General features: G+C 51.2%; 55 protein-coding genes and 2 tRNA genes (2 of these 57 running past the window's edge). 30 read left to right on the plus strand and 27 right to left on the minus strand.

The features are described 5' to 3' along the window. The 5 genes from C508_RS19235 to C508_RS0100355 form a co-directional block, all read left to right on the plus strand. Positions 1-376 carry the 3' portion of a TetR/AcrR family transcriptional regulator gene (locus C508_RS19235; RefSeq protein ID WP_018701542.1) on the plus strand. It extends 248 nt beyond the left edge of the window, so only the last 376 of its 624 coding nucleotides appear in the window; the start codon falls outside the window, past its left edge; it ends in the stop codon at positions 374-376. 211 nt (positions 377-587) lie between these two features. Then, a complete protein-coding gene (locus C508_RS0100340; protein ID WP_018701543.1) occupies positions 588-1709 on the plus strand; it encodes an efflux RND transporter periplasmic adaptor subunit in 1122 nt (373 codons plus the stop codon). Continuing rightward, positions 1706-4792 (plus strand): efflux RND transporter permease subunit, encoded by a 3087-nt coding sequence (locus C508_RS0100345; RefSeq protein ID WP_018701544.1) that lies wholly within the window; start codon positions 1706-1708, stop codon positions 4790-4792. Before C508_RS0100340 ends, C508_RS0100345 begins: the two co-directional genes overlap by 4 nt. 16 nt (positions 4793-4808) lie before the next feature. Beyond that, on the plus strand, positions 4809-5252 hold the full coding sequence (locus C508_RS0100350; protein ID WP_018701545.1) for a universal stress protein: 444 nt from the start codon (positions 4809-4811) through the stop codon (positions 5250-5252). 38 nt (positions 5253-5290) lie between these two features. Beyond that, entirely contained in the window at positions 5291-6592 is a 1302-nt protein-coding gene (locus tag C508_RS0100355) for a TolC family protein (RefSeq protein ID WP_018701546.1), read from the plus strand. A gap of 202 nt (positions 6593-6794) precedes the next feature. Here C508_RS0100355 and C508_RS0100360 read toward each other — a convergent pair whose 3' ends face one another. Continuing rightward, a complete protein-coding gene (locus tag C508_RS0100360) occupies positions 6795-7976 on the minus strand; it encodes an iron-containing alcohol dehydrogenase (RefSeq protein WP_018701547.1) in 1182 nt (393 codons plus the stop codon). Positions 7977-8176: 200 nt separating this feature from the next. Here C508_RS0100360 and C508_RS17435 point away from each other — a divergent pair, with 200 nt between their 5' ends. Together C508_RS17435 and C508_RS0100370 are read left to right on the plus strand one after the other, a co-directional pair. Further along, complete coding sequence (locus tag C508_RS17435; RefSeq protein WP_018701548.1) at positions 8177-9445, plus strand: multidrug effflux MFS transporter; 1269 nt, start codon at positions 8177-8179, stop codon at positions 9443-9445. A 60-nt stretch (positions 9446-9505) separates the two neighbouring features. Next, positions 9506-9838, plus strand: a complete 333-nt coding sequence (locus C508_RS0100370; protein ID WP_018701549.1) for a hypothetical protein — start codon at positions 9506-9508, stop codon at positions 9836-9838. A 229-nt stretch (positions 9839-10067) separates the two neighbouring features. Here the strand turns inward: C508_RS0100370 and C508_RS0100375 are convergent, their stop codons facing one another. From C508_RS0100375 to C508_RS0100390, 4 genes are all read right to left on the minus strand, one after another. Beyond that, positions 10068-10367, minus strand: coding sequence for a hypothetical protein (locus C508_RS0100375; RefSeq protein ID WP_018701550.1), 300 nt, complete (start codon positions 10365-10367; stop codon positions 10068-10070). Between the two features lie 191 nt (positions 10368-10558). Further along, positions 10559-11551 (minus strand): DUF3089 domain-containing protein, encoded by a 993-nt coding sequence (locus tag C508_RS0100380; protein ID WP_018701551.1) that lies wholly within the window; start codon positions 11549-11551, stop codon positions 10559-10561. 139 nt (positions 11552-11690) lie between these two features. Next, on the minus strand, positions 11691-11927 hold the full coding sequence (locus C508_RS0100385) for a glutaredoxin domain-containing protein (protein WP_018701552.1): 237 nt from the start codon (positions 11925-11927) through the stop codon (positions 11691-11693). A gap of 26 nt (positions 11928-11953) precedes the next feature. Then, complete coding sequence (locus C508_RS0100390) at positions 11954-12892, minus strand: NAD(P)/FAD-dependent oxidoreductase (RefSeq protein WP_018701553.1); 939 nt, start codon at positions 12890-12892, stop codon at positions 11954-11956. Between the two features lie 254 nt (positions 12893-13146). On the opposite strand from C508_RS0100390, the gene C508_RS0100395 reads away from it, so the two are divergent. Genes C508_RS0100395 through C508_RS0100405 form a run of 3 tightly spaced genes read left to right on the plus strand, consistent with a single transcriptional unit; the run spans position 13147 to position 16770 of the window. After that, on the plus strand, positions 13147-14967 hold the full coding sequence (locus tag C508_RS0100395) for an FAD-binding protein (RefSeq protein ID WP_039796527.1): 1821 nt from the start codon (positions 13147-13149) through the stop codon (positions 14965-14967). A gap of 1 nt (position 14968) precedes the next feature. Further along, a complete protein-coding gene (locus C508_RS0100400) occupies positions 14969-15916 on the plus strand; it encodes a succinate dehydrogenase/fumarate reductase iron-sulfur subunit (protein WP_018701555.1) in 948 nt (315 codons plus the stop codon). After that, positions 15913-16770, plus strand: coding sequence for a CoB--CoM heterodisulfide reductase iron-sulfur subunit B family protein (locus C508_RS0100405; protein ID WP_018701556.1), 858 nt, complete (start codon positions 15913-15915; stop codon positions 16768-16770). Before C508_RS0100400 ends, C508_RS0100405 begins: the two co-directional genes overlap by 4 nt. A gap of 401 nt (positions 16771-17171) precedes the next feature. Here C508_RS0100405 and C508_RS0100415 read toward each other — a convergent pair whose 3' ends face one another. After that, entirely contained in the window at positions 17172-18146 is a 975-nt protein-coding gene (locus C508_RS0100415; protein ID WP_018701558.1) for a LysR family transcriptional regulator, read from the minus strand. Between the two features lie 107 nt (positions 18147-18253). Here C508_RS0100415 and C508_RS0100420 point away from each other — a divergent pair, with 107 nt between their 5' ends. From C508_RS0100420 to rbr, 3 genes are all read left to right on the plus strand, one after another. Then, positions 18254-19231 carry a YeiH family protein gene (locus tag C508_RS0100420; protein ID WP_018701559.1) on the plus strand — a complete coding sequence of 326 codons (978 nt, stop codon included), beginning with the start codon at positions 18254-18256 and terminating at the stop codon, positions 19229-19231. Positions 19232-19403: 172 nt separating this feature from the next. Continuing rightward, complete coding sequence (locus C508_RS0100425; protein WP_018701560.1) at positions 19404-19850, plus strand: desulfoferrodoxin family protein; 447 nt, start codon at positions 19404-19406, stop codon at positions 19848-19850. 64 nt (positions 19851-19914) lie between these two features. Next, a complete protein-coding gene (gene rbr / locus C508_RS0100430) occupies positions 19915-20454 on the plus strand; it encodes a rubrerythrin (RefSeq protein WP_018701561.1) in 540 nt (179 codons plus the stop codon). Positions 20455-20830: 376 nt separating this feature from the next. Here the strand turns inward: rbr and C508_RS0100435 are convergent, their stop codons facing one another. The 9 genes from C508_RS0100435 to C508_RS0100480 all read right to left on the minus strand — a co-directional run bounded on the left by C508_RS0100435 (position 20831) and on the right by C508_RS0100480 (position 34671). After that, the gene (locus C508_RS0100435; protein ID WP_018701562.1) at positions 20831-22843 is read right to left on the minus strand and encodes a methyl-accepting chemotaxis protein; all 2013 of its coding nucleotides are present in this window, start codon (positions 22841-22843) and stop codon (positions 20831-20833) included. Between the two features lie 118 nt (positions 22844-22961). After that, positions 22962-24494: an AbgT family transporter gene (locus tag C508_RS0100440; RefSeq protein ID WP_018701563.1), complete on the minus strand. Its 1533-nt coding sequence runs from the start codon at positions 24492-24494 to the stop codon at positions 22962-22964. Positions 24495-24608: 114 nt separating this feature from the next. Then, positions 24609-25814, minus strand: a complete 1206-nt coding sequence (locus C508_RS0100445) for a M20 metallopeptidase family protein (RefSeq protein ID WP_018701564.1) — start codon at positions 25812-25814, stop codon at positions 24609-24611. Between the two features lie 265 nt (positions 25815-26079). After that, complete coding sequence (locus C508_RS0100455; RefSeq protein WP_018701566.1) at positions 26080-27426, minus strand: helix-turn-helix domain-containing protein; 1347 nt, start codon at positions 27424-27426, stop codon at positions 26080-26082. Between the two features lie 261 nt (positions 27427-27687). Then, complete coding sequence (locus tag C508_RS17440) at positions 27688-29955, minus strand: sensor domain-containing protein (protein WP_018701567.1); 2268 nt, start codon at positions 29953-29955, stop codon at positions 27688-27690. Then, positions 29939-31114: an alcohol dehydrogenase-like regulatory protein ErcA gene (gene ercA, locus C508_RS0100465; protein WP_018701568.1), complete on the minus strand. Its 1176-nt coding sequence runs from the start codon at positions 31112-31114 to the stop codon at positions 29939-29941. The genes C508_RS17440 and ercA overlap by 17 nt, the downstream gene beginning before the upstream one ends. Positions 31115-31280: 166 nt before the next feature. After that, positions 31281-32198: an N-acetylmuramic acid 6-phosphate etherase gene (gene murQ / locus C508_RS0100470; RefSeq protein ID WP_018701569.1), complete on the minus strand. Its 918-nt coding sequence runs from the start codon at positions 32196-32198 to the stop codon at positions 31281-31283. Further along, positions 32195-33292, minus strand: a complete 1098-nt coding sequence (locus tag C508_RS0100475) for a DUF871 domain-containing protein (protein ID WP_018701570.1) — start codon at positions 33290-33292, stop codon at positions 32195-32197. The genes murQ and C508_RS0100475 overlap by 4 nt, the downstream gene beginning before the upstream one ends. After that, a complete protein-coding gene (locus tag C508_RS0100480) occupies positions 33289-34671 on the minus strand; it encodes a PTS transporter subunit EIIC (protein ID WP_018701571.1) in 1383 nt (460 codons plus the stop codon). Before C508_RS0100480 ends, C508_RS0100475 begins: the two co-directional genes overlap by 4 nt. A gap of 171 nt (positions 34672-34842) precedes the next feature. Between C508_RS0100480 and C508_RS0100485 the strand changes: the two genes are divergently transcribed. Next, positions 34843-35286: a protease inhibitor I42 family protein gene (locus tag C508_RS0100485; RefSeq protein WP_018701572.1), complete on the plus strand. Its 444-nt coding sequence runs from the start codon at positions 34843-34845 to the stop codon at positions 35284-35286. 144 nt (positions 35287-35430) lie between these two features. On the opposite strand, the gene C508_RS0100490 is transcribed toward C508_RS0100485, so the two are convergent. Next, positions 35431-36402, minus strand: coding sequence for a bile acid:sodium symporter family protein (locus C508_RS0100490; protein ID WP_018701573.1), 972 nt, complete (start codon positions 36400-36402; stop codon positions 35431-35433). Positions 36403-36582: 180 nt separating this feature from the next. On the opposite strand from C508_RS0100490, the gene kapD reads away from it, so the two are divergent. From kapD to C508_RS0100515, 5 genes are read left to right on the plus strand one after another with little or no spacing between them, the layout of a single operon-like run. Beyond that, positions 36583-37170 carry a 3'-5' exonuclease KapD gene (gene kapD / locus C508_RS0100495; protein ID WP_018701574.1) on the plus strand — a complete coding sequence of 196 codons (588 nt, stop codon included), beginning with the start codon at positions 36583-36585 and terminating at the stop codon, positions 37168-37170. Positions 37171-37197: 27 nt separating this feature from the next. After that, the gene (locus tag C508_RS0100500; protein ID WP_018701575.1) at positions 37198-38547 is read left to right on the plus strand and encodes a lipase family protein; all 1350 of its coding nucleotides are present in this window, start codon (positions 37198-37200) and stop codon (positions 38545-38547) included. Positions 38548-38552: 5 nt separating this feature from the next. Further along, complete coding sequence (locus C508_RS0100505; protein ID WP_018701576.1) at positions 38553-38894, plus strand: arsenate reductase family protein; 342 nt, start codon at positions 38553-38555, stop codon at positions 38892-38894. Beyond that, positions 38885-39208, plus strand: coding sequence for a GIY-YIG nuclease family protein (locus tag C508_RS17445; protein WP_018701577.1), 324 nt, complete (start codon positions 38885-38887; stop codon positions 39206-39208). Before C508_RS0100505 ends, C508_RS17445 begins: the two co-directional genes overlap by 10 nt. Continuing rightward, positions 39169-39363, plus strand: a complete 195-nt coding sequence (locus C508_RS0100515; protein ID WP_026319271.1) for a YwbE family protein — start codon at positions 39169-39171, stop codon at positions 39361-39363. Before C508_RS17445 ends, C508_RS0100515 begins: the two co-directional genes overlap by 40 nt. Before the next feature lie 161 nt (positions 39364-39524). Here C508_RS0100515 and C508_RS0100520 read toward each other — a convergent pair whose 3' ends face one another. Continuing rightward, positions 39525-40781 carry an NAD(P)/FAD-dependent oxidoreductase gene (locus tag C508_RS0100520; protein ID WP_018701579.1) on the minus strand — a complete coding sequence of 419 codons (1257 nt, stop codon included), beginning with the start codon at positions 40779-40781 and terminating at the stop codon, positions 39525-39527. Positions 40782-40939: 158 nt separating this feature from the next. Between C508_RS0100520 and C508_RS0100525 the strand changes: the two genes are divergently transcribed. The 7 genes from C508_RS0100525 to hydE all read left to right on the plus strand — a co-directional run bounded on the left by C508_RS0100525 (position 40940) and on the right by hydE (position 46481). Beyond that, on the plus strand, positions 40940-42355 hold the full coding sequence (locus C508_RS0100525) for a GntP family permease (RefSeq protein ID WP_018701580.1): 1416 nt from the start codon (positions 40940-40942) through the stop codon (positions 42353-42355). A 134-nt stretch (positions 42356-42489) separates the two neighbouring features. Then, positions 42490-42765, plus strand: coding sequence for a LysM peptidoglycan-binding domain-containing protein (locus tag C508_RS17450; protein WP_018701581.1), 276 nt, complete (start codon positions 42490-42492; stop codon positions 42763-42765). Positions 42766-42940: 175 nt separating this feature from the next. After that, on the plus strand, positions 42941-43789 hold the full coding sequence (locus C508_RS0100535; protein WP_018701582.1) for a response regulator: 849 nt from the start codon (positions 42941-42943) through the stop codon (positions 43787-43789). Position 43790: 1 nt separating this feature from the next. Then, a complete protein-coding gene (locus tag C508_RS0100540) occupies positions 43791-44258 on the plus strand; it encodes a chemotaxis protein CheX (protein WP_018701583.1) in 468 nt (155 codons plus the stop codon). 140 nt (positions 44259-44398) lie between these two features. Continuing rightward, on the plus strand, positions 44399-44764 hold the full coding sequence (locus C508_RS0100545) for a CidA/LrgA family protein (protein ID WP_018701584.1): 366 nt from the start codon (positions 44399-44401) through the stop codon (positions 44762-44764). Then, positions 44761-45444, plus strand: a complete 684-nt coding sequence (locus tag C508_RS0100550) for an LrgB family protein (protein ID WP_018701585.1) — start codon at positions 44761-44763, stop codon at positions 45442-45444. The genes C508_RS0100545 and C508_RS0100550 overlap by 4 nt, the downstream gene beginning before the upstream one ends. Positions 45445-45458: 14 nt before the next feature. Then, complete coding sequence (gene hydE, locus C508_RS0100555; RefSeq protein ID WP_018701586.1) at positions 45459-46481, plus strand: [FeFe] hydrogenase H-cluster radical SAM maturase HydE; 1023 nt, start codon at positions 45459-45461, stop codon at positions 46479-46481. Positions 46482-46520: 39 nt separating this feature from the next. Here hydE and C508_RS0100560 read toward each other — a convergent pair whose 3' ends face one another. After that, complete coding sequence (locus C508_RS0100560; RefSeq protein WP_018701587.1) at positions 46521-47030, minus strand: hypothetical protein; 510 nt, start codon at positions 47028-47030, stop codon at positions 46521-46523. 136 nt (positions 47031-47166) lie between these two features. On the opposite strand from C508_RS0100560, the gene C508_RS0100565 reads away from it, so the two are divergent. After that, positions 47167-47243: transfer RNA gene (locus C508_RS0100565), tRNA-Gln, on the plus strand. 112 nt (positions 47244-47355) lie between these two features. On the opposite strand, the gene bioF is transcribed toward C508_RS0100565, so the two are convergent. Then, positions 47356-48567, minus strand: coding sequence for an 8-amino-7-oxononanoate synthase (bioF, locus tag C508_RS0100570; protein ID WP_018701588.1), 1212 nt, complete (start codon positions 48565-48567; stop codon positions 47356-47358). A 174-nt stretch (positions 48568-48741) separates the two neighbouring features. Here bioF and C508_RS0100575 point away from each other — a divergent pair. Continuing rightward, positions 48742-48817 (plus strand) — tRNA-Lys (locus C508_RS0100575). 64 nt (positions 48818-48881) lie between these two features. Here C508_RS0100575 and C508_RS0100580 read toward each other — a convergent pair. The 3 genes from C508_RS0100580 to C508_RS0100590 form a co-directional block, all read right to left on the minus strand. Then, on the minus strand, positions 48882-49640 hold the full coding sequence (locus C508_RS0100580) for a TerC family protein (RefSeq protein WP_018701589.1): 759 nt from the start codon (positions 49638-49640) through the stop codon (positions 48882-48884). A gap of 103 nt (positions 49641-49743) precedes the next feature. After that, positions 49744-50082 (minus strand): hypothetical protein, encoded by a 339-nt coding sequence (locus C508_RS0100585; protein ID WP_018701590.1) that lies wholly within the window; start codon positions 50080-50082, stop codon positions 49744-49746. Between the two features lie 89 nt (positions 50083-50171). Continuing rightward, positions 50172-51278: an HD-GYP domain-containing protein gene (locus C508_RS0100590; RefSeq protein WP_018701591.1), complete on the minus strand. Its 1107-nt coding sequence runs from the start codon at positions 51276-51278 to the stop codon at positions 50172-50174. Positions 51279-51753: 475 nt separating this feature from the next. Here C508_RS0100590 and C508_RS0100600 point away from each other — a divergent pair, with 475 nt between their 5' ends. Next, positions 51754-52860, plus strand: a complete 1107-nt coding sequence (locus C508_RS0100600) for a Coenzyme F420 hydrogenase/dehydrogenase, beta subunit C-terminal domain (protein WP_018701593.1) — start codon at positions 51754-51756, stop codon at positions 52858-52860. Between the two features lie 50 nt (positions 52861-52910). Here C508_RS0100600 and rpsR read toward each other — a convergent pair whose 3' ends face one another. From rpsR to C508_RS0100620, 4 genes are all read right to left on the minus strand, one after another. Beyond that, a complete protein-coding gene (gene rpsR / locus C508_RS0100605) occupies positions 52911-53141 on the minus strand; it encodes a 30S ribosomal protein S18 (RefSeq protein ID WP_018701594.1) in 231 nt (76 codons plus the stop codon). Between the two features lie 14 nt (positions 53142-53155). Then, positions 53156-53587, minus strand: coding sequence for a single-stranded DNA-binding protein (locus C508_RS0100610; RefSeq protein WP_018701595.1), 432 nt, complete (start codon positions 53585-53587; stop codon positions 53156-53158). 15 nt (positions 53588-53602) lie between these two features. After that, positions 53603-53887: a 30S ribosomal protein S6 gene (gene rpsF, locus C508_RS0100615; RefSeq protein ID WP_018701596.1), complete on the minus strand. Its 285-nt coding sequence runs from the start codon at positions 53885-53887 to the stop codon at positions 53603-53605. Positions 53888-54024: 137 nt separating this feature from the next. Further along, on the minus strand, positions 54025-55077 hold the full coding sequence (locus tag C508_RS0100620; RefSeq protein ID WP_018701597.1) for a mechanosensitive ion channel family protein: 1053 nt from the start codon (positions 55075-55077) through the stop codon (positions 54025-54027). Between the two features lie 95 nt (positions 55078-55172). Here C508_RS0100620 and C508_RS19745 point away from each other — a divergent pair, with 95 nt between their 5' ends. After that, positions 55173-55346, plus strand: a complete 174-nt coding sequence (locus C508_RS19745; protein ID WP_018701598.1) for a YjfB family protein — start codon at positions 55173-55175, stop codon at positions 55344-55346. Positions 55347-55705: 359 nt separating this feature from the next. Here C508_RS19745 and C508_RS0100630 read toward each other — a convergent pair whose 3' ends face one another. After that, a protein-coding gene (locus C508_RS0100630) for an ankyrin repeat domain-containing protein (RefSeq protein WP_018701599.1) crosses the window boundary here: on the minus strand, positions 55706-55994 show its 3' portion. It continues 2063 nt past the right edge of the window; 289 of the gene's 2352 nt are visible here — the last part of the coding sequence; its start codon lies off the right edge, out of view; its stop codon occupies positions 55706-55708.

Raw genomic sequence — 55994 nt, forward strand, 5'->3', positions numbered from 1 at the left:
GCCGCAGCAGAAAATAGGTCTGATGATGTCGGCGCTTCTATCCAGTGCCTGCGCTCATGATTCGGTCTTATTACGGGCTCTCTTTGACGAGCGCAACGCCCATATTCGGGATCGGGTGAACCGGCAGATTGAGCAGTCTATCAGTGCCAGCCTGCGGGCGATCATTGAAGAAGGCGTTGCAGGCGGCTTTTTTCAGGTAGCCGATACAGACGCGGTATTAGAGTTTCTTTTGCATTTTGGTGAAATTATGATTGAGGCCGTTCATGCGGGCTGGCCGGAGGAGCAGCTGCGGGTGCGCATTAAGTTGGTGGAACAACTGCTGGATGTGCTTTTAGGGCTGGAACCGCAAAGCATGCACCTGTCTGTGCGGTGGTAAGCATACGTTGATTTTTCGCAGGAAGAAAGCTTCCTGCGGTGCTTTTTACTGTTTAATTGAACGCATTCAAAAAAAGAACGAGATATAATAAGGGCTTTGGACAATTTCATGCTTGAGTTTTTAGAGCATGTTGGATATACGTTTTTTTTATTTAGCAATTTATTGAACGGATTCAAAAAAGTAGATCAGAGAAAAGTAAGGAGAGAGACCTATGCAAAAATACTGGTCCCAGATGCCTAGAAAAAGGTTGTATTGCGGGGTTGCCGCCGTGGTGCTCGGCGTGGCGGCAGCAGGAGGAATTCTCTGGAATTTAAAGAGCCAGCCCCAAATTGTGGAGGAAGAGCTGCCTACGGCTCGAACGCTGGTGGTGGGCGCTAAAAAAGAGGCCCAAAGCTACGCGTATGCTGGAGAAGTGCGAGGACGCTACGAAAGCAAGCTGGCTTTTCAAGTGAACGGTAAAATCGTGAAACGCAACGTACAATTGGGAAGCGTCGTTCAAGCGGGAGATGTGCTTCTGCAGATTGATCCCAAGGATGTGCAGCAGACTGTAACCAGTATGAATGCACAAGTGGCGTCCGCCCAATCGCAGCTGCGATTGGCGGAGAAAAACATGGAACGCTATCAGCGCCTGTGCCAAAGCGGTGCGGTGAGCCAAATGGTGTATGATCAGTATGTAACGGCCTATGATGCGGCGTTGGCTGCGGTGCAGCAAGCGGAGGCGCAGCAGACGCAGAGCGGCAATCAAATGGAGTATACGCTGCTGCGGGCGGACCATGCCGGTGTTGTTTCAGAGTTGACGGCGGAAATTGGTCAAGTGGTCAGCGCCGGACAGCCGATTGCTACGGTGATCCAAAACGGAGAACGAGAAATCGAAATCAGCGTGCCTGAAAATCGTCTGGAAGAATTAAATCAAGCAGGGACGCTGCAGGTTACTTTTTGGGCCCTTGCCAATCGGGTGATCGAAGGGACTGTGCGCGAAGTGGCGCCGATGGCGGACCCGGTGACGCGGACCTTTAAAGTGCGCGTCGCCTTGAATCAAACGCCGCCGGAGGTTAAGTTGGGCATGACGGCGTCGGTAACGGTCGGTCAGGGAAGCAGTCAGCAGGTGTTGTCGGTGCCTCTTGCCGCCATTTACCAAAATGGCAGTCAGCCCGGTCTTTGGGTGGTGCAAGCAGATGGAACTTTATCGTTGCGAATGGTAAAACTGGGGCAATACGGCAGTGATTCTGTGCAGGTAGTGGAAGGGCTGCAGCCGGGAGAACGCATTGTGGCGGCGGGCGTGCATAAGTTCCGCGAAGGTCAGCGTATTAGCCTGGGCGGTGGCACGTTATGAACCAGTTCAACCTCACGGAGTGGACCTTAAAGCATAAGCACTTTTTATATTTTTTCATTGTCTTATTCTTTTTGGAGGGAATTGTATCGTATAAGAATTTGGGCCGTATGGAAGACCCGGATTTTACGATCAAGCAGATGGTGGTGACCGTAGCCTGGCCGGGGGCGACAGCCATGCAGGTGGAAGAGCAGGTTACCGATAAAATCGAGCGTAAGCTGCAAGATTTGCCTGGCTTGGATTATTTGAAAAGCTACTCCATGCCCGGCTACAGCGTTATTTATGTAAATGTAAAAGAAACGGTGCCCAAGGCGGAAATCCGTAACCGCTGGGTGGAAGCCAGGCACATGGTGGACGATATTGCAGGCACTCTGCCGGCCGGTGTGATGCCGCCCGGCTTTAATGATCGCTTTGATGAAGTGTACGGGGTAGTTTACGCTCTTACTGGCGACGGCTATACCTATGAAGAGCTTCGGGAAAAGGCGGAAAAAGTGCGCCGCTTGCTTTTGGGAGTTCCTAGCGTCAAGAAAGTAAATCTTTTGGGCGTGCAGACTGAAAAGATTTTTATTGAAATTGAGAATGCGAAAATGGCGCAGCTCGGTATTGATCCCGCGCTTGTTACCGCCGCCATTCAGAGCCAAAATGCCATGGCGCCGGCGGGGATGCTGGAAACCAAGGCGGATAATGTGTATCTGCGTGTCACCGGTATGTTTGAAAAGGTGGAGGAGATTCGCAGTTTGCCTATACAGGCGAATGGCCGGACCTTTCGCTTAGGGGACATTGCCAAGGTAACTCGCGCCTATGCCGACCCCAGCGATCCTAAGTTTTTCTATAACGGGCAGCCGGCGATCGGTATTTCCTTGGCTATGGAATCAGGGGGCAATATACTTACGCTCGGCGAGTCGTTGGAGACGACGACGAAGCAGATCCAAAAAGCGCTGCCAGGCGGCATGGAACTGCACCAGACAGTAAATCAGCCGCAGGTGGTGGCGAATTCGATTAGTGATTTTACCAAATCCCTCATGGAAGCCATCGTGATTGTGCTGATCGTCGGGTTTGTCAGCTTAGGCTCGCGTTCCGGCATTATTGTGGCGGTGTGTATACCGTTGGTTATCGCTATTGTCTTTACCTGCATGAAGCTGTTGGGCATTGATTTGCAGCGCATCTCCTTAGGGGCGCTGATTATTGCCTTGGGACTCTTGGTGGACGACGCCATTATCACCATTGAAACGATGGTGGTCAAGATGGAGGAGGGCTGGAGCCGCTTTAACGCCGCCTGCTTTGCCTATACCTCGACGGCTTACCCGCGACTGACTGGCGAGCTTGTAACCTGCGCCAGCTTTATTCCTGTAGGTTTTGCTACAGGTAACGGCTCGGAGTATTGCGTCACCCTATTTTATGTGGTGGTCATTGCTTTGGTCTCCTCGTGGATCGTAGCCGGAACGGCGACGCCGCTTTTGGGCTACTTGTTTATTCGCGTAAAACCTAAGGAAGGAGAAGCGGAGGGCGAAGCCGCCAGCGTGCATAACACGCCCTTTTACGCTTGGTTTAAGCGGCTCCTCAACTGGTGCTTATGCCACCGGCGGACGGTGTTGGCCGCTACGGCGGGTTGCTTTTTGGGCGCGATTGTCTTGATGGGGTTGGTGAATCACGAGTTTTTCCCTTCTTCGACGCGGCCGGAGCTAATTGTGCAGCTGAAGCTGCAGGAAGGCGCCAGTATTGATAAAACCGAGGAAGTGGCAAAGCAATTTGCGCAGCAATTAGAGGACCATCCTCTTATTTCATACTATACCTACCATGTGGGGGAAGGGGCGCCCCGCTTTGTGCTTAGCTTTGAACCGACCTTTAATAAGACTAATTTTGCGGAGTTCATTATTGTCGCCAAAGACTATAAGGCGCGCAATGAGCTGCGGGAAAAATTGAGCAAGCAGCTTGCGAATGATTTTCCTGAAGTGCAGCAGCATATTAAGGTCATCAGCAACGGTCCTGCGGCGGATTATCCGATCATGCTGCGGGTGACCGGAGAGGATCCGAACAAGGTGCGGGATATCGCTCAGCAGATGGAGCCTATTATGGCGCAGCATCCGAAAGTGAAAAACGTCAACTTGAGCTGGAATGAAAAAAGCAAAGTGATGCATTTAGAAGTGGATCAGGATAAAGCAAGAAGCCTCGGCGTATCCTCCCAGGCTTTGGCGACGGCGTTACAGACGCAGCTTTCCGGCGCGCCCTTGTCGGAATATCGGGAAACGGATCGCACCATCAGCATGCTTTTCCGCTTTGACGCCGCGGACCGTAATGATCTGTCGCGCATGAAAAATTTAAGCATTCATGTAGGCAACGGCCGTTATATTCCGCTGGATCAAATCGCTAAAATCTCTTCTGACGCGGAAGAGGGCTTGCTTTACCGGCGTAACCTGAAGCCGATGATTGCGGTGCAGGCGGAAATTTTGCCTGGCGCTACCGGCGACAGCGTGGCCGAAGAAGTGTTTAATCAGATGGATGATTTGCGTGCGTCGTTGCCGATAGGCTACAAAATCGAGTATGACGGCTCGAAAGAAGACAGCCTTAAGGCGGCGCGTTATATCATGGAAACCGTACCGGCCATGATCATTGTCATCATGATTCTCTTGATGATTCAGCTGCAAAACATTCCCAAAATGCTTCTGACACTCATGACGGCGCCGTTAGGGCTGATCGGCGTCGCTTTGGGCCTGTTTTTGACGGGCAGTCCCATGGGCTTTGTAGTGCAGCTGGGTATTTTGGCGCTGGCGGGCATTATTATGCGCAATACCATTATCCTGATGGACCAGATTGACCAACAGTTGGCGTCCGGAGATTCCCTTTGGGACGCTATCATTAACGCTACCGTAGTCCGGTTCCGCCCGATTCTTCTAACGGCAGCGGCGGCGATTTTGGGCATGATTCCGTTGATTCCCAATATGTTTTGGGGTCCTATGGCGGTGGCCATTGCCGCAGGTCTGGCGGGCGCTACGATATTGACGCTGCTGGTGTTGCCGGTTATGTATGCAACCTTGTATCGTGCGAAACCGCCGGTGGCGGAGCAGTCGTCGGAAAAAACGAACTGAAAGGAAGCGAGAAACGATGGAAATAAAGTATAAAAAAATCCTGGCGCCGCTCGATGGCTCCCAAAATTCTTTTGCCGCCTTGGCTCATGCCATTGCTTTGGCGAAAACGACCGAAGCGGAGCTGCATATCTTATGCGTAATGGCATTGTCGCAGCAATTGCCGCTAGCGCCGCAGATATCGGGGCACAAAATTCCCTTTTACACTATGGATAAGCCGGAAGCTTTTGCTAAAACGATTATAGACGCCGCCGTAGCAAGCGTGCCGGAGGAGATAAACGTTAAAACCCATGTGGAGACCGGCGCTCCGACGCTTGTCATTAAAGAATTTGCGGAGCAGCACGAGGTCGATCTGATTGTCATCGGCAGCCGCGGTTTGGGCGCTATTTCCGGCTTGATTATGGGCAGCGTCAGCGGTTATGTGGTACATCAGGCAAAGTGTCCGGTATTGGTGGTTAAATAAATGCAGCTAAAGAAACTGCAATCATAGGGGGAACCAAGGTGAAAATAGAAAGGCCTGCGTGGGCAAAAAAAGTCGTCCTTTTGGGCGCGGCGCTGGCGTTGTGGAGCGGTACTGCAGCAGCAGAACCAACTGCGTTAACGCTGGAAGAAAGTATTTCTCTGGCTATGGCGCACAATCCGGTTTTGCGAATTGCCGCGGCGAATCAGGACAAAGCGGCAGGGGTTGTGGGGGAGGCGCAGGCTGCCAAAGGGGTCAGCGTTGATTATACTCATACGGAAATGCGCTCCAATGCGCCGCTTTCCTGGATGGCGACGATGGATGCCGTTTCGCCTTATAATTATTTTAGCAATAAAATCAGCGCTAGCGTGCCCCTCTATACCGGCGGCAAGCTGGAGAGCGTCGTAGCGCAGGCTAAATTGGGGAAGCAAGTATCGGACTTGGAGGTGCAGGCAACCCGGCAGCAATTGAAACTGGATACGACCGTAGAGTACTATGAAGTGCTGCGCAGCGGCAAATTGCTAGCGGTGGCGAGACAAACAGAAAGCGACTTTGCCCTGCACTTAAAGCAAGTTCGCCAGATGTACGAAGAAGGCGTTGCTGCCTGGCGGGACGTGCTGCAGACCAAAGTGCGGCTGGCCAATGCAGAAAACAGCCGCGTTCAGGCGGAAAACACCTACCAGCTTTCTCAATACACTCTAAATAAACGCATCGGTCTGCCACTGCATGGGGAGTTAAAGCTGCAAGAGCCTGCCGCAAAAGAACTGCCTCAGGAAACCATGGCAGCTTATGTGGAGCAAGGGGTGGCGAAGCGGCCGGAAATGGCCCAAAGCCAGACTGGAGTTACCTTGGCGAAGGAAAAGATAAAAGAAGCTAAAAGCGGTCAGCAGCCGAGTCTATCCCTGACGGGCAGTACCGCTTGGGATGATAACGACGCCTTTGGCGGCAGGAATCGCGACTGGACGGCTATGCTTGTGGTGCAGCTGAATCTTTTTGATTCCGGAGCTACCCAGGCCAAGCTCAAGCAGGCTAAAGCCAGTGAAGCGGCGGCGAGGGAGGAAGAACGCCAAACCAAAGACGCTATTTCTTTAGAAATTAGCGACGCTCATTTGCGGGTGCAAGAAGCGTTGAAGCGTATCGAAGCTACGCGTACTGCGGTAGAAGAAGCGCAGACCAATTTCAATATCAGCCGAGAGAGCTATGCCGCCGGCGTGGGTACCAATCTGGATGTTATGGATGCGGAAGTAGCGCTGCAACAGGCGCAGACCAACTATATTCAAGCGGCTTACGATTTGCAGATCAGCCGTGCGCGTCTGGAAAAAGCCATAGGGTCGCAAAAGTGAAAAAAGCAAGACGAACCAGCTTGCGTAAGTGACCGGAGGGTACGCGGAAAGGATTAGTGGAGTGCCGCGTCCCTTTCGGGCAGTCCTCCAAAAGAAAAAAGGCGGCTCCTTATCAGGAGTCGCCTTTGTGGAATCGTTCACTCTTTGTCCCGTTGTGTTTCGTTCCGGCTTTCAGTCGAGCTATATTTCTGATCTTTCTCTCTTAACCGCGAGCCAGGAGGAAAATATTTTTCATGTCTTCTTGCGTGAGAACCTGGAAGGCGCCGACCGTCCGCTTGCCTTCAAAGCTGCATTTATAAGCCAGCTCATCAACCTGCGCATCGCTGACTTTAAGACCTAGTTCTTTTAAAGAGGTAGGCATGCCAATGGAGGTATAGAAGTTCTCCATGGCCTTAATGCCGGCGAGAGCCGTGTTGTCCGGCGAAGCGAAGTTGTTGGCAATGCCCAGCACATTGACGGCGAATTGGGCAAAGCGAGCCGAATTATTTTTTTGGACATACCGAGCCCAACTGCCCCAGATGGCCGCCAAACCGGCGCCATGAGCCACGTCAAAAATGCCGCTTAATTCGTGCTCCAACTGATGGCAAGCCCAGTCGCCCAGGCTGCGATGTCCGGTGAGATCGTTGTGAGAAAGGCTGCTAGCCCACATGATCTCTGCTCGGGCATTGTAGTTAGCAGGGTCTTTAACCAGGATGCGAGCATTGCGGATGACGGTGCGCATAAGGGCTTCGCTGATGCTGTCGGTCAGTTCCATGGTGGCATGGGGGCTGAAATAGCGTTCCATCGAATGCATGAGAATATCGGCGCAGCCGCTGGCTGTTTGATACGGAGGCAGCGTGGCCGTTAGCTCGGGATTCATAATCGCAAATTTGCAGCGGCTGTGATCGTTAGTGCAGCCGCGTTTGAGCCAGCCTTCTTCATTGGTGATAACCGAGGAATTGCTCATTTCGCTGCCGGCGGCGGCAATAGTTAAAATGGTTCCTACCGGGAAGCAACCTTGCGGCTGGGCTTTGCCGCAGTAAAAATCCCAAACGTCGCCGTCATAGGCAAGACCATAGCCGATCGCCTTGGCGGAATCGATGACGCTGCCGCCGCCAACGGCCAGCAGAAAGTCTACCTTTTCCTTGCGACACAGCTCGATGCCTTCGCGCACCTTGGAAAGGCGGGGATTCGGCACGACGCCGCCAAGGCTGACGTGCTTTAGGCCGGCTTTTTCTAAGGAGGCGTAAACGCGGTCCAGCAGACCGGAGCGCTGTACGCTGCCGCCGCCAAAATGAACCAATACGGTTTGGCCTTGTTGTTCTTTGATGAGTTGTCCCACTTGATTTTCCGTGTCTTTACCGAAAATCACCCGGGTGGGTGCATAGTATTCAAAGTTTTTCATGCTCTGTTCACTCCTTGTTCTTTGCAATAAAATAAGAATTTCCACATGGAATGATTATTTTCCTTTGCCATACACAAAAAAACAAAACGCAACGTTTGGCAGAGGGAGGAGGTTCAGGGGGAAATACTTGTTGAGATGAAATAGAATTGTAACATCATAGTGCTACAATAGTATAAAAGGCAGTAGGAAGGAAGCGTTTTATGAAAACCAATAGCTGTTTACAGCGAGAAGAAATAACAATAGCTCAGCCTGGGAGGAGGCAGCGACTTTGGCTGGCGTGCTTATTAGGCCTGATTTCCGCTATGGGCCCCCTTTGCACCGATTTGTATTTGCCGGCGCTGCCGTTGCTCCAGCAAAGTCTTGGCGGCGCTACGCCGTCCCAGGTGCAGCTGAGCCTGACGGCGTCACTTTTAGGGTTGGCTCTCGGGCAGCTTTTGATGGGGCCGTATAGTGATGCGATGGGGCGTCATCGGCCTTTATGGCTGTCCTTGGGCGTGTTTTCCTTGGCCTCCTTTTGGTGCGCCTTTGCGACATCCGCCTGGGAGCTGGCGGGCGTGCGCCTTTTGCAGGGGTTGGCTGGCGCTGGGGGCATTGTAATCTCTCGGGCTATGGTTAGGGATTTGTACGAAGGGGCGGAGCTTACTCGCTTTTTTTCTCTCCTCATGCTGGTGCATAGCGTTGCCCCAACTCTGGCACCGACTTTGGGCGGTTTGTTATTGCAAGTGACCAATTGGCAGGGGATTTTTATGGTTTTGGGTATGCTGGGAGTGCTGTTAACGGCCGGGGCTTGGTTAGGCCTAAAAGAAACACTGGCGGAGAAAAACCGTGTTCCCGCCAATGGCCAGGCTATTTGGGCTTCCTTCGTTTCACTGCTAGGCAATCGTTCTTTTCGTTACTATGTTTTTGTGCAGGGCTTTGTGGGAGGCGGGCTCTTTGCGTATATTGCCGGTTCCCCTTTTGTATTGCAAGGCGGTTTTGGTTTGTCAGCCCAGCAATTTGGCCTTTGTTTTGCTGTGAACAGCTTAGGCGCGCTGCTGACGACACAGTTGGTCAGCCGCTTTAACCGCAGCTATTCTGATCGGTTTTTAATGCGTCTGTCCCTGGTCGTTTCCGCAGCAGCGAGCTTTGCCTTATTAGCGCTACTTCTTTTGGGAGGTCCGCTTTGGGCCGTTTTAGGCGCGTTGTGGCTTATGGTGGCTTGTGTAGGCTCTACGATGACAACTAGTTTTTCTCTGGCTATTCAGGACCAGGCCAAGGCGGCAGGCAGCGCATCGGCGCTGCTGGGGTTGGTCATGTTTGTTTTTGGAGCGGCCGTATCGCCTCTAGTCGGTTTGGGAGGAGACGCTCTATGGCCGATGGGGTTGTTGATAACGCTTTCGAATGGGGCGGCTCTTTGCTGCGGGTGGCAGGCGCTCCGGTCACCAAGAAAAATGGCGCAAGCAAAAGAAGAAAGAAAAATCAAAAAATAATTGACATTTATTGGGAGATGTGGTGCCATATAAGTAGATCATCAATAGGGAGGGTTGGTTATGAAAACGGGAAAAAAAGCAAAACCTTTGGGCGAAGCGACCGTACTTGAACTGACCGATCGCAAATGCGGTTTTTGCGGCCTCAACCTGTTGTTTGCAAAAGTAGAGTTAGAGGAAAAAGCGGCTTGGCTTGTATGCCCGACTTATGAAGCGCAGCGCGAGTTTTCCAAGAATGAGCACTCCGCCTATAAAGTGGCCTTGTCGGAGACGGGCTATCAAGCTGGCGATGAGGCTAAAGAAGCGCAGAGCGTCAAAGCAGGCGCTGCAGGCAAGCGGGCACACCATGACCGTCCGAACGTAGTGGCGCCGCCCCAATCATCACCTCGTAGATAAGCGCAGGCCTCTTCCGAGAACCGGAAGAGGCCTGGTTTTTTGTTATACCGGAATTTACAAAACGAACCGCGAAATACACGAAAGACGCGAAAGAGATACGAGTAGGGATTTTCTATGTTCCACCCCGATTCTCCTGCGGGCCCTCCCGCTACTCACTCTACTCCTGTTAAATTTCGTAACCCTCTGTCATACCCTCCCGAGACTCCGGTTCTCTTGTTCAATCCAATTCCTACTGCTTCTCCGCCAACTGGATCGCGGCGATCGCGGCGTTGACCGCTTCGTTGTTGCCGAAAAAAGCCATAGTATTGATATGCTGGGGGCAGTTGCCGACAATTTCCGCTGCTACAACATTCCCGGCTTTTTGAGCAATATCGGCAAAATAGAAGAGACTGGGCACGTCGGTTTGAATCAGGCCGACAGCGTCAAAATGAAGGCCTTCGAGCTGCTTTTTAGCATCCGGCGCCGTACGGCGAAGCAGCATGGCTACCGTATTGGGACGGGGAGCGCGGATAATGCGCGTCGTGAGCATGAAAATCACCTTCCTTATCTCTTATCATACGTTGAGGTTAGGGGGAAAAAGAGGCAGTCTATTGCGGAGTTGTTAAGTATTTTTGCTCTCTCTAAACGAGAACTGCTGCATATAGGATAGGGGATAGTCTTAGTTAGCGACTTCATTGCCTTTGAGACAAGATTTGCCTGTTCCTTTTTAGTCTTGATTGCTTAGGACGCTTGCTTCAGCCCATATTTGGCTTCATAGGCTTTGATGCGGTCCGCGACGTTTTGCTGCAGGTTGCGATAGAAGAAAAGGTAGTCATACACATGGTAGACCCCTGGCTGGAAGAGATCCAGCATAGGCGGGTAGTCGGCGTTGTCGATATCGGTAACCTTCAAAGAGCCTCGCGCCGGATCCAAGTAGGCGCCGGTAAGATGCGGGACTTCCTTGGTAATTTCGCCGTGGTAGTTTACAAAGACGGCCCCGAGATTCAGTGATTTGTCGGCAGGCTCGCTGGTGGTTTTCCAGTTTAGCGGGTTGATGCTCAATGTTTTTTCCGGCACCAGCAAGGAAGAGGTTACTTCCGGCGCTTCGGTATTGAAAGAAATAACAACCCCTGTATCTTCGGCTTGCTGCGCCATCTTCAACTGCGGATACTGTAAGGCTTCCGCTGGGGTGACAGGCCAGCCGATGGCATAGGCGGCAACCAGCTTTTGCTGCAACGCCGGATCGCGGTATACGTCTTTCATTATGCGCAGCACCATGTCCCCGCCTTGGCTAAAGCCGGCGAGGATGATCGGGCGTCCTTGGTTTTGCTCTCGCAGGTAGTAGGTGAAGGCTGCTTTGACATCCTCGTAAGCGAGAGAGAAATAAGGCGCGCTTTGTTGGCGTGGCAGCTTGTACATGGATAAAGAAGCTTGGCGGTAATAGGGGGCGTAAAAATTGCAGCTTTGATCGTAAATGCCTTTTTCCATGAGCGTGGCGCCAAGGAAGAATTGACGGGCCTGCGGGTCGTCTACAGGCATATTATGCTGTTCCGCGCTGCCCATGTAAGCGGTGGGACAGACGAAAAAGACGTCTACTGTGTGGCCGGATTTTGCCGGTTCGCCTTGAAAGGCCCAGTTGCTAGAAGTGGCGTAGTCTAGGGGAGCGCCTTGGGCGCTGCTAAAAACGAGCAGGCAAAAGAAGAAAGGCAATAAAATTCGTGGATATAGTCGCATGCAGGTTCCTTCTTTCTGTGTAAAATATAAAGTTGCTACTCTGTTTCTACATAGAAAAGCCTGTTTCCTTTAGCTGGAAACAGGCTTTTCGTTTTAGGCTCATGTAATAGGACGGAACACAAAGCATAGCCTGCGTTGCTTATTCGGCAGCTATGGCCAAGGCTTCATCCAGAGCTTCGCGTTCAAAGCCCACTATCAGACGGCCGTCGATACTGGTAACAGGGACGCTCAATTGTTTAGTCAGATCCAGCAGCTCCTTGCGGCCCTCCAGATCGCTTTCAATGTTGACCTCTTGAAACTCAACTTGCCGCAGCTCCAGGTATTTTTTGACCTTTTGGCACCAGGGGCAGTCGGGAATCGAATAGACTTTAATCATGATAAAAGACCTCCTTCAGGTTGTTTTTACTTTTTCGTTTGTTCGCTCAAGTACCGTTCCGCCAAAAGAGCCGCCACGGTACCGTCGGCAGCGGCGGTTGTCAACTGCCGGATGGGCTTGGTACGGATATCGCCGGCGGCGAAGACGCCGGGGACGTTGGTTTCGCAGCTTTCCCCAGCCAGGATGTGTCCGCTGGCGTGCAGGGTAATATCTTGGCTGTAGAGGCTGGTCCGAGGAATGACGCCAATGTTGACGAAAATACCGTCTAAGTCCAGTGTTCGCTGCTCCTTAGTATGGACATTTTCCACGACAACGCTTTGCAGTTCTGTCTCGCCGGCGGCGGAGAGTATTTGGGTTTGGAAAAGAAATTCTGCATGTGGCAAATCCAGCACAGCCTGCTGCTCCGCAGGCTCCGCCGTCATTTGCGGCGAGCGGTGGATCAAATACAGTTTTTTGGCGTATTTGCTTAAAACCTTCAGGGCTCCCGCCGCCGCATTGCCACCGCCGACTACGGCGATGGTTTTGCCTTCGTACAGGTGTCCGTCGCAAAGCTCGCAGTAATGAATACCGCGGCTGCGAAAGCGTTTTTCTTCGGCAATGGGAAGACGGCGTCGTTCCATGCCGCCTGCGAGAATAACCGCTTGCGGCTGATAGACAGTGCTATGTGTTTCTATGATTTTTTCGGCGGCCGTCAGCTTGGCGCTGAGGACTTGGTCGAACTCATCTAAAAGAGCGCCTGCTTCCAGCGCTTGCTGTTCCAGCGTTTTGACCAAGTCGCTGCCTTTCACTTTGGGCAGGCCCGGATAGTTTTCTACGACATAAGCGTCGCGAATTTGTCCGCCCACCAAGGCGTCTTCCAGTATCAACGTAGTAAGTTTCATGCGCGCTGCGTATAGACCGGCAGTTAGGCCGGCGACGCCGGCGCCGATGATGAGTAAATCTAGCGGTTTATGGGGCTTGGACATGACGGCAGCCTCCTTGCTGTAAGTACCCTATGTTAATTAAATTGTAGGTTGAGGAAATCGAGAAGTCAAGAAAGGCTTTTAGGTCGCCGCGGTTCTCCATTGAGAATCGAATTAAAAAGAGATGGCAAGTGCGAAAAAACATCCTAAAAGCAGGGGAAAAAGACGTAGGACTCGAAAAAGAAAACTGTGAAAAAGAAAACAAATGAGAAATTGTATGTAAGAAACCATAGAAGGAGGATGGCATTTTGCAAAAAATGAATCGACGGACCTTTTTGAAGGTCGGCGCAACCGCTGGAGCGGCCATGATGACCGGCGGCTGTTTTCTGTGGCCTGAAAACATTCCCCCCGCCGTGCGTCAGGGCAAGGCGCTTTATGACGTGTTAATTATCGGCAGCGGCGGCGGTGGCATGCGGGCCGCTTTGGAAGCGTCAAAGACGCCAGGTTTGAAGGTGGCGGTCATGACGAAGATGGCGCCTACCCGCTCAGCGACAACCATGGCCCAAGGGGGCATCAACGGGGCGGCGCGGACGACGGACTCCAAGGATTCGCCGGAAGTACACGCCTTTGATACCGTAAAAGGAGCCGATTATCTTTGTGACCAGGATGCGGTGGAGTATTTTACGGAAAAAGCGCCGGAAATTCTTTTTGAGCTGGATTATCAGGGCATTGCCTTTAACCGTCAGGAGGACGGCCGTTTTCATCAACGGAAGATGGGCGGCAGCACCTATGCGCGCGCGGCCTACTCAGCGGATATCTCTGGACACGCAGTGCAGCATACCATGTTTGAGCAGTGCTTGAAGGCCAATATTGACTTCATTTCCGAGTGCCAGCTGCTGGAAGTCGTGGCGCCGGAAAACCGTCTCAGCGGCGTGGTAGCGCTCGATATGCGCAGCGGCACAGTGCTGCCGATTGCCGCGAAAAGCGTTATCATTGCTACCGGTGGTTACGGGCGTGCGTATTGGGTGCGCACTTCCAATCCCTATAGCTCTACTGGCGATGGTATTGCAGCGGCTTTGCGCGCCGGCATTCCTTTCAAGGATCCGGAAATGGTGCAGTTCCATCCTACCGGCTTGGCCAGTAATGGCGTTTTAATGTCTGAATCCAGCCGCAGCGAGGGTGCGTATCTTCTCAACAAGAACGGCGAACGTTTTATGGCTAAATATGCGCCGAAAGCCATGGAGCTGGGACCGCGGGATTTGGTCTGTCAGTCGGTGGAAAAGGAAATCCTAGAAGGACGGGGCATCGGGGAAGGTCTCAGTGCCGCTGTGTACTTAGATTTCCGCCACATTCCTAAGGAACGTATTATGGAGCGCCTCTTCCAGGTTCGTCAGCTGGCGCTGAATTTTGAGGGAGTCGATGTGTTTGAAAAGCCGGTGCCGATTCGCGGTACCTGCCATTATTCCATGGGCGGCATTGACGTCGTGGATTACAAGACCTGCGCTACCAAGGTGCCGGGGATTTTTGCAGCCGGAGAATGCTCCTGTATTTCCGTGCATGGCGCCAACCGTCTGGGCGCCAACTCCTTGACAGAGGTGCTGGTTTTCGGCAAAACCGCCGGCGCCGGAGCGGCAGCCTATGTCAAAGGAGCGGCGTATGCAGACTCCAAAGAGGACCTGGCTGCAGGCGTAAAACGGTGGGAGGCGCAGTTTGCCGCCGCTACCGGGCGCGGCAGCGGCCCGTCGGTGGCCAGCATTCGGGACCGCATGGCTCTAACCATGTGGAACAATGCCGGGATTTTCCGCAACGAACAGGGACTGAACCAGGCGTTGAGGGATATTCAAGGTTTGCAGGAAGAATATAAGACCGCCTTTGTGGGCGATTCCAGCCGCGTCTATAATACGGCCTATATGAATTACCTGGAAATCGGCAACCTGCTCCAAGTTGCTCAAGCGATTGTGCTGGGGGCGCTGGCGCGCAAAGAAAGCCGCGGCAGTCACTCGCGCACCGATTTTGCCAAGCGGGATGATAAGAATTTTCTGCAGCACACCTTAATCAGCCGGGCCGGGGACGGCTTTAAGACAGAATACCGTCCTGTGGTTGTAACCAAGTACAAACCGGTAGAGAGGACGTATTGAGATGGCGATAACTTTAAAAATAGAGCGTTTTCTAGATGGAAAAACGTGGATGCAAGATTATGCGGTGGAACTGGAAAAAGGCATGACCGTCTTGGCGGCGCTGCTGAAAATCAAGGAAACCGTTGATCCGACACTGACTTTTACCGCTTCCTGCCGCTCCAGCATTTGCGGCGCTTGCGCCGTTCGGGTCAACGACAATGCCGTCTTAGCCTGCGAAACGCTGCTGGAAGATTTGGTAAAGCGCTACCAAACGCAAACGCTGACTCTCGCGCCCTTGGGGAATTTTAAAGTATTGCGCGATTTGGCCGTGGATTGGCAGCCGAAATACGAGCGGTTGAAAAAGATTAAGCCCTTTTTGCAGCCGAAAAACGAATTCAGCGCTGCTGAAGGCTGCCGTCAGACGCTGGAGGCCTTTAAGAAGATCAGCAAGAACTCAGAATGCATTCTTTGCGGTTCTTGTGTATCAGAGTGCAATAAATGTACTGCTGACAGCAGCGACTTTTTCGATCCCTTCGTTTTCGCCAGGGCGCAGAAATTTGCCGCTGATTCCCGGGATAGCGATCCGGCGGCTCATTTGGTGCCGGCTGTGCAGGACGGAGGCCTCTGGAAGTGTATGAACTGCCAGGAATGTACTACTAAGTGTCCCAAAGGCTTGAAGCCTGCGGAAGACATTGAAAAGCTGCGCATCGCTACCTTTCGGGAGAAGATGTATCGCGGAATAGGGCCGTCTCATGCGTTGGCTTTTTACGATGATATTAAAGACACAGGGCGTCTTAATGAGGCTATGCTGGCTGCGAAAAGCGAAGGCATTCAGGCAGCCTTGCGCATTCCTGTAGCGTATCGACTGCTGCGGGCCGGCAAGTTGGCGCCTTTGGAAAAACATGAAGCCATCGCTGAGATTCAGAAGGTGCGGACCATTATGGTGGCTGCGAAGGAGGACAAAGCATGAAGTACGCCTTTTTTCCAGGCTGCGTGCTCCGCGGCGCTGCAAGTGAAGCGTTTTTAGCTACCGTAAAGGTGACGGAAGCCTTAGGGATTGAATTGGTGGAAATTCCTAGTTGGACTTGCTGCGGGGCGTCGCATTTGCAGGATGTGGACGAGCTGACGGCGCTGTCCGTTAACGCACGCAATCTGGCGATTGCCGAAAGTATGGGCCTGCCGCTGTTGACGGTATGCAATACTTGTACGCTGCAGCTGCGCCGGGCTAAAGCAGCCCTAGACGCTGATGCGGAGTTGAAAAAGAAAGTGAATGCCTTATTGGCTCCGGCAGGGTATGAATACAAGGGCACCGGCAAGGTAACCCATTTGCTGTGGGAACTGGCTTCGCAGCCGCAGCTGCTGGCGGGGAAAGTTGCCAAGCCTCTTAACGGTTGGAAGGTGGCGTCCTATTACGGTTGCCACTTGCTGCGACCGCCGGAAATCATGGGATATGAAGACTGCTTCCATCCGCAGTCGCTGGAAAATGTGATTACCGCCTTGGGGGCGCAGCCGGTCGACTTTGCCTGGAAGCTTAAATGCTGCGGCTTCCATGCGTTTTGGACGGCGGAAGCCGACGTGATGAAGGTGACCGGACAGGCGGTGGACAGCGCGGTCAAAGCTGGCGCCGAGGTAGTAGTAACGCCTTGTCCGCTTTGCCAGATGCAGCTGGACATGTACCAGCCGGAAGGGCGGGAAGCCGCCAAGACCAATGCGGAGCTGCCTATCTTGCATTTGCCGCAGTTGATTGGCTTGGCTTTGGGACTGACCAAGGAAGAGCTCGGCCTGGCGCGGCACATTTCGGCGACGGCAAAGTTGAAGATTTAAAGGACGAATCATAAAATAAAATATAAAGAAAAGTGTCACCTCAGCGGCCAGTAGGCCAGCCGGGGTGACACTTTTTTCTATACCAGAAATTATAAGTTTTTACGTAATAAACGGCGGCATAACTGTATTTGAGACAAGATTGCCGCGCGACTCGCAAAAACAGGAGTCGACAGCAGTTCCGCGAACTCGCTGGCGCTCAGACATACGGAACTTTTCTCCGTCGGCTTCTGCTTTTGCGTCCTGCGGACCGTCTTGCTCCAAAAAAGTCTCAAATATAGTCATCGCCGCGTAGCTTTAGTCGTTTCCTCAGTTTACTCACTCTACTCCTGTTAAATTCCGTAATCCTCCATCGTGCCCTCTCGCGACTCCGGTTTTCTTTTTCAATCCCGGTTTTTTGGTTCCTACAGCCAGATGGGAATGTCTTTAGCCGGAGGCGCGTTCTTTTTAGCAGTCGGAGGAGTTGGCGTACCGGTTGTTGGCAGCGGCGGCAGAAGTTGTGTTTGCGGGGTGCGCAGCACTAAGTCGGTAAAAAATTGCATGGCTGGAGAAAGGTACTTGTTTTTGTGATACACAATCTTGAAGGTGCGCACAAAGGATAAGCCTGAAACAGGGACGATGGCCAATTCGCCCCGGGCAGCTTCTTTGGCTACCGCCAGGCGGGAGATGACCGTGTGCCCCAAGCCGGCGGCAACAGTAGCTTTGATGGTTTCGGCGTTGTTGTAGCAGCCTGCTAGCTTCCAGTTCAGGTCGGCGCTGGTCATGGCGGCTTCGAAGAGTTCGCGGGTGCCGCTGCCTGCTTCGCGGACAATGAAGGAAGCTCCTTCCAACTGGGCGGCGCGGATGCTTTTTTCTTTCGCCCAAGGATGCTGCGGCGCGCAGACAAGCACCATCTCATCTTCTTGGAAATTTTGTGTTACCAGCCAGGGCGATTGAATTTTTCCTTCGACCAAGCCCAGATCCAGACGGTCTTCTAAAAGATCGTTTTCAATGACGCTAGTATTATTGACGTAAGACGTAACTTCAATATCCGCCTTGGCGGCGCTCAGGCGGTGTAATAATGGTCCTAATAAGTAAGTGCCAACGGTGACGCTGGCGCCCAGCCGTAAAATGCCGTGTTCGCTGACTTCGCGCATGGCGGCGGCGGCTTCCTGGTTGAGATTGACAATGTGTCTGGCGTAGGTAAGCAGGCGCTTACCGGGCTCGGTGAGATACAAGCGGCGTCCTAACCGCTCAAAAAGTTTAACTTGATAATGGCTTTCCAGTTCGCCAATGGCCTGGCTGACGGAAGGCTGAGCCACAAAGAGCGCTTTGGCGGCGGCAGTCATGCTACCGCTGTCGCAGACTTGTAAGAAGATGGTTAAATGCCGGAATGTCATCACACACCTCCATAGGTAATTTATTATCGATTATATAAAATTATAGTATTTTACATATAAACCGACAAAGGGTATGCTGGATTTGAATACGAAAGGAGCGAAGAACTATGAAACAAATACCGGGAATTATGTTGGCGCTGCTCTTGGCGGTGCCGGCGTGGCTGTTAGGACAGGCGGTTCCATTGGTTGGAGGTCCTGTGTTTGCGATTTTGCTGGGGATTTTGCTGGCAGGCTGGAAGCGGCCAGAGCGTGTGGAAGCGGGGCTGCGTTTTACCGGCAAGAAAGTGCTGCAGTTGTCGATTGTCTTGTTGGGTTTTGAAATGAATTTGCACTATGTCTTGCAGGTGGGTGGACAGTCACTGGTAATTATTGTCGCGACACTGAGCGCGGCTTTTTTAACGGCTTGGCTGGTAGGACGCTGGCTGCGCCTACCGGGAAATACGACGGTTCTTATTGGGGTAGGTACCGCGATTTGCGGCGGTTCGGCCATTGCCGCTACGGCGCCGGTGATTGGCGCTAAGACCCAGGATGTGACCTATTCGATTTCGACGATTTTTCTTTTCAACATTGTTGCGGTATTTTTGTTTCCCTTTTTAGGACATCTATTGGGTTTGGGAGATGCAGGCTTTGGCATGTGGGCTGGCACCGCCATTAACGATACCTCTTCCGTAGTGGCGGCAGGCTACTCTTATAGTGATGCTGCGGGAAGCTACGCTACGATCGTCAAGCTGACGCGAACACTGATGATTATCCCGATTACCTTAGCGCTTGGTTTATATCAGGCAAAAAAATCCAGACAAGCAGGAGAAGGGTTTTCCTTAGGTCGTATTTTTCCGCTTTTTGTTTTGGGTTTTCTGGCTGCTTCTATTGTTAGCACCAGCGGTGTTTTGGGAGAAACAGCGGCGCATTTTCTGGGGCAGGCGGGTAAATTCTGTATTGCCGTAGCCATGGCGGCCATTGGCCTTAATACGCGCCTTGGAGAACTGGTTAAAAACGGCTTAGCGCCTATTTTGCTCGGCTTAGCTTGTTGGGCGGCGGTAGCGGTAGTGTCGCTTCTTTGCCAGCATATGATCGGTTTGTGGTAGGGAACTGCTGGCCTTGTCAAAAGGTCTCGGAATAGCGTCGCTGTTCTGAGACCCTTTTTTATGTTTGATGAAAAAATCATTGCAAAGCGGTTGCTTTAGAAAGGTAGACAAATAAGAACAATGTTGATAAAATACTTGTAGATAATTATTATTCTTCAAGGAGAGCATCAACATGAATGAGTCAGTAGTTTTGTACCAATGCCCGGATTGCGGTTATATTGTAGAGGTTGTGAACCCGGGAAGCCCGGAGTTGATTTGCAGCGGCGAAGCGTTCGCGGCGACTTGTGTAGAGGTAGCGGCTGGGTTGGAGTGTTGCGGCAAGAAGATGGTTAAGCTGGAATCTAATACTGTGGAGGCTTCCCAGGAAAAGCATTTGCCTGTAGCTGAATGGCTGGCAACGGGACAAGTGGAGGTCAAGGTGGGAGCAGCAGCTCACCCCATGACTTCGGAGCATTGGATTCGCTGGATTTGGGCCGTGGCTGACGGTCAGGTGCAGCGGGTGGAACTGGAGCCGGAACAAAGTCCTGAGGCTGTCTTTAGCGTGAAGGAGGCAGGGGATGTTGTTCTTTATGCCTACTGTAATTTGCATGGTTTATGGAAAACGTTGCTGCCTCGTTGACTCTTTTTGAAGAAAAGTGATATCCTTTACTAAACATAATAAATTATAGGAGGCTATTCAAAGTATGAGCAATTTAAAAGGAACGAAAACAGAAGCAAATTTACAGGCGGCGTTTGCCGGTGAGAGTCAAGCTCGCAACAAGTATACATATTATGCAGCGGCGGCTAAAAAAGAAGGGCTGAATCAGATTGCCGCTCTTTTTGAAGAAACTGCTAACAATGAAAAAGAGCATGCTAAAATTTGGTTTAAGTTACTTCATGACGGTATGCCGAAAACTGCCGAGAATCTCTTGGATGCTGCAGAAGGCGAAAACTACGAGTGGACTGATATGTACGCTTCTTTTGCTAAAACTGCCAAGGAAGAGGGCTTTGAGAAAATCGCGTACCTTTTTGAAGCGGTAGGAGAGATCGAAAAAGAACATGAAGAGCGCTATCGCAAGTTGTTGGCGAATCTAAAGGAAGAAACCGTTTTTGAGCGGCCTGAAGAGCAACGTTGGCAGTGCGCTAACTGCGGTCATATTCATGTAGGCACGAAAGCTCCCGCTATTTGCCCGGTTTGCGATCATCCCCAGGCGCATTTCCAAATTCTCGCTACGAACTACTAAAAAGGAGCCGCAGATTTATTCACATCTCACGCTTGAGTAGATCTTTTTCCGTCAGCCTTTGTCAGAAAGCCTCGGCATAGCGCCGCTATGCCGAGGCTTTCTTTCGCGTCTGACAAAAAAGGTAGACGTCGGTTGCTATGCATTCCTTAGATTCTCAGCGGAGACCGGATACTTGCCTTCCTTGGCGTATCCGGCATTGGGTACATCACGTACCGTCAGGCGCATCCAGCGCCGTCGTAGGCGGAGCGTTCATTAAGTCAGCGGCTCCTTAAAAAGATAAGAGTTTAAGGAAAAGTGAAACGGAGAGCTTGCTCAAATGGCAAGCCCTCCGTTTTTGTTATGAAAACTTCAGTCTTTGGATTTCTTTTGTGGCTGGTCAAATTTTAAACTTCGCCACTGTTTCACGGAGTTCTTCCGCCATGCAAGACAAGGCTTGGCTGGAAGAGGCGATTTCTTCCATCGAGGCGGATTGTTCTTCGGTGGCGGCGGAGACGGTCTGCGTTTGCTCGCTAGTTTTACGGCTGTGTTCATCAATGGTGCGAATGGAAGAGACCATGGCTTCATTTCCTTTGGTGATAGCGCTGAAAGCTTCGGACATAGCCGTAACCTGTTCGGAAATGGAGGTAATGAAGGAAGAAATTTCTCGGAAGGAGTCGCCCGCTGTTGCGACCACATGATTTCCTTGTTCTACTTCTTTCGTGCCTGCATTCATGGCGGCTACTGCTGTTGCCGTTTCGCTTTGAATTTCGCCGATCAATTGGGCGATTTTCTTGGCTGCTTCTTGGGATTGTTCCGCCAGCTTTCGTACTTCTTCGGCGACAACAGCGAAGCCGCGGCCTTGTTCGCCCGCTCGGGCCGCTTCGATGGCGGCATTTAGGGCCAGCAGATTGGTCTGGCTGGCAATGCCGGAAATCGTGTCGATGATCTGACCGATTTCCTGAGAACGCGCTCCTAGGTTAGTTACCACTTGCGCTGAGCGGCTGACAGATTGAGAAATGGCTGCCATTTGCTGCGTGGCGGCGGCAATGGAGGCATCCCCGCTAGCGGCGGCTGTAGAAGTGCTGGTTACCGTAGCGACAATTTGCGAGCTGTTTTTTGCTAAATTGTTGATGTGCAGAGATGTTTCTTCTACGGTATGCAGAGCGTCTTGCATGCTATGCTGTTGTGCGTCGGCACTGCTCGCTACCAGGCTGATTGACTCGGCTACTTGGTTGACAGCTTGTGCGGACTGGTCGGTGCTGGCCGTCAACTGCTGCGAGGAAGCGGCTAACTGTTCCGAAGACTGAGCGACCCGTTGGACCAAGTGACGCATGTTTTCCGCCATAGAAGCAAAATTGGCGCTTAAGAGTTGTAATTCATCGGCTGAGTCAGAGCGCGCAGAAGCTTGGTTCCCGGAGGCGACGGTTAAATCGCCTTGGGCCATGAATTCGACCTGCTCGTTGAGGCGAGTGATGGGACGAATGAGCCGTCTGGCGGCAAAGGCTCCTGCTGCGCAGGTAAGAACTAGAATGATTAGGCTAAGACCGATGGAGATGAAGGTAAAGGCGGATAGTTTAGCCGTTACTTCTTCTTTCGGAACTTCCAGAGCCAAGCTCCAGCTTGTACCTTCGATGGGGGCGTACGCCAGATAATGAGAGCCGCCGACGGCGTCATATTGGCCTAGGCCTTCTTCGCCGCGGGTCATTTTTTCGCCAAGCGCTTTTATTGAGGCAGGGATGGCTTCGTCTTTCAACAGATTTTGCTTCATGACTTTTTCCTTATCAGGATGGCTGATTAAAAGACCGTCTTTTTGGATCATGAAAGCAAAGCCGCTTTGGGCAAACCGAATTTCTCCAAGACGTTTCATCAAGGTATCTACGGTCAGGGTGCCGCCGATAACGCCGGTGATTTGGCCGTTTTTCTTGATCGGTGCGACGATAGAGATAACCGTCTTTCCTTCGACTTTGGAAATAATGGGGTCTGTAATCAAGGGCTTGCCAGTACTCATGACTTGCTTGAAATAAGCCCGGTCGGCAATGTTCGTACGGTCGCCGGTAGAATGAATCGCTCGTCCTTGGGTATCAACCAGCCAGAAACGTAAAAAGTTCGGATTGCGTTTGGCTTCTTCCCGTAAGAAGGCTAGAGCGGCATCGGTATCGCCGTTAACAATACTGGGCATCGTTGAGAGGAGCGAGACTTCCTGTTCGCTGGCGTTTAACCATAAGCTGACTTCTTTGGCATAGCCTGTGGACTGCTCGACTAATAACTCTTCGGCATCGTTGATTAAAATACTCCTAGCATTGTAATAGTTGGCAAAGCCAAGAATACTAAGGGAAAGCAGCAGACCGCAAATGACGAAAAGAATTACTTTGGCGGTTAGGCTACTTTGGATCTGTTTACAAAAAGACACTTTTTATCACCCCGATTGTTAAATTATAGTCATCGTAACAAAAGATGTGTTGTTTAGCAATAACTATATAATAAAATGGGCATCTCTTGGCAAGAGATGCCCAGAAAAAAGCTTTTATTTACCAGAGGCGTTGGGGAACTCCAGGACCTACAGGCAGTCCCATGAGATACCAGAAGATAAACAAGGCGTACCACATGGCGAAGAAGGAAAGGGCGTAAGGCATCATCAAGGATAAATAGGTGCCGATGCCGGATTCTTCTTTGTACTTTTTCAGCGTGTCCAAGAAAAGAGGCAGGAAGGGATTAACAACCTGAATGGTGTTGAAGGCGCCGTCGCCAGCTCGGAAGGCCACCTGGATGAATGCGGGGTGGTAGCCTAAAAGCATGAACATAGGCACGAACACCGGCGAAAGCAGCGACCAAATGGCGGAACCGCTAGCGATAAAGAGCCCCATGAATTGGCCGAAAAGCATAAAGCAAAGGAGAGCCGGTAAGCCGGTCATGCCGATACTTTTCAAAAATTCTGCTCCAGAAGTAGCAATAAGAGTAGAAATGTTTGTCCAGCTAAAGGCGGCGATAAACTGGGCAATGGCGAAAACCATGACCAAGAAACCAGCTAGGCCGCGAACGCATTCGGTCATCATTTTGACGTCGTCGTCGCCGCTTTTGATGGTGCGCGCTTTGATACCGTAGGTTAAACCGACTGTAAGGAAAAAGAGAAAGAGCAGCGGCACGATGCCTTTAATAAAGGGAGAGCCAGGAATGCCGCCAGTTGCAGGATTGCGCAAAAGCGCCCCTTCAGGAGCTACCAGAGCGACCAGGATGGCAACAAAAATCAGTGCGCTCCAACCGGCTGCTTTTAAAGAAGACAACTGGAGGCCGGAGGGTTTTTCCAAGACAACCGTTTGGTCACCGATGTATTTGCCCATGCGGGGCTCTACAAATTTTTCCGTGACAATAGTAGTTAAAATTGCTAAATAGAAAACGGCAAAGCACATGAAATACCAGTTGTCTACTGGCGTGACGACCATGTTGGGGTCGACAATTTTAGCGGCTTGCGTCGTAATGCCGGAGAGCAGTACGTCGGTGGTGACGATTAAGATATTAGCGGTAAAGCCGGAGTAAATCGCCGCCAAAGAACAAGCGAACCCGACGAAGGGATGCCGACCCATCGAATAAAAGACCATCGCCGCAATCGGCGGGACGACGACAATAGCGGCGTCCGAGGCCAAGTGACTCATAAAACTCATGATAATGATCGTAAAAGTAATAAAACGCTTAGGAATGGTATGTATAGCAGTTTTAATCAGGCTTTCCATGAGACCGGTTTTTTCAACTAAACCAATGCCCAGCGTTAAAACCAGAATCATGCCGAGGGGAGGAAAGTTAATGTAGTTTTTGACCATGTCGGTCATAAACCAATGCAGCCCTTCTTGGCTAAAGAGGCTTTTGATAGGAATGACTTTGTGCGTCAGCGGATGAATGGCAGTTACATTTTGAGAAGCCAATACAGCAGATAAGGCGGCCAAAGCAAAAATAAGCAAGAGGAATAAAATAGCCGGATTGGGCAAGCGGTTGCCGACGACTTCCAAGCCGCGCAAAAAGCTGCCCCGATTGTCTGTTGTGTCAGACGCATACGAGGGATGACTCATAATAAACAGATCCTCCTTTGACGTAAATGATTAGTGCGCAATGCGGTTAAGTTGGAAAAGAAAGAGCGGAAAACGTCACCTCCCAAAAGGATTTTTAAGGACATTTCCTAAAAATCAAGAAAAAACAGGCGTTTTAACAGTGACTTCCGGTTGTTTTAATGCCAGCAAAGCCGTCTGATACAAAATAGCTACGCCGTGAAGCAACGCCGCTTCGTCGATTTCAAAATAAGGACTGTGCAGGCCGTGATTTTCTTTGTCCTTGAAGCCGCAGCCCAGCCAAAAGAAGCTGCCGGGAACTTGCACTAGGTATTTGGAAAAGTCTTCGGCTGCTAAGACCGGCTTGACTTCGGTGTGCACCTGGTCAGCGCCGAGAACGTTTATGGCCGCTTGTGTCAAAAGCGCGGTAGGCTGGGGCCAGTTGTTAAGAACCGGGTATCCATGCTGATAATTAAGACGGTAAGAGCCTCCTTGGGAAGCAGTCATACCAGCGAGAATACGATCAATTTTAGTGGGCAAGGTACTGCGTACCGATTCCGAAAGCGTACGGACCGTTCCTTCTAGGGATACTTCTCTGGCAATGACATTATAACGGTCGCCACCGTGAATTTGGCCGATGTTGATGGTTGCCGTCTCTAAAGGATCTAATTGGCGGCTTAAGATGTGGCTGATGCCCTGCAACACGTCGGCGGCAATGGTAATGGCGTCAACGCCATGCTGCGGCTGACCGGCATGAGCGCCTTCTCCGAGAATGGTAATGCTAAGCCGATCGGAAGCCGCCATCAGAGCGCCTGGACGCAAGCCGATTTCGCCGCAAGGGAGGTCCGGCCACAGGTGCAGGCCAAAAATGGCGGAAACGTCATCAAGAAGACCTGCTTCCAGAAAGAAATGAGCGCCTCCTTCGGGAGCGGCTTCTTCGGCGGATTGGAAAAAGAGTTTCACAGTGCCGGCCAATTGCCGTCGATTATTGTGCAGCAAGCTGGCTAAGCCGAGTAATATGGCCATGTGGCCGTCATGGCCGCATGCATGCATGGCGCCTTCATGCTCGGAATGGAATTCGGAGTCTACTTCTTCACGGATGGATAGGGCATCCATGTCGGCGCGAAAAGCAATGACAGGACCGGGCTGACCGCCGTGAATCACAGCACACACTCCGTGGTGGCTGCTGAAAGTTTGCACGGAGAGCCCGATCTTTTGCAATTCCGCGGCAACCGCTTGGGACGTTTTTTCTTCTTTGTAGCTGGCTTCCGGGATGCGGTGCAGCTGTCTGCGCCAAGCAATCAGTTGACGTTCCAGTTGAGTCAGGGTCGATTTGTCAAACATAATAAGCACCTCTGTGTATAAACGTTAGAAAGCGTCGTTCCTTATGCACTTGCAGAACCCAATTGTTCTTTTTTGTGCTTTCTTAAACGTATCATACCATACATTTAAAGACGTTTTAAAGACATTTCCAAAAATAAAACCAAAAAAATAATGAAAAAACAGAAAAAATACAAAATCCAAAAAAATAGAGCCCTCCACTTTCGTGAAGAGCTCCGTTGCTCATTGCTTTAAATTATCCTTAGTATATACTTCCTGAATGGTAGTGTCAACCCTCAGACGAGGTTTCGCCGGTTGCCGGCTGTAGAAGTTTTTGCCAATGAATGGAGTATAGCTTGCGGGGCCGGCCTTTACTGAGCAGTTCTTCACCAGTGACATCGGCTAAGCCTTGGTGCGTTAAGGTTGTCAGCAAGCGACGGGCGCTGCGCGTGGTAATGCCCAGGTGAAACGCCAGATCGTCCGCAGCCAGAGTGTCGCGTTTCAGTTGGTCTAAGGCAGCGAATAATTTATTGACAGTAGTGCGGCTGAGACTCAGCTTTTCGGCAAAATGCTGGCAAACCGAATCACTGGCGCGCAAAGAATATTTTAAATGCGTAGGGGAGCTGAGGGGGCCGACGGCCTCCCGGCTGTCGGTAACCGCCATCCATAAGCCTTTGCCGGCACGTTTCGCCAGACCCAAGGCGTGAAAGGCGTTTTCTTCCGCCACATAGGCAGTAGGCCCAAAGCCGATACCGCCGCTGACTTTCGCGCTGACGTGACGGGTGATTTCGTCGAAACAGGGCAGGACGGTCAATTCCTCTGTCCATTTTTCCAGAATGCCTCGCGTGGAGTAGAGCGTGTATTGACCATCGCCGCGGACAACGATGGAGCCTTGCAGTTGTTTGGCGTAATCTACCAAAATTTCATAAAGGCGCAGTTCTATTTTTTTGGCGGCATAGCTGGAAGAATTGCGCACCATATCGTCGTAGTCGTCAATCGTAATTTGCTGAATGGCCAGTTGTCCGCCTTTAAAGCGTTCCGCCCGCACCGCATTCAGGGCCACTTCGATGGTAGTGCGGATGTTGCTGCGCGTAGGCCAGATGCGGAAAACCGGCACGCCAAGTTCTTTGAGCTTTTCATACGTAGCTAAGTAGCAGGTGACGGCAATATGGCTTTGGCCGCTTTGCCAGAGCTGGTAATGATAGTCGGTTAGCTCGGCGGCGGTGACAATATCTTCGGTTTCGTGCAGGAACAGCTTTGGCAGAGGCATGTTGGCATCCAGAAAGGTTTCTTCGATTTCCTGGCGGTTGAAGGTGTCAAAGCTGATGCTATCTACTTCTAAATGAGCCATATGCGTGATCTGCAATAGCGCCCGATAGAGGCTGGAGCCGATATGAGGAATATAGAAGCAGGGGATGTTTAGACCGAGGCGTTGCGCATGTTTATAAGGAGAGATGCCGGAGAAAAGCCAGAAATCAAACTCCTCCAAGTGCTGCTGGACAATGTCAGGCACTTCTGCGGCGTTTTTGTAGACAAAAGGAGTGGATACGATCTGGTCCTCCCATTCTAAAGCGACAGGATACGTTAAAGCGACTGAGTCGGCAGGGCCGACCAAAGCCAGGCGAAGTTTTTCCATACGTAATACCTCTATTCTTTAGCCGATGTTGGATTACTTCTTGATTTAATACGTATTCGCCTTTAACTCTAAAATTCCTGTAAAAAAAGACCCACCGGCGTGTTGGCGGTGGGGAGCAAGACTCGCTGCCGGGGCTGCAGTCGGAGAACTGCAGCTAGAGAGGGTGCTGCACAGGGGGCGCAGCAAACCAGCGAGTACCTTTATCATACGGTAGACACAGGGAAGCGGCAATGGACATCGTTGCACCATGATAGAAGGATGCTAACCATTCAATAATGACGGAGGCGGGGAAAAGGCTAAGGCCTCTTCCGCCGGGAGCGGTTTGGCGAGAAGATAGCCTTGAATCAAATCGCAGCCCATGGCGCAAAGACGCTGGAATTGTTCTTCCGTTTCTACGCCTTCCGCGACAACGGAGAGCTTCATGTCGTGCGCCAGGCGAATCATGGCGCGAACAATCGCTTGATTTTGCTCGGTATGATGTTTTTGCAAAAAGGTTTTATCCAGCTTGAGACGGTCAATGGGCAGTTGATTAAGATAGGTTAAAGAGGAATAACCGGTGCCAAAATCGTCCAGGGAAATGCTCAAGCCAGTCTCACGCAGCTCTTGCAGTTTTAAGACGTGCTCGTCAAAGGATTCCATGAGAATGGATTCCGTCAATTCTAGCTCCAGCCACTCAGGGGGAATGTTTTCTTCCGCTAAAATACGCCGGACCCGCTGCGTGAAATCGGTCTGCATAAGTTGGCGGCCGGAAATATTGACCGCTACTCGGATCGGCGCCCCTTGCGGCGATCGCTGCCGCAAGAATCGGCAGGCGCTGCGCAGCACCCATTCGCCGATCGGCAGGATCAGGCCTGTTTCTTCGGCGAGGGGGATGAATTCCAGCGGCGAGACCAAGCCCCGTTCCGGATGTTGCCAGCGGATGAGGGCTTCAAAGGCAGTGACTTGACCGCTGGGCAGGTCCAATTGGGGCTGGAAATAAAGGAGAAACTGCCTGGCGGTCAAAGCCTGGTGCAACTGGCTTTCCAATTGAATACGCCGGATCATGGCCTCCTGCATGGCAGGCTCATAAAGACGCCAGGTTTTTTTGCCGGCGCTTTTGGCGCGGTTGAGGGCGGTGTCGGCGTTGCGCAGCACATCGTCCGCAGACAGATCGTTATTTAAAGGACATATGCCTAGACTGGCGGACAGCGGCAAAGAGGTGCCGCGGACAATGAGCGGACGGCTGCAAAGATCGAGAATGCGCTGCGCCCATTCATCTACTTCGCGTGTTGTTAAGGGGCCGAGTAAAACCGTAAATTCATCGCCGCCCAGACGGGTGGTCATAGCTTCGGTCGGCAGCAAACTTTGCAGGCGGTGCGCCACTTCTAACAGAACATCATCACCGCAGGCATGGCCCCAGGAATTGTTGATGAACTTGAAATTATCCAGGTCGAAAAGAAATAGAGTGTGTCGCTTTTCGCCGAGCTGCTGCGGCAGCAGCTCGGTTAACTTTTCTAGAAGACTGGCGCGGTTTGGCAAATTGGTCAGGGTATCGTGATAGGCCATGTGACGGATGCGTTCCTCCTGCTTTTTACGAGACGTAATGTCTGTGTAGGAGCCGCACATGCGCAGGGGCTTGTTTTGTTCGTCAAAGAGCGCTTTGCCTCGTTCTAAAACCCAACAATAACGTCCATTCGGCAGGCGAAAGCGGTACTCGAATGAAAAATAAGAGCTCTGCTTTAGTAAATGCTGCCGCATCGCTTGTCGCCGTCCTGGCAGATCTTCGGGATGAATATGTTGCAGCCAGCGCTGAATGCTGTCTTCATAGGCTACCGAAGGGAAGCCTATGCGCTCCGCCCAATGCGGCGAAACAACGACCTGTTTGCGTACAAGATCCCAATCCCAGATGGCGTCGTTCGAACCGGCCATGGCTAAACGATAGCGATCTTCGCTCTCACGCAGTGAGGCTTGGCTGCTTTCCAGTTCGCGCACTTTCAATTTTAGCTCGTCTTCAGCTTGTGACAGTTGAGTATAGAGGGATTCCAGCTCCTCGTAATTAGCCTGCAGCTCTTCATATACGTCGGAAAGGTGCTGTTTGTCTTGTTTGTGCCGGGTGATGTCGCGGGCGACGATGACCAGCACGTCTTGGGTGGGCAACTGTACCCAGGTAAGGGTGATTTCCACGGGCACTTCTTTATTGCCGCAGCATTGCAGCAAACATTCCTGGGTTTTGGCGATTAATTCCACCGGCGTATCCGGCGTCATGTTTTCCGGGAGTTCTAGATCTAGCCAGTTTTGGATGGGAGCGCCTACCACTTCCTGAGCGCCGGCGCAATTGCGGGCGGCGGCATTGGCGTCAAGAATAAGATGACTGGCGCGGTCTACTAGGAAAATAGCGTCATGCGCTTGATCAAGAAGCAAACGAAAGCGCTCCAGATCCGCCATGCGCGCTTGAAGTTCGGGATAATAGTTCTTGCGCAGCGAGTCTTCGCCTAAGCCAATCAAAAGTTCGCGGGTGAATTTGTTGTGGTCTTCAGAGCGCCTGTTCATAAATAGCCTCCAGCTCTTCCAGCGTCAAATCACGGGGGTTGGTGGCAAGACAGGCGTCATTGCTGGCATGTTCGGCTAAAAGCGGCAAATGTTCTTTTTTTACGCCTAAGTCGCCTAACGTCCGGCTGACGCCTAAGCGGCGGCGGAGGTCTTCGATATAGCTGCAGAGGAGATGGCCGCTTTCTTGGGGAGACAGATCCGCTACGGGAAGCTGCAGAGCAAGAGCGATTTGCTGGTAACGTTCCGGGCAGACTTCCATATTGCTGCGAATGACCGGCGCTAGTAAAATGGCGTTGCATTCGCCATGAGGCAGGTCTAAAAAACCGCCTAGGCTGTGAGCCATGGCGTGGACTGCGCCTAAAATGGCGTTGGAGAAGGCGAGACCGGCTTCCAGGCTGGCCAAAAGCATGTGGCTGCGCGCTACAAGGTGGTTTGGCTCGGCCCAGGCGGTGGGCAGCGATAAGCCAATTAAGCGGATGGCTTCTAAGGCGTGGAGATCGGTAATCGGCGAACTAGCGTTGGAAACATAAGCTTCAATGGCGTGCGTTAGCGCATCCAGGCCGGTGCAGGCGGTTAGCTCCGGGGACATAGTGACGGTGAGCTCTGGATCGATCAAGGCGGTGTCGGGCACGACGGCTTTGCTGACAATAGCGATCTTAGTGCGGCGGTTTTCGGCCATAATAATAGCAAATTGAGAAACCTCCGAGGCGGTGCCGCTGGTAGTGGGCAGGCATAAAAGAGGCGGCATGGGGCGTAAAATGCGGTCTACGCCTTCAAAGTCCAGCACATGGCCTCCGTTGGAGCTGACAATGCCGATGCCTTTAGCGCAGTCCATGACACTGCCGCCGCCGATGGCGACAATGGCGTTGCAATGTTCCTGTTGAAAAAGTTTAGCGCCCTCCATCGCTTCTGCCGAACGAGGATTGGGCGTAACTTGATCAAAAAGAACGCTTTCCAAGCCCGCTGCGGTCAGAAGCTGGCGCATTTCTTGAATCCAGTGCGTATGCTCCCGGAGAAATTTGTCGGTCACCAAGAGCACTTTGCGAGCGCCGCAGTTTTTGGCGTAGCGCCCAACAAGTTTGCGGGCGCCTAGACCAAAAATAAATTCCGGCGCGACAAATTTTCGCAACTCCAGCAGGGATTGCGTGTCTTTATTCATGGCGGCCAACCTCCTTGAGAATATAAAAATATTGAATTGAACAGGAGTAGAGTGAGTAGAGGGAGGGTTACGAGAAAAAACTATAAAATAAGGAATCACTTCGACATGGGTCAAAGTGATTCCTTCATAATGACAGAAAAATCAGAGAAAACAGAGAGCTATGGTTTTATTGTCCGTTCCCCCGTATTTCTTGCAGCGCTTTAGCAACAAAGCCGCTTCCTTGCTCCAGAGCTATGCGGGCTTTATTCGCATCTACGCATCCCAGTAGCATGACAATGGCGGTTTTAGCATGGCCGTCGGCAGCGGCGACGGCAGCGGCGACGGCTGCGGTATCTTCGCCGGTGGCGGTTTGGACAATGCGGAGCACTCGTTGCCGCAGTTTTTCGTTGCTGGCCTTTACGTCGACCATGAGATTGCCGTAGACTTTGCCTAAAAGAATCATGGCCGTCGTGGAGAGCATATTAAGTACCATCTTTTGGGCGCTGCCGGCTTTCATGCGCGTTGAGCCAGTGATGACCTCGGGGCCGGTGACTACGGTAATGGCAAGCTCCGCCGCTGCGCTGATCGGCGAGTGAGGCGAGCAGGCCAAAGCGACGGTGCGGCAGCCAAGAGCGCGGGCGTAGCCAAGAGCTCCCAGTACATAGGGAGTCCGGCCACTAGCGGCAATGCCGACAACCATATCTTTGGCCGTAAGGTTTTTGGCTTTGAGATCTTCTTCTCCTAATTCTGGACGGTCTTCGGCGGCTTCTACCGAACGGAATACCGCTGAAGGGCCTCCGGCAATAAGGCCTTGAATTTGCTCCGGGTTGGTGCCGTACGTAGGCGGACATTCGCTGGCGTCGAGAATGCCCAAACGCCCGCTGGTACCGGCGCCGATGTAAAAGAGGCGGCCTCCTTGGGCGAGCGCTTCGGCAATCCACATTGCGCCTTGAGCGATGGCCTCTAAAGCCGGGGCGATGGCTGCGGTGAGTGCGGCGTCTTCCTGATGAATGCGGCGGACGATGTCGAGCGGTGTTAATTGATCGATGTCGGCGGTGGCGCGATTTTGCTCTTCTGTAGCGAGTGATTCTAGGGCGATGGTCATGGCGTACCTCCTGCAGAATTTTCAAAAGCGAAGGAACTTCCTGGCTCAAGATAGTCAAGCAGGAAAAGTTCTGTCGGCTCAATACGGGCGACTACGTTGACCCGCGGGTCGGCAGGTAAATCCTGCAGCACGATTTGCAGCTCTCCTTGATAACGGCCATAGCTGCTGTTGTCGATGGTAACGCTGCCTTTGAGGCGCGGCTGCGCCGGGCGAGGCGGCACCTCTTCGGTGCAAAGGCCGCGGGCCTCTTGCGAGCGGACACAGACAGCGCCGGGGTCGTGGCGATTGGTATGGGGCGCATTCAGCAGTAGGCGTTCTATGGGGGAAAGCTCCGGCTCTACTTGAAGGCGTAGTGAAAGAAGCTGCGCTTCGACACGTCCTACGGCCAGCAGTTCTTCCTCTGTCGCCAAGGGGTCGCCGAAGAAAATGCCTTGCACTAGACCGCAGGCGGCCAGTTCTTTGGCGGCCGCCTGCGCCGGCAAGGTTCGGTGGGCTTCTAGCGTGGGCAAGCCGGCGAAGAGAGGCCCTCGCGGATTGTGAAGGGAAGGAACGAAAGCCGCTACTTCAATGCCATGGGAGGCAAAAAGACGGCAGCGCTCGGAGAAAAGCCGCCAGGACAGGCCGGTTTCCGGGCGAGGATAATAGTTGTGACAGCTTTGTAGGCGAGAAGCGTAGACGCCATGGTCTAGAAGCTGCTGCAAATCTGCTGCGGTAGTTGTACTGGTATTAAGGCAAATAGACCACTGCTGTTCATGAGTAAGGGATACGATATCGTCGCAGGTGAAGCCGTCATCCAAGCGCAAGGACGTTAGCCTCAAACGAGCTAAGGCGGCGGTGTTTTGCAGCGAGCCGCCGAAAAAGCGGAAGGTACGCGGTGAAATGTCGGCGGTAACGGCAAAATCCAGTTCTTTTGCCTTTTCTAAAATGGCGTCTAGCTCCGCCAGCAGCGTTTGGTTATCGGCCTCCGGTATATGGAGGGAAGTGAAAAGTTCACTGAAACCAGCTGCTTTGGCGGTTTCTAGGTACTGCAAACTGTCAGCGAGGGGGTGTCCCATGCCGGCAAATAGAGAAATGCCTTTTTTTATCTTTTTCATGCTTCTGCCTCCTCCGACGTTTCTACGGGATCTTCAAAGCCGACGAGCCATGTGGCGCAAAAACCGCCGGTATAGGCGATAACTAGGCCCAGCAGATAATGCATGAGGCTGTCCGGTTGGATGAGAAAAGCTAAGGGCAGGCCTGATACGCCCATGGAAATGGAAGCCGTATGCATAGCCGCCTGATAGGCTCCGCCGAAGGCGGCACCTAGACACGCTGTGAAAAAAGGGCGTCCTAAGGGCAGGGTAACGCCGAAAATCAGCGGTTCGCCAATGCCCAAGAGACCGACAGGCAACGCGCTTTTAATGATATGCTGCAAACGGGTATTTTTTGTTTTTAGGTAGACTGCCAGCGAAGCTCCTACTTGACCGGCGCCGCCCATGGCGAGGATGGGAAGCAGCGGATTTTCGTGGAGCGTGTTGAGAAACTCCATATGAATGGGCGTCAGTCCTTGATGCAAGCCGGTCATGACGATAGGTAGGATGGTGCCGGCGAGCACAAAGCCGGCAAAACCGCCGCCGTCCTGGAGCAAAACTTTGAAAGCAAAGACGATGGTATCCGATAAAAAACCGCCTAAGGGCTGGAGTACATAGTAGGTAGCCAAAGCGCCTATAAGCAGCGTCAGCGTAGGGGTGACAATGATGTCCAGTGCGTTGGGAACATAGCGGCGCAGACGCCGCTCCAGCCAAGCCATAAAGCAGGCTACCAGAAGAACGCCGATGACGCCGCCCCGGCCGGGAACTAACGCTTCGCCTCCCAATTGAATGGAAGCGATGGCCGGGTTGATGAGTAAAACTCCAGCCAGGCCTCCGAGCGCCGGCGTGCCGCCGAATTCCTTGGCGGCGTTGAAGCCGATAAAGATGGACAAATAGGCGAAAAGACCCCAGCCGGTTACGGAAAGCAGCGTGGCCAGCTCGTGTTCCGGAGGCAGGCCCAGACGGATGGCGAGATTGGTCAGGCCGGCGACCATGCCGGAAGCGACAATGGCGGGAATGAGCGGGATAAAAATGCCAGCGAGACGGCGCAGCAGCAGCTTGAAAGGCGTGCGGTTTTTTTCATCAAGAGCCGCTTTGCGTGTGCGCGCTTCCGCGAGTGGTTCTGGCTGGTTGGGAGAGGCGGGCTGTTGCTGTAATATCTGCAGATGGGCGGTTACCTTATTGACAATCCCGGGGCCCAGGACGATTTGACAGCGTCCTTCTGCGCCCAGCAAGCCTAGCACGCCTGGGAGGTTTTTGATTTTTTCCTTATCTACCTTTGCTTCGTCAGCGACGGTGATGCGCAGGCGGGTCATGCAGTGCGAAATGGAAAGCAGGTTGTCCGCTCCTCCTAAGAGGGGCAGCAACGCGGCGGCAAGTTGTTGTTCTTTATCGGCGGTCATGCAGTATCTCCTTAGTTTGCGTAGATTTAAAATAAGACCTTAACTTTCATTCGCCGCGCAGGAGCTGATTCCTGTTTCTTAGTGCACCGGAGCAGGAAGTTGGCAGAAGGGCAACGAACAAGACAAGAGAAATAAAGTGAGTACTACTAGTACTAAGAGGAGGATGTATCTATGCGTAAGTCAGTATTGTTATTTGTTCTGTGCGCGCTTCTTTGGACGCTTCCTGAAGTGGCGGCGGCTGAAGGCATGGCTTGGAGGGAGCTTCCTGTAGTGGCTCAAGTGCAGTGGGATGGTAAGCTAGGCGGTACGGAAAGCCTGCAACTGCAGCTGCGGGCGGGACAGACGGTACAAGTAGATTTGATGGCGGCGGCTGGTACAGGGTATCTCTGGAGCACGCCGATTACAGCGGACTTGAAGTATGCTGTTTTAGCGCATGATTCCGGCCCTCAGGCGCTGACGGAGCGCGCAGGCGGTCCATTACAGCAGCGTTTGTTCTACCAGGCCCGCGGCGGCGTGGAAGGCACGGAAACACTGACTTTTGTGCTGCGCCGTCCTTGGGAAGCCGCAGACAAAGTTGCCGCTACCAGGACGCTGACTATCAGCGTTAAACCGTAAAGAGAACGAACAAGAGAACCAGAGTGACCGGAGGGTACGACTAAGAAACATAGAAGATCCAGGCAATGCTTGCTTGCAAGTTTTGCCTGGATCTTTACTTTCTCATGCGAGCCCTCTCATGACTCCAATTTTCCTGTTCAAATCTCAATTTCCGTTTTTCTTGGTACTCCCCAAGCGCTTAAAAAAGCGGTACACATAGGGTACAAGGGTAGCTACCGGCTGCTGGTATAAGATGGACATGGTAATGGGGATAGCTGCCGCCGGGGGGAAATAGCTGAGCGCTAAAACGACGCCGCAGGCGTTGTTGCGAATGCCTACATTATAAATCATGGTAAGGACGGTTGATTCCCGGCGATCTTTCAAAGCTAGCGAACCGAGCCAACCGACAAAGAAGCTGGCGCTAACGACGCCCAATGTAATAATCAGAGCTTTTAGGGTGGACGCGTTCCAGGACAATAACGGCATGACAACTGCGGAATTGATAAAGATAACCGCGCTTAAAGAAAGCTTGGAAGTAACGCCGCCGACGCCTTTAGCAAAAGAGGCGGTGCGGCCCTTGGAGAAATCATTGCAAAGCATGCCTAGCAAACTAGGAATCGTAACCATAAGCAAAAGATCTTCCACCATCTTTAGATAACTGATTTCGATGGTTTCGCCAATTACAAAGTGGAAAAAAGCGGGCAAGACAAGCGGAACCAAAAAGGTGTCCAAGGTCACGGCTACCAAAGACACTGCTAAATCGCCCTGAACCAGAGCTGTCCAAATAATAGAAGTGACACCGACGGGAATGGAAGCGCCAATTAGATAACCAATACGAATCAGTGGTTCATCAGGATAGAAAACGTGGCCTACAATCCATGCAGTGAAAGGAGAGGCGAGATGAACCAGCGCCAAAATCCACAAAGGCTGCCAGGGATGGCGCAGTACCTGAAGAAAATCGCGCAAGCTGGTGGATAGGGCGGTGACAAAGGTCATATAAGCAAAAAGCAAGACCGTTGTCTGCCGGAGTAACGAAGAATCACTGAGAGGAAAGAAAATGCCGCCAATTAAAGCAGTTACGACGACAAGAAACATTCTCTTGCCTAACCAGGCATTTAAAGATAACCACTTTGTCATTAGATACAGCCTCCGTACGTTGGTATGTGTGTACTCTCTATCCTAGCATGGCCTTGGCATTTTTTCTAATCTTTTTCGAAAAGAAAAACAAGACGGGTATTCTCCGCGGAAAAAAAACTGTACAATAGTACAGAAGAAAGCGTTCAAGTAACGCAGGCAGACGGGAAAGGTGGCGCATGGATGGTTGCGGACATGGCGGGACGGGATTTTTTAATCATTGATTTTGAATTTACAACACATAAAAAACTGGTAGGCAAGCCGAGAGCGTTTTTTCCGGAGATCATCGAAGTGGGCGCGGTGCGTATGGGAGCCCCGGAATTAGCGCTAGGCGAAGAATACCAGTCGTTTGTTAAGCCGCGTTTCTTTCCGCGTTTGACGAAGGAATGCATGGAGATTGCCATCATCAACCAGGACGATGTGGATGGCGGTGTAGATCTAGCAGAAATGCTTGCAGGACTAAGTGATTTATATCAAGAAGGGCGGACGTACTTTGTCGCCTGGGGCGATTCGGACCGAGAAGTGCTGGCGACGGATTGCAAGCGCTATGGTCTGGAGTATCCGTTTGTATATGAAGACTATATCGACTTGGCAGCGGCCTATAAGCAGCATTATGGCAAAGACCGCACTCCTTCCCTTAAGCACGCAGTGGAAGAAAGCGGTATTGATCGCTTGGGGTGGTGCCATATGGCGCTGGATGACGCTAAAAATACAGGATTGCTTCTGGCGCACCTTTTGCGTGATGGCTGGCGTCCGGGAATGGATGTCTAGGTTCGAAAATGAGAGGAGTGAAGAAACATGGGGATGCGGGAAACCTGGTTTCGGCAAGCTGCTTCCGTAGTCTTGGGTGCGGGCTTTTTCTTGGCGGTATCGGTGGCGCAGGCGGGGGCGGCTCTTGATGAAGTGCATGAAAAGGGAAAAGTCTATCTGGCGGCGGCGGCATCGCTAGCTGCTTATAATGATCGCTTAGGCATGCTGGTGAATGAGGCGCTTCAGGAAGAAGGCTGGGAAATTACCAAATATCGTTATAGTACGCCGGCGGCGGATGCTCGCTTTATTGTATTGAGAAACTTGCAAGTGGATCCCTGGGAGCCTACGCTTACGCTGGCTGTAGCTGGTACGGAAAATTTTAAAGACGTGAAAACCGATATGAAGCTCGGTAAAGTTTGGTTTTCCGGTGCGACACAAGCGGAATTTAATGCAGCTGGCGCTACGCCTAATGTTCCTGATGACAAGCCCAAGGTACATAAGGGGTTCTACCAGTATGTACAAACAGCGATTGATGCAGGCGAGGAAGGCCATCCCATCTATAAGACCCTACAGAGCGATCCTTCGCAACGGCTGCTGCTGACAGGGCATAGCTTGGGCGGCGCTGTTGCTACTTTGGGCGGCGCTCGGCTTCTTTTGGCTGGAATCAATCCGGCGCAGGTGGAGGTAGTGACTTTCGGAGCGCCTGCAGTAGGGAATGCCGCTTTTAAGCAAGAGACGGAAGGAAAGCTGGCATTGGAACGAGTAGTGTTGGATGGAGATCCGATTCCTTCTTTGGTGCAAAAAATTGGCGGCGGCTATGCCCAGTTTGGTAAGGAAGTTCGTTGGCAGGAAGAAAACTATATGCATCAAAAACCGCACTCCATGGCGGTCTATATGGATGTGGCAATGAAGGATTATTATCGGGCCTTGCGGGAGGCGGAAAAATCAGGAGAAATTGCGAGATCCAAACGAAGCGAAGGTGAAGGCCCTAAGGCGTATATCGTGCCGGCCAGCTTTAAACTTCCCCAAGAAATGGAGGCGGAGCAGCCTTTTATGGAGCAAGTAATGGAGCGGCAGTATCAACGAGCGTTGAAGGGATATGTGCTGGCGGATGCGGCGACTGCTGCGCCGAACGGCGATTTTGAAGCGGCAAAACAGGCTGGCTGTCAATGGTTGGTGCGCACGGATGTGCAAGTGAACCGCTTGCGCGAAGAAGTCAACGGTCACGTGATTTCCTTGAATCAAATGGTGTATCGGGTAGCGGACGGTCGGTTGGTAGCGACCAGCGATTACCAATCTTCGACGCGGGAGCTGACGCCGCTGGAAGTCATGATGCATCTGACACGCAATTTTGCGAAAGACGGTGTGCGTTGGCTGGATATGCCGCAAAAGGGGTAACGAACATGGCGTTGAACATCCAAATTTTCGGCACGAAAAAGTGCCAAGATACGCGCAAGGCGGAGCGTTATTTTAAAGAACGCCGCATGCCGTATCATTTTATTGATTTGAATATTCGCGGTCTGTCCAAAGGAGAATTAAGAGCTGTGGCGCAAGCTGTTGGCGGTGTGGAAAAGATGGCCGATGCAAACGGCAAAGAAGCGGCGCGTCTTAATCTGCGATACATTTTGCATAATGTACAAGAAAAGCTGTTGGAGCACCCGCTGCTTTTAAAAACTCCAGTTGTGCGCAACGGGGCTAAGGCGACGGTGGGGTATTGTCCAGAGGTATGGCAGACATGGCAGTAACTGCCTGGACCTATATTTTAAAATGCGCGGACGACAGCTTTTATATCGGTTGGACCAACGATCCGCCGCGGCGTTTGGCGGCGCACAATGCCGGTAAGGGCGCTCGCTATACCCGCGGGCGGGGACCGGTGCAACCGGTTTATTGGGAAGCATTTGAAGAATTTCGCGCCGCTCAGCGAAGGGAATGGCAGCTTAAGCAGCTATCGCGCAAAGAAAAGGAAAGCTTGGTAAGCCGTTTTGCGGAAGAACGGCGCGGGCAGGAAGGAGCTTGGCCATGGGAGGAACACAACGCAAAGACATCCGTCCCGGAGTGAGGGTGAAGGTGGTGCAAAAACCGCATCAACGCACTGGAGAATTGACCGAAGGGATTGTGAAAGATATTTTGACGAACAGCGCCGTGCATCACCGGGGCATTAAAGTGCGCCTGGAAGGCGGTATAGTCGGCCGGGTGCAGGAAATTCTCGGCTAAACAAAGAGCTAAAAAAGAAAGCTTTCGTTTGCAGGTTCAAGGCTTGCAAACGAAAGCTTTTTCCTTTTACGGTTTAAGCTACTGGAGAGTTCAGGCTTTTGCTATATAGGTGCTCTGTGAGTCAGACTTTGGCAGTTGCTGTTCCTCATCGGGTCGTTAGTTTATTGCCTTGTAATGATGCGCACGGTGCGGTCATAGACAAAGTAGTCCCAAACCCACTTAGCAAAGACAATGAAGCGATTGCGAAAATCGATGAGTCGCAGAATATGCACGAAGGACCAGAATAGCCAAGCGCTAAAACCCTGCAACTGCACGCTGCCCATATGCACGACAGCGGCATTACGTCCAATGGTGGCCATATTGCCCATATCATTATAGAGGAAGGGGAGCACGTCTTGACCGCGCAGTAGCAAGTGGATTTGGCGAGCAGCGTGCTGTCCCTGCTGGATGGCGACCTGGGCCACCATGGGCAGCGGTCGGCCGTTTGGCTGTTCAAAGCAGGCGGCGTCGCCTACGATAAACACATCTTCCAGACCTTCCGGTTGCAGCGTGCTGCGGACTTTGATGCGTTTCTGGCGGTCTAACGGCAATTGCAGCGTGCTAGTAAGAGGCGCCGCTTCCACTCCGGCGGCCCAAATCAGAGTGCGCGCAGGAATGACCTCGCCGCCTTTAAGATATACTTTTTCGCCGTCATAGTCGGCTACTTGCGTACAAAGGCGTACTTCTACATCCTTGCGTACCAAGGTGCTGCGCGTTGCCTCTTGCAGCGCTTCCGACATGCTGGCTAAGAGGCGATCCGAGGCTTCCATAAGCACGATGCGAGCCTCTTTGAAGTTGAGATCCGGATACTCCCGGGCCAATACATGGTACATCAGTTCAGACAGGGCGCCGGCGGACTCGACGCCGGTGGGGCCGCCGCCAACAACCAAAAAGGTGAGCAATGCGCGGCGTTTATCTGGGTTTTGTTCATGACTGGCCAACTCAAACATTTTCAAGAGGTGATTGCGGATATTAACGGCTTCGTCTAGCGTTTTCATGCCAAAGCCGTATTTTTGCACATTAGCGAGACCGAAAAAATTAGTAGCCCCGCCAGCGGCGACGATTAAGTAGTCGTAAGAAAGGGTATCGGCTTCGGTAAGCACAGTTTTGGCCGCGCAGTCGATGCTGCGAACTTCAGCCATGTGAAAACGCACGTTTTTCCAATCCTTGACCATGGCTCGCACCGGATACGCGATATCGTCTACCGATAGGCCGGCAGTAGCCACTTGGTATAGTAAGGGCTGGAACAGCTGATAGTTTTGACGGTCAATTAAAGTGATGCGGACCGGCGAGGAGGAAAGACGGTGGGCAGCCTGGAGGCCGCCGAAGCCGGCGCCGATAATGACGACATGAGGCAGTTGGGGTGTGGTGTTGGACATGTGCATCACTCCTTTGGCCTGACATTCTTATGGAGGAGTAATTCTTCGCGCGGTAAGCTCCTTCCTGCTTAGGAGTGTAAAAAGTAGAAGGAGGAACCCGTTTGTATGGCGGCGAATCCAGAAGTGAATAAAAATTGCAGGTGCTAGGAGATGAATCATTGGAAGCGGGACTCATTTTTATTAGTTTGATTCTTTTGATGGCGGCGGCGTACCGAGGGTATTCTATTATCTTGGTAGCTCCTTTTTTTGCAATGCTGGCGGCTGTCGGCAGCGAATACGCACTGATGCCAGTGTATAGTGAACTTTATATGACGAAAGCGGCGGAATACGTGAAGGTGTATTATCCGGTATTTTTGCTGGGCGCTGTTTTTGCGAAAATTATGGAGGATGGCGGCTTAGCGGCGGCGGTAGCCAAGCAGATTGTACGTTCTTTGGGTCCGCAACAGGCGGTGCTGGCCGTTCTGCTTGGGTGCGGCGTTCTTGTATACGGCGGTCTGAGCGTTTTTGTAGTGGCTTTTGTCATGTATCCTTTTAGCGCTATTTTATTTCGCCAGGCGGACATACCCAAGCGGTTACTGCCGGCAGTGTTGTGGATGGGGATTTTTACCTATGCCATGATTGCGCTTCCTGGAGCGCCGCAGATTCAAAATATTATTCCTACGGCCTTTTTTGGCACTACGACCTGGTCGGGTGTTGGGTTAGGGATGGTGGGAGCGGTGGCGTATTTTTTATTGGGCTGGGGCTGGATTTCCTGGCGTCACAGAAAATTAGCGGCCCAGGGAGAAGGCTATGGCGCGCATATTCTAAATGAACCGGAGCGTACGGAAACGAATTTGCCAGACTGGCGGATGTCTTCGCTGCCATTGTTGGTTGTTGTTTTGGTCAATTTGTATTTAAGCAATCCCTTTCACTGGTCTTGGGGCTATCATTGGCCGGCGGACAGCCTTGCGGCGATGAAGGTGTTGAAACTGTCGCTGTTAAGCCCTTCGGTAGAACGCGTGCAGGCCATTTGGTCTATTTGTCTGGCGCTTCTGGCGGGAAGCGTTTGCGCCGCTATGGTTGGCCGGCGTCAAATGCGGCGTCAGGGAGGCTTGCTGCAGCCGCTGAACGCCGGAGCTATGGCCTCTATTCCGGCGATTTTAAATACAGCCTCCGGCTATGCCTTTGGCAGCGTCATTGCCGCCTTGCCTGGCTTTTTTGCTATCAAGGATGCGCTGCTTCATTTGCAGATAGGCGGCGGACCTTTGGTCTCCGCCATTCTAACGACGAATGTGATGACCGCCGTGACTGGTTCGGCTTCGGGCGGCTTAACCATTGCGTTGGGTATGTTGGGGCAGGAATGGCTGGCCTGGGGCGCCTCGCTGGGGATGTCGCCGGAGGTGCTGCACCGTATCGTATGCCTGGCTTCGGAGGGGTTGGATACAGTTCCCCACAGCGGAGCGTTGGTGACCTTGATGGCTGTTTGCGGTTTGACGCATCGGGAGTCCTATTATGATGTCTTTGTGCTGACGCTGCTCAAGCCGTTGGTAGCCGTGCTTTGCCTGCTGGTATATTTGATGACAGGACTCGTTTGAGTTAACTTCGAAATTTGTATTTTATTCCATGTTCTATTTTGGGAAAAAGAAAAAAAGTTCCCCGAACACTTGTGCGAACAAAAGAGGTATGCTAGAATGAATTTAGACGAACAAGTGTTCAGGGGGCGATGTGTATGCATAGAAAAAAAGTTTGCGCATGGCTTTTGCTAGGGCTGTGCTTTTTAATGGTTTCCGTGGTCAAATCCAGTCCCGGACCTGCTGGGATTCGCTATGCCGAAGTGACGGTGCGCGGCGGCGATACTTTGTGGCAATTGGCGGCGCTGCATTGCGGGGAAAAGGAAGACATTCGAGAAAAAATCTATGCGATTCGCGACCTGAACCGCCTGACGGCGCAAGCGTCTTTAACGCCCGGGCAGAAATTAAAAATACCTTTGAAAAATGCAGAGTAACAGAACTAATTTAGTAGCTATAAGACGGAACGCGGCGCGTGCGCCGAAGGTCCCGTCTTTTTATTATAATTAGCCAAGCGAGTATGAGTAGTTAGCAGGATTTTTTCGGAAAAAATAGAAGTAATAATGTGGAAAATAACAGCCTTAAGTCGGCTGAATTTGAGGTGATTGCTGCATGAAGCCTTTACGCATTTTAGTGGTGGATGATTCGCCTTTTAGCCAGAAAATCATGACGGGACTGTTGAAAAAGAATGGTTTTGATGTTTGCGGTTATGCGGATACAGGGGGACAAGGCATAGAACAGTATCGGGAGTTGAGACCTGATGTTGTAACTATGGACATGACATTGCCGGATATGGACGGCTTGGAATGCAGCAAGGCGATTCTGGCGGCGGACCCGACGGCCAAAATTGTTATGGTAAGCGCTATGAAAGACGAAACTTTAATGACAAATGGCTATACGGCCGGAATTAAAGGGTTTGTGCAAAAGCCGCCGCGAGCGGAAGAATTAGCGGAATTGATACGCAAGGTGTGCCAAGAAGCGGAAGAATGTTCTTTGTGCCAAAAATACCTGGCTTTTTTTGAACAATCGCTGCAAGAGAATCTTAGCTACATGGTTGGCGTCGAAAGCGAAATAGAGACTGAGCCGGACAACGAAAGCAAATTTTTATCACAAGGTGTAGCGGTAATTGTGGGCTTGACCGGAAAGGTGCAGGGCCGGGTCATTTTGGATAGCTCCGAGCAAACGGCGCAGCAATTAACGCGCATGATTCTTAGTACTGAAGAAGTATCGGAAGATGATATGCTGAACGGCATGGCGGAACTGGCGAATATTGTCAGTGGTAATGGCGTATCTTCTGTAAACAACGCGTATCGGGAGCTGGAACTGCGGTTGACGCCGCCAAGTATTCTTTGCGGGAGAAAAATTAGCATTGTCAATCCAAAACTAGATGCTTACATTATGACGGCGCAGACGCCGTATGGGGATATTCGTATGAGCATTGGCTTCGCAGGGGGGAAATAACATGGATGCAAAAATGATTAATCCCTTCGTGGATGCCGTGGCGACGGTCTTGCCTCAGCTTGGCTTTCAATCGGTAGAGCGGGGGCAAATCCGCCTGGGGGAAGAATTCGTAGAAGGCCGGGGCGTGACGGTATTGATTGGCTTAACACAAGATGTGCAAGGCAATCTGGCCTATAATTTTACGGAAGAGGCGGCTAAAGGCATTGCTTCAACCATGATGATGGGGATGCCGGTAACGCAGATGGATGAGATGGCGCAAAGCGCTATTTCTGAATTAGTGAATATGATTACCGCCAATGCGGCGACTCACTTTTCTTCACAAAATTTGCTTGTTGATATTTCGCCACCGAGCTTGGTTGTGGGTGAGGCTCTTAAGGCACGGATCAGCAACGGAAAATTCTTGGTTGTAGAAGTGAATGCAGACAGCTATTCCTTTGAATTGAATATTGGCATTGCCAGCAGCAAGTAAAAACAGGCTGACAGACGCGAGGGGCGCGTTGTCAGCCTGCTTTTTTTATGGCAAAAAAGGAAAACGAAAGTCATTATGGAATAAGAGTATTTGTTAGATGTAAGAGAGAATGAAATAGAGGGTGTATAGGAGCGGTAGTTATGTGGAAACAAGCGTATCGATTTTGCGGGCAGGTTTTTTTCCTTTGGTGTATTTATTGGCTTGGTAATCAAGCGGCGATTATTTCGCATGCGCCTATTCCGGGCAATGTTCTGGGAATGGTGCTGTTATTTTTGCTCTTGGCGACAGGCGTGGTCAAAGTGGAGCAGCTAGAGCTGGCGGGGGGCTTTTTGCTGCGGCATATTACCTTTTTCTTTATTCCGATCGCCGTAGGTTTGATGAATTGGGCGGATTTATTTTACCAGCATGTCGTGGCGCTGACGGTAACGATTGTTGTGAGTGCTGTGGCTGCATTTTGGGTTGCCGGTTTTGTATTTCAGCGGCTACAAGGGAGAAATAAAGCATGAATGAACTAATGATTATGGCATTTACGGTGTTGACGGTTGGCGCCTATATAGTGAGCCGTTGGTTATTTTTTCGTTATGGACATCCCTTGTTCAATATGGTTTTGTTTGGTACTATCTTGATGATCAGTTTGTTAGCGCTTTCCGGCACGTCTTACAGCGCCTACGAACCAGCCAAAGAATTTATGACCTTTTTGCTGGGGCCGGCAACCGTAGCGCTAGCGATTCCTTTGTATAAAAATAGGGAGCTTTTGCGGCGGCACGGGCTGGCTATCGGCAGCAGTGTAGCGGCAGGGTCCTTAACTTCTATGAGCTTAGTTTTGTTTTTGGCGAAAGCGGGCGGTTTGAGCCAGGCCGTGCTGATTTCTGCGCTGCCTAAATCGGTGACAGCGCCAATCGCTATTGAAATTGCGCAATTGTCCGGCGGAGCCCCCGCTTTAGCTGTGGCTTTTGTGGTGGCAACAGGGACCTTCGGAGGCTCTCTGGGGCCGACGTTGCTGCGGTGGTGCGGCATTCGCCTGCCTGAGGCCAGAGGGCTGGCCTTGGGAACCGTGGCTCATGCCCAGGGAGTTGGCATGGCTCTTTTGGAAGGAGAGGCTTCTGCAGCGATGGCCAGTTCGGCGATGGCGATTGCCGCCATCTTTACGTCGCTGGCGGCTCCGGTATTGCTTGCGCTACTATAAGGAGAAATTGTTTTATGGAAAAATTAATCGCCCGGGCGGAAGAAACACAAACTTTATCACAGGAAGAATTGGTGCAGTTATTAGCTGCAGATGAAGCGGCCGCGGAAACGCTTTTTACAGCAGCAGACCGCGTACGGCAGCAGCAGGTGGGCGATGGCGTTCATTTGCGAGGGCTCATTGAGTTTTCCAATACTTGTCGGCAAAACTGTCTCTATTGTGGCCTGCGTCGGGACAACCTCCAGGTGCAGCGTTACCGCATGGAGCCGGAAGAAATTTACGAATTGGCCGTTAAGGCGGTCGGCTACGGCTATAAAACGGTTGTGCTTCAGTCTGGCGAGGATCCGTATTATACCCTAGAGATCATGGAACCGCTGCTGCGCCGGATCAAGGCGCTGGGGCTGGCAATTACTTTGAGTATTGGCGAAAAATCCCGCGAAGAGTATGCGCGTTATCGCGCAGCCGGAGCGGACCGATATTTGCTGCGCATTGAAACTACCGACCAGGCGCTCTATGAGCGGTTGGACTCGGGGATGAGCTTTGCTAATCGTCTGCGGTGCTTGCGAGATTTGCGAGAATTGGGGTATGAAGTGGGTACTGGCTGCCTGGTGGGTTTGCCTGGGCAGACGCTGGCTTCTTTGGCGGCGGATATCCTATTTTTTCAAAGTCTAGATGCGGATATGGTGGGGATCGGGCCCTTCATTCCTAATGCCGATACTCCCTTGGGGCAAGAAGCAGGCGGAACATTTGAACTCGCGACGAGGGTTATGGCGCTGACGCGTTTGCTTTTGCCCAATAGCAATATTCCGGCGACAACGGCCATGGAAACGCTGAATCCCCAGGGGAGAATCCTGGCGCTGCAGCGCGGAGCCAATGTAGTCATGCCTAATGTCACAGAAGGAGACTATCGACGGCAGTACGCTCTGTATCCGGGAAAAATCTGTGTGAACGATACGCCAGCGCACTGTCGGGGCTGCATCACCGGCAAAATTCAAGCCATCGGTCGTTATGTGGCTACGGATGCAGGGTTTCGTCGTTAGCCTTTAGGCAAACCCTTACTTTACTCCCGCTACTCTTGTTTAATTGTTCGGTTTCAGTCTTTTTAGCACCAATTGCGCCAGCAGCAACCCCGATAAAGACGTGATAAATTGCGGCCAGCTAAGGAGCAATCCCAGCAGGCGCTGTAACAGCTCCGGCAAAGCCAGTAGAGAAAGAAGGAAGGTAACGCCGCCCCAAAGAAAGAGCATTTTTCCTAGCGGCGGTACAAAAAGACTGAGCAAGGCGCCTTTGCGTTGCAGCATAAGATAGAGGCTGCCGAAGAAAAAATTTCCGCCCGCTACTAACGGGATGAAAATCGGCAGTGGCAATAGCTGCTGTAAATAAGCGATAAGCGGCGCCAGCACAGAAAGAACCGCCAGACCGCGATATCCGCCGCTGACGGCGCTTAGGATCAAGCAAGCGTTAACAAGGCTGCCGATGAGCAGTGTCGATGCTACTGGCGGCAGAGGGAGAAAAAGGCGCAAGGATTGAAAAGCAAGAAGCAGCGCCGCGATCAGAGCGGTGCGAGTAAGATTGCGTGTGGTATTCATAGGAGCCCCTTTCTGTAGAAATATTGTAAACTTATTCGGGGCTGAAACGGTTTAATCCTGCGGATTTTGATTTTTCTATTGACGTACTATGTAAAAAGGGATACAATAACACCTGTGGTTTTTAATACTACCATATTGGGGAGTAGCCAAGCTGGTTAAGGCACCTGACTCTGACTCAGGCATCCGAGGGTTCGAATCCTTCCTCCCCAGCCATTGAAAAATAAGCGCTTGTTGCTTTCGCAATAAGCGCTTTTGTTGTTTTGAAAAACGATTTTAGTATTGGTTGAAACATGAAAGAAGACGGCTTGTGCCGTCTTCTTCTGTTTCAAATAAGCCCAAAATGCTTGCCCATGGAGTGGAAGGTTTCCAGGGCGCGATCAATATCCGCATCGGTGTGGGTAGCAATGGTTGTCAGGCGTATGCGGCTCTCATTTTTCTTAACCACCGGGTATTTAATAGCCGGGGCTAGGATGCCGTGATCGAAAAGATAGCGAGCCACATTAACGCATTTTTGTTCTTCACCGATGATGATAGGAATGATTTGTGTTTCCGAGTTGATGACGTCAAAACCCATGGATTTAAGCCCGTCTTTAAGGCGACGGACATTTTTCCATAAAGAGAGACGTAAGCTTTCATCTGCCTGCATGATCTTTAGGGCTGCTAGGATGCCGCAAGCCTGTTCCGGCGGAATGGACGAAGTATAAATGAAGGAAGAGGCGCGCATTTTCAGGTACTGGATCAATGCTTCCGACCCGGCGACATAGCCGCCAATGGCGCCGAAGGCCTTGCTCATAGTGCCCATTTCGATGTCGACTTGTCCTTGAACGCCAAAGTACTCGGAGGTTCCTTTGCCGTTAGGACCCAGCACGCCGGTAGCATGGGCGTCATCCACCATGATCATGGCGTCGTATTTGCGGGCCAGGCGTATAATGTCCGGTAGCGGCGCAATATCGCCGTCCATGCTGAAAACGCCGTCCGTAACAATTAGCTTGCGCTTGGCTGTTGTTCGCTTCAGAATTTTTTCCAGATGGTCCATATCTTTATGGATATAGCTTTTTACACTAGCCCGGCTAATCATGCAGCCTTCGCGAATGCTTTGGTGGTTGAGAAAATCGCTGATAATCAGATTGTCTTTGTCGCTCACCGACATGGGCAGATTGTAAATGCCAAACTGGTCGGGATCGTCCATGATGGCGGGAATAATGCCCAAATTGGCCATAAAGCCGGTAATAAAGACGATAGCGGCGGGCAGATTTTTGAACTTGGCCAGTGTCTGTTCTAGCTCTTCCAATACCTCTAGGTTGCCTGCTACCATACGGGACTCGCAGGTGCCAATGCCGTAGCGCTCAATCCCCTTGATGGCCGCTGCCTTTACCTGGGGATGAATGGACAGCCCTAGGTAATTATTGGAGCAAAAACATAAATATTCCTTGCCTTCTATAATTAGGCTGGGATAAGGTACGTCATTAACGACACGCATATCCGGATATAGATCATTGGATTTTACATAACTTAAAACGCGTTCGATGAACTTCATAAATATACTCCTTCGAGACGATTTGAAAAATTTACCTGAAACTCATTATAGTCATTTATGTGAAGAATGACTATGCTTTTAAGAAATTTTACAATGAACGTTGCATTTTATATTTTGGAGGCGTATAATAAAGACCGTGTTAAGGGAAACGGAATAGTTCTCTTATGAAATAATGACTCACTAGCTCAATTGGCAGAGCAACTGACTCTTAATCAGTGGGTTGTAGGTTCGATTCCTACGTGGGTCACCAATAAATACGCGCCTCTCAGGTTCTGAGAGGCGCTTTTTTGTTTATGTTGCTTTTCGCTGTGTTCTCAATTTCCTTGTTCTTCTGCCTTTTTCGGCAAGTGAGGCTGATGGAGTTTAACGGGCTGACTCTTTCTGATTTTCAGGTTGAACATCTCGACGATTACAGAGAAGGCCATGGCGAAATAGATATATCCTTTCGGAATATGCATATCGAGACCATCACCAATGAGAACTACGCCGATTAAAAGCAGAAAACTCAGAGCCAGAATCTTGATTGTCGGATGAGTTTCCACAAAAGAGCTTATTTTTCCTGAAAACACCATCATGAAAAGAACGGCGATAACAACGGCCGCAATCATGACTCCGAGTTGTTCGGCCATTCCCAAGGCGGTAATGATGGAGTCAAGAGAAAAGACGATGTCTAAAAGCAAGATTTGAATGATTACAGCGCTGAAGGTTGTTTTAGCTTGTATAGAAGAATCTTCCTCGGCGCCTTCAAGCTTTTCATGGATTTCCATGGTGCTTTTCCAAATCAAGAACAAGCCGCCGACAATAAGGATTAAGTCACGTCCTGATATTTCGTTGTTCAAAATGGTGAAAAGCGTTGCGGTGAGTCCCATGAGCCAAGAAAAAGAAAACAGCAATGCAATGCGTATAATCATAGCTAAAGCAAGGCCGACTTTGCGAGCTTTCTCTTGAAGGGGAACCGGAAGTTTGCCTGCTTGAATAGATATAAACACGATATTGTCAATTCCGAGTACAATTTCCAGGGCGCTTAGTGTTATCAGCGCCATCCAGACTTGAGGATTTAGTGCCCATTCCATTACATAAGCTCCTTTCGGTGATAACATAATAGTAAAGAATATGCCGCACGAATCATTTTGTTTGCGGGCTTGGAGAAGCAAAGATAATTTTTGTGATGAATTGCTAATGCATTAACCATAGGCTTGCCAAAACGACAGCTCCATAAGTGAATAAGCTGGAGATATTGGCTGGAGCTAGGAGCAGGGTAGTCTTGGTATCTCGTTTGTACGACAAAGCAGCACAGTATGCGCCGGACATATAGCCGAAAATCATAAAAAGCGTTTCAACGTTTGCGACAAGGTATGCAAAGAGGGCGGCAGTCAGCAGTCCCCAAAGAAAACCGATTATGACTTTAGGGAAAACGCCCAGCCCTATAATTCTATCCGTTAAGTTAGAGGAGAGCTTTCGAAAAGCGAAAGGAAGCAGCAGAAAGAAGATAACGAATTTTACAGTGAACTCCATATAGAACACCGCCTTTGATCGCCCCAAAGAGCGAGTGGTAGCAAAAAAGGGCCGTATGAAACAAGGTTTCAATACGGCTCGAAAAGTACTTAAATTCCCTTGAAACTGCGGCTAAGATAGAGTACCTCTTCTTCGCGCAGTACTTTGGTGATTTGCGTAGTTAAATTTTTGGTCAAATCCATTTCAAAAGGAGTGGGGTAGGGGTGGCCGTTCGGATCGGCCAGCAAGCTGATGGTGGGACGCATTTGCAATCGAGGAAGTACCTTGGTGACAATGCCGAACTCGCCGCTGTCCAGTCGTACAATACTACCAATAGGGTAAATGGCCACGGTGCGTAAAAATGCATCTAAATAGTCTGGATCTACATAGCGGCCGCTCAATGTCATGAGAAGTTCGTAGGCTTCGTGAGGCAGAAAGCCGCGACGCTGAGGCCGATCAGAAACGAGAGCGTCAAACATATTGGGAATGGCTGTCAGGCGCGCGTAATCATGAATATCATCTTTGGCAAGCTTGCGCGGATAGCCGCTGCCGTCAAAATTTTCATGATGCTGGTAAGCGATGTGTGCCGAGAGAATGGATAAATCCCGGACTTTGCGCAGCGCCTCAAAGCCTTTGGTGGTATGACTGTGGATGACATCCCATTCGGCAGGGGTAAGCTTAGCCGGCTTATTTAGTATTTCATCGGGAATTAGCATTTCGCCAATATCGTGAAGTATAACGCCCATGGCTAGATCACGCAGGCGTTCCTCATTGAATTCCATAGTAGCGGCGACTAAAACTGTCATCATAGTAACATTAACAACGTGGGCGTAAAGATAGTCCTCGTTGGTGCGGCAATCGACAAAATGCACCATCATGTGTCGATTGCGAATGATCTCGCTGACAAGGCGCTTGATTCGCGGCTTTAACGGCTCAACGTCAATTTGGCCGTTTTCCTGAAAGGTTTTATAGACTTGTTGAACCTGCTTGACTAAAAGGCGGCGGTCGTCTTCCTCCAGAAGATCTTCGGGCAGCTCTAGGCCGCTATAGAGCATATTTTTTACATAAATGGACCGTAAGCCCAAGGTTTTTAAGCGAGCAACATATTGATCATCCAGTTCGCGGTCTGCGCTGACTAAAAGCACGCCTTCGCTATTGTAAATATTGTGCGCTGTGATCATGCCTGGTTGCAGAAGTGAGACGGAAACCCGCAGCATTTTGTGTCCACCTTTCACACGGTACATGGGAAGAGTTACATTTTCAACTAATTAGGCGTAAAGGGACCAAAATCCTGCTTTTGAACCAAAAAAAGAAAACCCGCCGCCTTGCCGACTGGCAAGGCGGCGAGCAGAGGCTCGCTGGCATGAGGCTCACGGACTAGGCTTGGCATTCCGACTTTTCGGCCCTTGAAGACCCACGGGACAGGTGAACGAGGATTCGACAGAACTGGGATAACGAACACCGATTGACACCACCGGGTTGACAGGAATTCGATTTGGGGAATGCCAGCGAGTTCACTTATAATATACCATGAAACAATAAATTAAACAACTATTCTGACAAAAATAAAAGGTGACAAGACTAAAATTTACATCAAGCAAATGCCCATGTACAATAAAATTAAATCAGGCGGCGGTGAATTCAGCTTCCTTTAAGTAAATCTAAGCTTGGACAGAGGAGGGTGTGTAGCAAATGGAAAGGGTCTATGAAGCTAAGACAGATTGCTCCGGTTGCGGCGCTTGCGCGCGGCTTTGCCCTGAGGGAGCGATTGCTATGATTGCGGACGAGGAAGGCTTTTTATATCCGCATATACAGCAGGAACACTGCGTTGATTGCGGGGTATGCAAGCTGCGTTGTCCGCTTGAGAAAAAAGGACATTTTAAAGAAGCCGGTCGAGCGCGTTTTTATGCGGCCCGTCACCGCTCGCGGGAAGTGCTGGAACAATCAACCTCCGGCGGCGCCTTTACGGCTGTATCAGATGCGGTATTGCGGCAGGGCGGCGTTGTGTACGGTGCAGACTATGATGAAGCGTTTCATGTTATACATAAACGAGCGGAAACGGCGTCGCAACGCGATCGTATGCGTATTTCCAAGTATGTCCAAAGCGATTTGGGAGAAACCTTTGTCCAGGTCAAAGCCGATTTGCAAAGTGGGCGCAAGGTGTTGTTTACGGGAACTCCCTGTCAAGCGGCGGGGCTGCGCTCTTTTTTGCAAGGCTCGCCAGAGTTGTTGAATCTATATGTATGTGATTTGATCTGCCATAGCATTCCCAGCCCGTACATATGGGAAGCCTATAAAATGCTATTGGAAAAGGAAAATACCGGCAAGCTGACGCATGTGCAGTTTCGCTCGAAAAAAGACGGCTGGAGTCGTGATAACAGCAACAAAGGATTTTTATTTTCAATAGACGGAGAAACCGTGCGACGAGAAGATGACCGCTTTTATCAGCTGTTTTTTAAGGTCAAGACGATTACCCGTCCGTCTTGTTCTCGTTGCCGTTTTACGGACGTGCAACGGCCTTCGGATATGACGATTGCCGACTACTGGGGAATTGAAAAATATCGCCCGGACTGGTTTGACTCTATGGGCGTATCGTTGGTGATGGTCAATTCGCCGCAAGGCGCTGCGTTGCTGAAGCAGTGCAGGGAAGAGCTGCTCTTTGAAGAGCGGCCAGCGGCGGAATCCTTGCAGGAGCAGCAGCGTCTCAGCCGCTCGGGTGCTCTGCCTCTGGCGCGGGAGCGCTTTTGGGAAGACTTCCGGCAGTTCGGACTGGAGTATGTTTTAAAAAACTATGTATAAATAAAAAAACCGGCTGCGTAAACGCTGCCGGTTTTTCTTATAAGTAGTTCTTACTCCGCCGTGAAGGGCAACAGGACGATGTTACGCGCCCGTTTGATGGCCAAAGTCAGCTGACGCTGATGCTTGGCGCAGTTGCCGGAGATGCGGCGGGGAAGGATTTTGCCACGCTCGGTGGTATAGCGACGCAATTTCACGATATCTTTGTAATCGATGCTGGTCACTTTATCCACGCAGAAGCTGCAAATTTTCTTTTTCGGTTTTCTGCCTCTTTCCCGTCTCACTGCTGAAACCCCCTTTAAAATGGAATGTCTTCTTCAGGGATACTTGGCCCGAAGCCGAATCCATCGTGCTGATTGCTGTTTTGATTATTTTGGCTGTTGCCAGCACTGCCGCCTTCGCCGGGAGCTCCCGGGGCGCGGTTGCTGTCAAGAAATTCAATGTTTTGTGCGATAACTTCAGCGACGCGACGTTTCTGTCCGTCCTGCGCTTCGTAAGAACGAATTTGCAGACGGCCTTCAACGAGGATACGACGGCCTTTGGTGAGATTGTTGCCACAGATTTCAGCCAGCTTTTCCCACGAAACGATGGGAATAAAGTCAGTGCTTTCTTGGCCTTGCCCTACCCGGCGGCTGACAGCCAGCGAGAATGTGGCGACGGCCTTGCCGTTAGCGGTGTAACGCACTTCCGGATCCTGGGCGAGACGACCTACCAGTATCACCTTGTTCATGATGTTCCTCCTGGATTATGCCTCTTGCTTGACAATCATGTGCTTGATGACGTCTTCAGTAATCTTCAGTACACGATCGAGTTCAGCAACGACGGCGGGTTCTGCAGTGAAGTGGATCAGGCAGTAGAAACCTTCGAGATTCTTCTTCACTTCGTACGCCAGGCGTTTTTTACCCCAACGGTCAATTTTGACGATTTCACCACCGTTGTTCTTGATCAGGTTCTCGAACTTGGTAATGACAGCGTTGGTAGCTTCTTCTTCCTGCGACTTGATGATAAACATGACTTCGTACTTTCTCACGAAATCACCTCCTTTGGACTGATGGCCCCGCTTCAATACAACGGAGCAGAAGGTTCAAGCGGCAACTGCCAACTTGACTTATCTAGTATAGCGCCTCTAAAAGGAAAAAGCAAGGATGAGATAAGACGAAATTGCTTTTAATTGTTCTTTAAAAATACTTCCCGCGTGGGATAGGGAATAACAATGCCTTCTTGGCGGTAGCGTTTGATTAAGCGCTTAATTAAAGCGTGCCGCAAAGGGGAAAGCTCGCTGTACTCATGCACCGTAAAGATAATGTTGAAAGCAATACCGGAGTCGCCGAAGGTGTGGAAACGAATCAACGGTTCTTCTTGCGGCGGCGAGTCCATGGCTTCGAGCAGCACGGCTTTGACTTCTTCCAGCGTAATCGCCTCGACTTGCTCCAAATTACTGTCATAGGCGACGGAGGCGGGAATGACAACAGACAATTGCGGGCTGGGAAAGGAATAATTGGTGATGATGGACTGGGCCACTTTGACGTTGGGAATGATGACGGTCTGCTGGCTTAAGGTACGGATGGTTGTGCTGCGCCAGTTAATGTCGCTGATATGGCCTTCTTCCTTGGTGCTGAGGCAAATATAATCGCCAGGGCGGAGTTGGCGGGAGAATAAAATACTGAGGCCTGCGAACAAGTTGGCCAAGGTATCCTGAAGGGCCAGCGCGACGGCCAAACCGCCTACGCCCAAGGCGGTGAGGATAGGCGTGATGGAAATCCCCAACGATTCTAAAGTGATTAAGGCGCCGAGGAGAAATACGAACACTTCAGCAATCGTGACCAGGATGGAAGTTGTGGGTAAAAGAGTTTGGGCGCGCTTAGCATATAAGGTGGCCAAACCGCCGACAATGCGGGCGGCTACCAGCGTGGCGGAGAGCAGCACTAGCGCTAAAAGTGCGCTAGATAGAAGCTGCTGGATGTTTGCCGCCAGCGACACGGTGCGCGTGGTCAGATACATGCCGCCCATGAGGGACCAGAGAATAGGAATGCCGCGAAAAGCGTGGACTAACAATTCGTGGGCCTGCTCCATGGGCTCTGAAAGAGGGATGGCGCGCAGTCGCTGTGAGATCAAGCGGTTGAGCAGAATGCCTAGCAAAAGAGAAATAAGGATAATTGCCGCGGGGAGCATCCAAAGTTGCAGCATATCCCAACCAAGGGGAAATGTAATTGTATTCATAGTGAATAGCCTCCGGAAAAGACAGTGAATTTTATGGGGTGTTTATGGTATAATAAATAGCAGGAATGTGTTTTTGGACAGTAAGGAGGTGGCGAATGGATATCGCTCTTTTGTCCATGTCGATGAGTCAAAGTCGAGTTCAGGACCAAATTGGAGTTTCCATTATGAAAAAGGCCATGGATAATGGCACGGAACAGGCTGGGCGTGAATTGGATCTGCTGATGCCTGCTATTCCTGGTTTGGGAGAAACCATTGACATTCAAGCTTGAATATAGTTGTAATGTAACCCCTTGGCTTTTGGCCAAGGGGGTTTTCTTTTTTATATAGCAGAATTCATAAAACGAACCGCGAAACACACGAAAACGCGAAAGGGTTTTCACGGGCGAGGAGCTTCTGTATAAACGTCGGCAGGATTATATTTGAGACAAGATTTCCGCGCGCCTCTCAAAAGCTGGCAAAGTCGGCAGTTTCTTAACTCGCTGCGCTCAAACAGGCGAAACTGTGATCCGCCTTAGCCAGCTTTTGCGTCCTGCGGACCGTCTTGCTCCAATAAAAGTCTCAAATACAATCATTGCCGACGCAAGCCTCAATCGTACCCTTCCATGACTCCCGCGCCTCTCCCGGCGCCTTATTGCTGCACGATGATGCGGCTGATTTTGAGGCTGTTGGGCAAGGTGTTTTCAGGGTTTCCCTGCAGCCATTCCGTAGGCAGTGACTCGACAGAAACTCCAAGCTCAAAGAGAACATTAGTATCGCTGGCAGTAGCAAGGAAGGAACCGTCCATATAACGAATGGCCTTTAACGTATGACTTTGACGCAATTCTCCCAATGTGGAACCGACGCCGATATTTTTGTTGGTGCGGAACGCAGAGGAATAGACGTCAATGCTTAAAACGGAACGAGAGGGGCTGAGCGTG

The sequence above is a fragment of the Anaeromusa acidaminophila DSM 3853 genome (genome assembly GCF_000374545.1).
Lineage (GTDB): Bacteria > Bacillota > Negativicutes > Anaeromusales > Anaeromusaceae > Anaeromusa > Anaeromusa acidaminophila.

What these genes read in the sequence shown, in the direction of transcription:
- bioF (WP_018701588.1), bottom strand. Translation starts at nt 48,567, where the DNA reads ATGAAGTTCATCGAACGCGTTTTAAGTTATGTAAAATCCAATGATCTA.
- C508_RS0100520 (WP_018701579.1), bottom strand. Translation starts at nt 40,781, where the DNA reads ATGTCCAACACCACACCCCAACTGCCTCATGTCGTCATTATCGGCGCC.
- C508_RS0100425 (WP_018701560.1), top strand. Translation starts at nt 19,404, where the DNA reads ATGAATGAGTCAGTAGTTTTGTACCAATGCCCGGATTGCGGTTATATT.
- C508_RS0100620 (WP_018701597.1), bottom strand. Translation starts at nt 55,077, where the DNA reads ATGAATACAATTACATTTCCCCTTGGTTGGGATATGCTGCAACTTTGG.
- C508_RS17435 (WP_018701548.1), top strand. Translation starts at nt 8,177, where the DNA reads ATGAAAACCAATAGCTGTTTACAGCGAGAAGAAATAACAATAGCTCAG.
- murQ (WP_018701569.1), bottom strand. Translation starts at nt 32,198, where the DNA reads ATGACCATCGCCCTAGAATCACTCGCTACAGAAGAGCAAAATCGCGCC.
- C508_RS0100345 (WP_018701544.1), top strand. Translation starts at nt 1,706, where the DNA reads ATGAACCAGTTCAACCTCACGGAGTGGACCTTAAAGCATAAGCACTTT.
- C508_RS0100380 (WP_018701551.1), bottom strand. Translation starts at nt 11,551, where the DNA reads ATGCGACTATATCCACGAATTTTATTGCCTTTCTTCTTTTGCCTGCTC.
- C508_RS0100445 (WP_018701564.1), bottom strand. Translation starts at nt 25,814, where the DNA reads ATGTTTGACAAATCGACCCTGACTCAACTGGAACGTCAACTGATTGCT.
- C508_RS0100475 (WP_018701570.1), bottom strand. Translation starts at nt 33,292, where the DNA reads ATGAAAAAGATAAAAAAAGGCATTTCTCTATTTGCCGGCATGGGACAC.
- C508_RS0100580 (WP_018701589.1), bottom strand. Translation starts at nt 49,640, where the DNA reads ATGGAATGGGCACTAAATCCTCAAGTCTGGATGGCGCTGATAACACTA.
- C508_RS0100585 (WP_018701590.1), bottom strand. Translation starts at nt 50,082, where the DNA reads ATGGAGTTCACTGTAAAATTCGTTATCTTCTTTCTGCTGCTTCCTTTC.
- C508_RS0100340 (WP_018701543.1), top strand. Translation starts at nt 588, where the DNA reads ATGCAAAAATACTGGTCCCAGATGCCTAGAAAAAGGTTGTATTGCGGG.
- C508_RS0100515 (WP_026319271.1), top strand. Translation starts at nt 39,169, where the DNA reads ATGGGAGGAACACAACGCAAAGACATCCGTCCCGGAGTGAGGGTGAAG.
- C508_RS0100550 (WP_018701585.1), top strand. Translation starts at nt 44,761, where the DNA reads ATGAATGAACTAATGATTATGGCATTTACGGTGTTGACGGTTGGCGCC.
- C508_RS0100505 (WP_018701576.1), top strand. Translation starts at nt 38,553, where the DNA reads ATGGCGTTGAACATCCAAATTTTCGGCACGAAAAAGTGCCAAGATACG.
- rbr (WP_018701561.1), top strand. Translation starts at nt 19,915, where the DNA reads ATGAGCAATTTAAAAGGAACGAAAACAGAAGCAAATTTACAGGCGGCG.
- C508_RS0100440 (WP_018701563.1), bottom strand. Translation starts at nt 24,494, where the DNA reads ATGAGTCATCCCTCGTATGCGTCTGACACAACAGACAATCGGGGCAGC.
- C508_RS0100370 (WP_018701549.1), top strand. Translation starts at nt 9,506, where the DNA reads ATGAAAACGGGAAAAAAAGCAAAACCTTTGGGCGAAGCGACCGTACTT.
- C508_RS0100500 (WP_018701575.1), top strand. Translation starts at nt 37,198, where the DNA reads ATGGGGATGCGGGAAACCTGGTTTCGGCAAGCTGCTTCCGTAGTCTTG.
- C508_RS19745 (WP_018701598.1), top strand. Translation starts at nt 55,173, where the DNA reads ATGGATATCGCTCTTTTGTCCATGTCGATGAGTCAAAGTCGAGTTCAG.
- C508_RS0100375 (WP_018701550.1), bottom strand. Translation starts at nt 10,367, where the DNA reads ATGCTCACGACGCGCATTATCCGCGCTCCCCGTCCCAATACGGTAGCC.
- ercA (WP_018701568.1), bottom strand. Translation starts at nt 31,114, where the DNA reads ATGAATAAAGACACGCAATCCCTGCTGGAGTTGCGAAAATTTGTCGCG.
- C508_RS0100610 (WP_018701595.1), bottom strand. Translation starts at nt 53,587, where the DNA reads ATGAACAAGGTGATACTGGTAGGTCGTCTCGCCCAGGATCCGGAAGTG.
- C508_RS0100385 (WP_018701552.1), bottom strand. Translation starts at nt 11,927, where the DNA reads ATGATTAAAGTCTATTCGATTCCCGACTGCCCCTGGTGCCAAAAGGTC.
- hydE (WP_018701586.1), top strand. Translation starts at nt 45,459, where the DNA reads ATGGAAAAATTAATCGCCCGGGCGGAAGAAACACAAACTTTATCACAG.
- C508_RS0100590 (WP_018701591.1), bottom strand. Translation starts at nt 51,278, where the DNA reads ATGCTGCGGGTTTCCGTCTCACTTCTGCAACCAGGCATGATCACAGCG.
- C508_RS0100480 (WP_018701571.1), bottom strand. Translation starts at nt 34,671, where the DNA reads ATGACCGCCGATAAAGAACAACAACTTGCCGCCGCGTTGCTGCCCCTC.
- C508_RS17445 (WP_018701577.1), top strand. Translation starts at nt 38,885, where the DNA reads ATGGCAGTAACTGCCTGGACCTATATTTTAAAATGCGCGGACGACAGC.
- C508_RS0100415 (WP_018701558.1), bottom strand. Translation starts at nt 18,146, where the DNA reads ATGACATTCCGGCATTTAACCATCTTCTTACAAGTCTGCGACAGCGGT.
- C508_RS17450 (WP_018701581.1), top strand. Translation starts at nt 42,490, where the DNA reads ATGCATAGAAAAAAAGTTTGCGCATGGCTTTTGCTAGGGCTGTGCTTT.
- C508_RS0100600 (WP_018701593.1), top strand. Translation starts at nt 51,754, where the DNA reads ATGGAAAGGGTCTATGAAGCTAAGACAGATTGCTCCGGTTGCGGCGCT.
- C508_RS0100360 (WP_018701547.1), bottom strand. Translation starts at nt 7,976, where the DNA reads ATGAAAAACTTTGAATACTATGCACCCACCCGGGTGATTTTCGGTAAA.
- C508_RS0100455 (WP_018701566.1), bottom strand. Translation starts at nt 27,426, where the DNA reads ATGGAAAAACTTCGCCTGGCTTTGGTCGGCCCTGCCGACTCAGTCGCT.
- C508_RS0100490 (WP_018701573.1), bottom strand. Translation starts at nt 36,402, where the DNA reads ATGACAAAGTGGTTATCTTTAAATGCCTGGTTAGGCAAGAGAATGTTT.
- C508_RS0100420 (WP_018701559.1), top strand. Translation starts at nt 18,254, where the DNA reads ATGAAACAAATACCGGGAATTATGTTGGCGCTGCTCTTGGCGGTGCCG.
- C508_RS17440 (WP_018701567.1), bottom strand. Translation starts at nt 29,955, where the DNA reads ATGAACAGGCGCTCTGAAGACCACAACAAATTCACCCGCGAACTTTTG.
- C508_RS0100405 (WP_018701556.1), top strand. Translation starts at nt 15,913, where the DNA reads ATGAAGTACGCCTTTTTTCCAGGCTGCGTGCTCCGCGGCGCTGCAAGT.
- C508_RS0100545 (WP_018701584.1), top strand. Translation starts at nt 44,399, where the DNA reads ATGTGGAAACAAGCGTATCGATTTTGCGGGCAGGTTTTTTTCCTTTGG.
- C508_RS0100485 (WP_018701572.1), top strand. Translation starts at nt 34,843, where the DNA reads ATGCGTAAGTCAGTATTGTTATTTGTTCTGTGCGCGCTTCTTTGGACG.
- C508_RS0100560 (WP_018701587.1), bottom strand. Translation starts at nt 47,030, where the DNA reads ATGAATACCACACGCAATCTTACTCGCACCGCTCTGATCGCGGCGCTG.
- C508_RS0100390 (WP_018701553.1), bottom strand. Translation starts at nt 12,892, where the DNA reads ATGTCCAAGCCCCATAAACCGCTAGATTTACTCATCATCGGCGCCGGC.
- C508_RS0100540 (WP_018701583.1), top strand. Translation starts at nt 43,791, where the DNA reads ATGGATGCAAAAATGATTAATCCCTTCGTGGATGCCGTGGCGACGGTC.
- kapD (WP_018701574.1), top strand. Translation starts at nt 36,583, where the DNA reads ATGGTTGCGGACATGGCGGGACGGGATTTTTTAATCATTGATTTTGAA.
- C508_RS0100395 (WP_039796527.1), top strand. Translation starts at nt 13,147, where the DNA reads ATGAATCGACGGACCTTTTTGAAGGTCGGCGCAACCGCTGGAGCGGCC.
- C508_RS0100400 (WP_018701555.1), top strand. Translation starts at nt 14,969, where the DNA reads ATGGCGATAACTTTAAAAATAGAGCGTTTTCTAGATGGAAAAACGTGG.
- C508_RS0100350 (WP_018701545.1), top strand. Translation starts at nt 4,809, where the DNA reads ATGGAAATAAAGTATAAAAAAATCCTGGCGCCGCTCGATGGCTCCCAA.
- C508_RS0100535 (WP_018701582.1), top strand. Translation starts at nt 42,941, where the DNA reads ATGAAGCCTTTACGCATTTTAGTGGTGGATGATTCGCCTTTTAGCCAG.